This is a genomic window from Telluria sp. LT2P80 (assembly GCF_059685955.1).
Genome location: NZ_JCASIO010000001.1, coordinates 631,704 through 689,374, shown reverse-complemented (window position 1 = coordinate 689,374; position 57,671 = coordinate 631,704). Strand labels below are relative to the sequence as shown.

The window sequence follows — 57,671 nt, the reverse complement described above, 5'->3', positions numbered from 1 at the left end:
GTGCTTGAGCGTGCCGCCCAGCGCTGCGGCGCGGTTCCACGTTTCCAGGTCTTCCGCTTCGGATGCCTGCTTGGTCTGGTCTTCGCCACCGCTGTGACGCGGCAGCTTTTGCAGCAGCATGCCGCGCGCGACCTTGTCGTCGGCGGCAACCCACAGGCGCGTGTCGAGCTGCTCCGAACGCAGCATGTAGTTTTCGATGACCGTGGCGACGTCGTCGCCGTCCAACGGCACGATGCCCTGGTACGGCTGCTGGCCCGGCATCTTTTCAAGCGGGTCGAGCGTGATCACGAAACGGCCCGTGCCCTGCACATTGACCAGCTGGCCGAGCGTGGCGTCGTCGGTGACATCGACGTCCGGCGCCAGCTTGGCCGTGGCGCGCATGCGCAGGTCGGCGTCGCATTCGACGACAAGCAGGCGCACCGGGCCGTCGCCATGGATCTGCATCACGATCGAGCCGTTGAACTTGAGGTTGGCTGACAGCAGGGCGCAGGCGGCGACCATCTCGCCCAGCACCGAGCGCACCGCTTTCGGGTAGCCGTGGCGCGCCTGGATCTCGCGCCAGGTGTCGGAAATTTCGACCAGCTCGCCGCGCACGGCGGCGTTGTCGAAGATGAATTTTTGCAGCGTGTCGCCGGTAGTGCTCGTGATGTCAATCGTGGTATCTGGTGTCGTCATTCTTTATCCGATTCTCTTTAGCTGTGTATTGAATAGCTGGCCTCGCGCGACATAGCTCGCGGCATTGCCCTGCAGGCGCAGCAAGTCTTCTTGTGTCAGTGTCCGCACCACTTTCGCGGGCGAACCCAGGATCAGTGAGTGATCGGGAAATGTCTTGTTCTCGGTGACCAGCGCGCCGGCGCCGACCAGGCAGCCCTTGCCGATGCGGGCACCGTTCAGGATCACGGCGCCGATGCCGATCAGCGAGTCGTCGCCGACCGTACAACCATGCAGCATGGCCTGGTGGCCGATCGTCACGCCGCGGCCAATGTCGAGCGGATAGCCCATGTCGGTGTGCATTACCGTGCCTTCCTGCACATTGCTGTTTTCGCCAATGGTGATGTGTTCGTTGTCGCCCCGCAGCGTGGCCCCGAACCACACCGACGTGTTGGCCGCCAGTGTGACCTTGCCGATCAGCGTGGCCGAATCGGCGACAAACGCCGACGGATCGATCTCGGGTGCATGTTCGCCCAGCTGGTAAATGGCCATGATGCGCTCGCAGAAGGTTGGAATGGGGCTATTTTACCGCTCCAGGCTTGGGTCAGCGCCGCCTTTGCCATCGCCCGAAGACCGGCAGATGGGGCCACGCTGCGCGAATTCAACGGGCCGGCGATATAATTGCCTGAACGATCGTACTTTTTTCGAGGCCTCATGAAACTTTCACGTTCAGAATTTGTCACCGTGCGCGGCCTGCGCCTTCACGTGCGCCATTGGGGGAACGAGGGCGCGCCCAAGCTGTTCATGCTGCACGGCTGGATGGACGTGGCGGCGTCGTTCCAGTTCGTCGTCGATGCCCTGGAGGGCGACTGGCACGTGATCGCGCCCGACTGGCGCGGCTTTGGTCACAGCGACCGTTCGGGCGCCGATACCTACTGGTTCCCGGATTACGTGGCCGACCTCGATGCGCTGCTCGACCGGTTTGCGCCCGACGAGGCCGTGAACCTGCTCGGCCACAGCATGGGCGGCAATATCGCCGGCCTGTACGCGGGCGTGCGGCCCCACCGCGTGGGCAAGCTGATCAACCTGGAAGGTTTCGGCCTGCCGGCCACGAAGGCGGCCCAGTATCCGAAACGGCTGGCCAACTGGCTCGACGAATTGCGCGCGCCACCCGAGATGCGTGGCTATGCCAGCCTGGACGAAGTAGCGGCGCGCCTGCGCAAGACCAATCCGCGCCTGTCGTATGAGCGCTCGAGCTTTCTCGCTGCCCACTGGTCCGAGCAGGATCGCGACGGCCAGTGGCGCATCCTGGGCGACCCTGCGCACAAGATGACGGGTCCGCTGCTGTACCACGTCGACGAGATGATGGCGGCGTGGTCGGCCATCACGGCGCCGGTGCTGTGGGTCGAGGCCGAAGACACCGATATGTGGCGCTGGATGGGCGCGAAGGAGCAGGCGCGCGCCGAGGTCGATCGCCGCATGGGCTATCTGAAGCACGTCACGGCGCGCATGGTGCCGCAGGCGGGCCACATGCTGCACCACGACCAGCCCGAATTGCTGGCGCGCATGATCGAAGACTTCCTCGCTGCGCCGACAGTTTGATGCGCGTACAATGGAGCGTCCATCCCGCCTGCTGAATATCCCATGCTGAAAGTCGACCTGCACTGCCATTCCAATGTTTCCGACGGCGTCCTCGCGCCAGCGGACGTGGCCGCTTACGCCGGCAAGAGCGGCGTGAATGTGTGGGCGCTGACCGACCACGATGAAATCAGCGGCGTGAAGGCTGCGCGGCAAGCGGCCACGGCGCTGGGCATGCGTTTCGTGGCGGGCGTCGAGATTTCGGTCACCTGGGCCAATGAAACCGTCCACGTCGTCGGCCTGCAGGTCGATGAAAACAACCCTGCACTGATCGCCGGCCTGGCAGCAACCCGCAACGGGCGCGAAAAACGGGCCCGCGAAATGGCGGCGCAGCTCGAGCAGGCCGGCATTCCCACGCCGTATGAAGGCGCGCTGCGCTACGTCGCCAATCCCGACCTGATGTCGCGCACCCACTTTGCGCGCTACCTGTGCGAGATCGGCGTCTGCACGACCACCTCCGACGTGTTCCGCCGTTTCCTGACCGAAGGCAAGCCCGGTTATGTGCCGCATCGCTGGGCCACGCTCGGCGAAGCAATGGGCTGGATCCAAGGGGCGGGCGGCATCGCCGTCATCGCGCATCCGGGCCGTTACCGGTTCAGCGACACGGCCCAGGGTGTGCTGTTCGACGAGTTCCGCCAGCTGGGCGGCACCGCCATCGAGGTAGTCACCGGCAGCCACACGCCGGATCAATACGGCACCTACGCCGAAGTTGCGCGCCGCTATGGCTTTCTGGCCTCGCGCGGCACCGACTTCCACGCACCTGGCGAATCGCGGGTCGAATTTGCCGAACTGCCACCATTGCCATCCGGCGTAACGCCGGTCTGGCACGACTGGTTCTAACCTTCCCGTCATTCTGACTGTCCGGCCGCCGCTCCTGCGGCTGGCCGCGTTGCGCCTGTTCTTTTCTTTTTTTTACAAGAATTTGCCCATCAGCTCTTGTAAAAGCCGTTTTATACTCCAATTGGAGTATATGCAGCGTATGGAGAACACGATGAAAGCAGTTTTAACCCAACAGAAACTCCCTGACAGCGACAAGGTCACGGTCAACGTCGGCCTCGTCGACCTGGCCCAGGTCGACCTGCTCGTCGAGGAAGGGTTCTATTCCAACCGTACCGACCTGGTGCGCACGGCCATTCGCAACCTGCTCACGCAGCATGCCGACGTGATCCGCCAGACCATCGTGCGCAAGCGCTATGTGATGGGCCTGTACCGCTACTCGGTGCAGGAACTCGAGCAATTGGTGGCAGAGGGTCAGCAACTGGATATCCATGTGCTGGGCCTGGCGGTCATCGAAGACAACGTATCACCTGAACTTGCCCGGAATGCGATCGCTTCGATCCAGGTCCTGGGCGCCTTTGTTGCATCACCTGCCGTGCGCGCCGCGCTGGCAGATCGCACCCTTACCTAGACTGGAACGCTATGAAATCGCTCGACCAATTCATGAACAAGATGATGACCTCTGCCCGCCTCGTGCAGAACAAGGATGTGGCCTCGGCCACCGCCACGATCCAGCAGGCGCTGGCGCAGGCCGGCCTGATGCCGGGGCAGGGGCATGGACAGGGGCAGAGCACCGCGCCCGCCAGCAAGGACGCCACGGCGTTTGTCGACATCAACCCGGCGCCGGATTGGCAAGCCCAGCTGCGCAAGGGCCAGGCGGCCATGCGCGCCGCCGGTGTCGGTGTCGGCATTGGCATGCCTCAAGATGACGATGTGGCGGTCATGGACGACATCGCCGGTGGCACCTTCACCGCGGGCGTCTTTTCGAACGCCGCCGGCCGCCGCCGCTACAAGCTGTACATCCCGTCGCAGCCATCGACCGCGCCGCGTCCGCTGATCGTCATGCTGCACGGCTGCACGCAGAATCCGGATGATTTCGCGCTCGGCACCGGCATGAACCGCCTGGCCGAAGAAGCCAACTGCCTCGTGCTGTATCCGGAGCAGGACAGCGCGTCGAACCGCACGCAGTGCTGGAACTGGTTCGAGTCGGGCCACCAGGGGCGCGATGCGGGTGAGCCAGGCATCATCGCCGGACTGACGCGGCAGATCGTCAAGGAGCACGGCGCCGATCCGGCGCAGGTGTTTGTGGCCGGCATGTCGGCGGGCGGGGCGATGGCGGCCGTGCTGGGCGCCGAGTATCCGGACCTGTTCGCGGCAGTGGGTGTGCACTCCGGTTTGCCGGCCGGTAGCGGGCGCGACATGATCACCGGCTTGCAGGCCATGAAGAAGCCGGCCAAAGGGCGCACCTTGCGCGAGACGGTGCCGGTCATCGTGTTCCATGGCAGCACCGATCACGTGGTGACGCCGGCCAATGGCGACGCCGTGCTGCAACAGTATGTGGGCGCTCACGCCGGCCTGCACGCCACGCCACTGAGCGTGCGTCACGACGATGCAGCCCATGGCGGGCGCCGTTGCCGCCGCAGTGTCTGGCGCGATGACGCGGGCCGGACGATGGCCGAGCAGTGGGTCGTGCAGGGCGCAGGGCATGCCTGGGCTGGCGGCAATGCGGCAGGCTCGCATACCGATGCGGCAGGACCATCGGCGTCGAAGGAGATGCTGCGCTTCTTCCTGGGCGCAAAACGCTGATACGGCAGGCACGCGGAACTGCGCCCTTGAATTTTCCGACAGGCAGCCCAATATTGGCATCCTGTCATTAATTCAGGAGTCGTCTGCCATGAAGCGCATTGTTCTTTTCCTCGCCACCAATCTTGCCGTCGTTCTGGTGCTGTCGCTGGTCATGAACGTGCTCGGTCTTGGCCGCGCCGTCTCGGCGCAGGGCATCGACTTCGCTTCGCTGGCAGTGATGTCGCTGGTCATCGGCTTTACCGGTTCGTTCATCTCGCTCTTGATCAGCAAACCGATGGCCAAATGGTCGACAGGTGCGCGCGTGATCCAACAACCGGCCAACTCCACCGAGCAGTGGCTGGTGGACACCGTGCGCCGGCTTGCGGAACGCGCCGGCATCGGCATGCCCGAGGTTGCCGTCTACGATGGCGAGCCGAATGCGTTTGCCACCGGCGCCTTCAAGAATTCGGCGCTGGTCGCCGTGTCTACTGGGCTGCTGCAAAGTATGAACCAGGACGAAGTCGAAGCCGTCCTGGGCCACGAAGTTGCCCACATCGCCAATGGCGACATGGTCACGCTGACGCTGATCCAGGGTGTCGTCAATACCTTCGTCGTGTTCTTCGCGCGCGTGGTCGGCTTCTTTGTCGACAAGGTGCTGTTCCGTAAAGAGGGCGACGCGCCCGGCATTGGCTATTACGCCACCGTGATGGTCTGCGAAATCCTGTTCGGCCTGCTGGCCTCGATCATCGTGGCCTGGTTCTCGCGCCAGCGCGAATTCCGCGCCGACGCCGGCGCCGCCAAACTGATGGGCAGCCCGGTGCCGATGCAGCACGCGCTGGCCCGCCTGGGCGGCTTCGCGCCGGGCGCGCTGCCGAAAGCGATGTCGGCATCGGGCATTTCCGGCAGCGGCGGCGGCTGGGGCGCGTTGTTCTCGACCCACCCGCCGATGGAGCAGCGTATCGCCGCGCTCCAGTCGCTGCCTAACCAATAACAAGGACACCATCCATGGGCCAGTTTTTCCAGATCCACCCTGAAAACCCGCAAGCGCGCCTGATCAAGCAGGCCGCGCAGATCGTCAGCGCCGGCGGCATCGTCGCGCTGCCAACCGATTCCGCATACGCACTCGTCTGCCGGCTGGACGACAAGAACGCGGTCGAGAAGTTGCGCCGCATCCGTGGTGTCGATGACAAGCACCACCTGACGCTGCTGGTGCGCGACCTGTCTGAAGTGGCGCAGTATGCGCGCGTGGACAATACGCAATACCGCCTGCTCAAGGCCACGATGCCGGGCCCCTACACGGTGATTCTGGAAGCCACGCGCGAGCTGCCGCGGCGCCTGTCGCATCCGTCGCGCAAGACGATTGGCCTGCGCGTTCCTGAAAACCGCATCACGCTGGCGCTGCTCGAAGAACTGGGCGAGCCGCTGATCGGCACCACGCTGCAATTGCCGGGCGACGAGCACATGCTGTCGGATCCCGATGAAGTACGCGAGCGCCTCGAAAAGCAGATCGAACTGATCATCGACGGCGGCGCCGGCATGCTGGAAGCCACCACCGTGATCGACCTGACCGGCCCCGAGCCGGTGCTGATCCGCGAGGGCAGGGGCGACCCGGCGGCATTCGGCCTGTAATCAGGCGGGCTGCGGCCTGCAAGGCTGCCTTAAGTATTCCACCGGTCAAGTACGCGCCGCGCTCTGATAGAATCAGCCCCCATGGAAGAAACGATTCGCACCATCGCGGTGTATGCGCTGCCGGTCCTGTTTGCAATCACGCTGCACGAAGCCGCCCACGCCTACGCCGCCAAGTACTTTGGCGACAATACCGCCTATTCGCAGGGGCGCATGAGCCTCAACCCGCTGGTGCACATCGACATCTGGGGCACGATCGTGATCCCGGTGCTGATGTTCCTGTTCACGCCGTTCGTGTTCGGCTATGCCAAGCCGGTGCCCGTCGAATTCGGGCGCCTGCGCAATCCGAAGCGCGATATGGCATGGGTATCGCTGGCCGGCCCGTTTGCCAACTTCGTCATGGCCGTGCTGTGGCTGATCCTCGGCGTGCTGCTCGTGTTCTTCCAGGTCGGCGAAGAATTCCCGCACAAGATGGCGCAGGCCGGTATCGTCGTCAACCTCTTGATCATGGCCTTCAACCTGCTCCCGATCCCGCCGCTCGATGGTGGCCGGGTCGTGACGGCGATGTTGCCGCATCGCGCGGCCTATGCGTTCGCCCGCATCGAGCCCTACGGCTTCTTCATCGTGCTGGCACTGGTCATGCTCCGGGTGGTCGGCTACTGGCTCACGCCGGTGATGGCGCTGGGCGGCTACCTCGTGCAGCTGGCGGCCACGCCATTCACGTTCTTCCTGCTCTGAGCCGATGACCACCGGCACACATATGGCGGCCTTGCCCGCGTCGCCCTGGGTAGCGCGCTTCGCACCGCTGGCCAGGTCAGGCGAAGCGCTCGACCTGGCCTGCGGCAACGGGCGCCACACGCGCCTGCTCGCGGCGCAAGGTTTGCAGGTGCTGGCCGTCGATCGCAATCCGGCCGCGCTGGCGGCCAGCGCGGGCGAGGGCGTGACGACACTGGCCTGCGATCTCGAGGCCGATGGCGCCAGCTGGCCATTCGAAGCGGAGCGCTTTGCCATCATTGTCGTCACCAATTACCTGCACCGCCCGCTGTTCGCGCAGATCGCGGCCAGCCTGCGGCCAGACGGTATCCTGATCTACGAAACCTTCGCGCAAGGCAACGAGCTCTATGGGAAGCCGTCGAATCCGGCGTTCCTGCTTGCGCCTGGCGAGCTGCTGGCGCTGGCCCACGATGGCGGTCTGCAGGTGCTGGCATACGAGGATGGCCACGTTGAGCGGCCCCATCCGGCGCAGGTGCAGCGCCTGTGCGCCGCCGGCCAGGCGTACCGCAAAACCGAGGCCTGGCTCGACCATATTGTGGTCAGGAATGAACCATAGGGGCGGGCTATCCGCTACAATCAGATTTTTAAATGAATGGCACGGTCCAAAGATTATGATTAAGGGCAGTATCGTAGCAATCGTCACCCCGATGTTCGAAGATGGCACCGTCGATCGTGATTCCCTGCGCGCGCTGATCGACTGGCACATCGCCGAAGGTACCGACGCGATCGTCATCGTGGGCACGACCGGCGAATCGGCGACCCTGTCGCCGGAAGAGCATTGCGAACTCGTCAAGCTGGCTGTCGACCATGTCGCCGGCCGCATCCCTGTCATCGCCGGCACTGGCGGCAATTCGACCGTGGAAGCCATCGCGCTGACCCGTCACGCGAAGAGCGTCGGCGCGGACGCGTCCCTGCAGGTCGTGCCGTACTACAACCGGCCGACGCAAGAGGGCATGTACCGCCACTTCCGCACGATCGCCGAAGCCGTCGACCTGCCGATCATCCTGTACAACGTGCCGGGCCGTACCGTGGCCGACATGGCCAACGAGACCGTCGCGCGCCTGGCGCCGATCGAGAACATCGTCGGCATCAAGGATGCTACCGGCAATATCGGGCGCGGCATCGAGCTGCTCAAGATGGTCGATAAATCCTTCGCCGTGTACTCGGGCGACGATCCGACCGCAATGGCGCTGATGTTCTGCGGCGGCGCCGGCAATATTTCGGTCACCGCCAACGTGGCGCCGCGCGCGATGCACGAGCTGTGTGTGGCCGCCATGAGCGGCGACATCGCGCGCGCGCTCGAGATCAACAACCGCGTGCTCGGCCTGCACGCCAGGCTGTTCGTCGAACCGAATCCGGTGCCCGTCAAATGGGCGCTGGCCGAGATGGGCAAGATGCCGGCGGGCCTGCGCCTGCCGCTCGCGCCGCTGTCCTCCCAATACCACGAGATCGTACGTGCCGCCCTGGTGGAAGCCGGCGTTCATTCCCCATCCTGAATCCGCAAGGGTTCGGGTTACTGACCTGATATCGAACGACATGACTATTCGCAAGACTAAGAATTCAAACGGCGCATCCCTGATCAACGCTCCTGCCGCCGCCCGTGTGCTCTCGCTCACGGTCATCGCGTTCAGCCTGGCAGCCTGCACCACGATTTTCAGTGGCGACAAAGTCGACTACAAAGGCACCAAGAAGGCCGCACCGCTGGACGTGCCGCCCGACCTGACCAAGCTGCAGCGCGACAACCGCTACGCGATCCCGGACGGCCGTGGCGTCGCCACCGCATCCGAATTCCAGCAAGGCCAGGCCGCAGCCGCTGCCGGCGGCGTGCCTGCAGTGGCCGGTGTTTCGGCATCCGGCCAGCCGATCGGCCCGATCTCGACCGACGCCGTCAGCGTGCAGCGCAATGGCGACCAGCGCTGGCTGGTGGTCAAGCAAACGCCTGAACAACTGTGGCCACAACTGCGCCAGTTCTGGGAAGAGCAGGGCTTCGCGCTCGAGACCGAATCGGCCACCACGGGCACCATGGAAACCGCCTGGGTCGAGAACCGCTCGAAGATCCCGCAGGACTTCGTGCGCCGTGCCATCGGCCGCGTGTTCGACAGCGCCTATTCGACCGGCGAGCGCGACAAGTTTCGCACGCGCCTCGAGCGCCTGCCGGATGGTTCGACCGAGATCTGGGTCAGCCACCGCGGCGCCGAAGAAGTCCTGACCGGCCCGCAAAGCGAAACCACGACCTGGACCGTGCGTCCCAACGATCCGGGCCTGGAATCGCAATACCTGAGCCGCATCGTCGCTCTGCTGACGGGCGCGAAAGAAGTCGCACCGGCCGAAGCCATGGTCGCCAACGCGCCACTGGCGCCGCAGCACGCCAAGCTGGTGGGTGACAAGGTCGAGGTCGATGAAGGCTTCGACCGCGCCTGGCGCCGTGTCGGCCTGGCACTGGATCGCGTCGGCTTCACCGTCGAAGACCGCGACCGCGTGCAGGGCATCTACTTCGTGCGCTATGTCGATCCGGATGCAGGCGAGACCAAGGATGGCTTCTTCAAGCGCCTGTTCACGTTTGGCAAGTCGGAAGACGACGCGAAAGAAGCGCAGCGCTACCGCGTGCTGGTCAAGGCCGCACAGGGCGCGAACGTAAGCGAAGTGTCGGTGCAGACCAACGACGGCAAGGCGGAAACGTCGCCGACGACGACCAAGATCCTGACGCTGCTGAACAACGAGCTGAAGTAATCCTCGTTGCAGCAACAAGAAACCGGCCAAGTGGCCGGTTTTTTTATGCTTGTTGTCATCGTATTCAGTAGGGTGGACGGGTTTCCCGTCCACGCGTTCGAAAGCGACAGACGTAAAAAAACCGGCCCGCAGGCCGGTTTCTTCATACCGAGTAACGAATTACTTGGTGGTAGCAGCAGCGTCAGCAGCTTGGGTAGCCGAGGTCTGAGCAGCGGCAGCAGCGTCGGTTGCGGTCGAAGCAGCAGCAGCTGCGTCGGTTGCAGCAGCGTCAGCAGCAGCAGCAGCTGGAGCGGTTGCGTCAGCAGCTGGCATGGTTGCGTCAGCAGGAGCGACGACAGCAGCTGGGGTTTCGGTCACTGGTGCGACTGGAGCTTCTTCTTTCTTAGCGCAAGCAGCCAGGGTAACAGCGAACAGGGAAGCGATCAGCAGGGATTTTTTCATGGTTTTTTCCTTAGTATTTACAAAAGTAGAACTACTTGATACGAATAATAATTACCGGTAATTATTTCTCGATGGAATTCTCGTGCCTTCACAAATAGCAAGACTGCCACGGGCGCAACGGAACCTTCCTGATTGATATTATAGACAATTTTACAGTTTCGCAATAGCTAACACATGCTCTGGTGTAAGAATTTTCCGCTTTGATAAGCTTCATATTGTTACAAGATGCTACGCAAATAGCGAGGCACCTAAGAATTAACCCCTGGGCAACTAATTGTGCTTTTCGTAGCGTACTTACAACCCAGTAGTCGTCGGGTGCAGTGTCGGTCGGGAAGCTTCCCAGATCGCTTCGAACCGGTGGTGGGGAATATCCACGGCACGCGGATCGTCAAAGTTGGCTTCGCCGCGCATGTGTTCGCTGTGAAAGCGGCGTACCACGTGCTGTTCGTCGGCAATGCAGAACGAGTCGGTCAGCTGGCGCAGGTTTTTCGGGCTCTGGCGGCATTCGCAGGCGTGACCGTAGTCGCGCAGCAGACGCAAAAAACGCGGGAAGTGGCGCTCGATGTGGCCCGGGTCGTGCAGCGCAAGGCGCAAGGTGCCGCCCCGTTGCAGGAAGGCACGCAGCGCCGCATCCACCTGGACGGCGCCCAGCGCAAATACCGCACCATCCGGATCGAACACGCGCAGGCTGTGCTGCGCGGCCGCCACGGCGGCGAGAAGTTGCGTCTCGCAGTCGCGCCGGGTGTCGAACGGGATGGCGCGCGCATCCATGGTCAGCCCAGCTCGACCCAGCCGTCCTGATACCAGGCGTACAGGGATTCGGTGACGTCGTCGGTGGCCTTGCCGAGCGTGGCGCCATCGATGCGGCGGTCGTTGGCCAGCACGTCGAGCACCACCTTGTCGGCGCGGCCGGCGGCCAGCGATTCGCCATTGATGAACACATTCTTGCCGCGGTACAGCATCAATGTCTTGCTCGAGAGCTTGACGCCGCGCTTGGCGGCCGTTTCCATGAAACGGCCGAAGGTCATCGGCTTGGCGGGCGGCGTGAAGAACACATTGTGCTTCGGCTCGGACATGTGCTCGCCGAGGAAGATGGTGACGTCTTCTTCATCCCAGCGCACCTTGTTGAGCTCTTCGGTAACGGTGGCGAGCATGTGCTTCGGAATCTCGGCTGGATTCTTTGCTTCTTGCAATTCGGGATCGGCGTAGCGGCCCGGCAGGTCGATCGAATCGGCCATGAATTGCAGGAACGCTTCGCCCAGTTCCTGGAACGACGGCGAGCGGAAACCGATCGAATACGTCATGCATTCGCCTTCGGCGATGCCGTCGTGCGCGTACTGTGGTGGCAGGTACAGCATGTCGCCCGGCTCGAGCACGAACTCTTCTTCGGCCTCGAAATTGGCCAGGATCTTGAGCGGCAAGCCTTCGATGATCGTCAGGTCCTGCTGCGCGCCGATGCGCCAGCGGCGCTTGCCGTGCGCCTGCAGCAGGAATACGTCGTACGAATCGTAATGGGGGCCGACGCCGGCGCCGTCGGTGGCAAAGCTCACCATCAGGTCGTCCAGGCGGGCATCGGGCACGAAGCGGAACTGGCGCAGCAGCTCGTCGGCGCGCTCGTCATGCAGGTTCACGCCCTGGACCAGCATCGTCCAGTTGGGCTCGCTGCGCGCCGGCAATTCGGTGAGGGGGCCGTGCTGCATGTCCCACTCGCCGTCGCGCAGCGAGACCAGGCGCGATTCGACATGGTTCAGTGCGGCCAGCTCGGCCAGCTTCTCGAACTTGAGCAGCGGCTTGAAGCCGGGGATGGCGCCACGGATCAGCAGCGGCTTCTTGTGCCAGTAGTCGCGCAAGAATTCAGCAGGGGAAAGATTCCCCAAAAGCGGTAATTTTTTCATGCGACATTATAACCAGCCGAAGCGGGGCCTAGACCCATCGAGAGTATAATCCGCAGCTCACAATGAAAGGATGGACGATGAAGATTGCTAAAGACACAGTCGTGACGGTTAACTATAAACTGTCGGATGCCCAGAACAATCTGATCGAGGAGGGCTCCCAGCCGATGGTGTACCTGCACGGCGGCTACGAGAATACCCTGCCGAAGATCGAAGAAGAGCTGGACGGCAAAGAAACCGGCTACGCCTCGACGATCCAGGTGGAGCCAGACGACGCGTTCGGCGACTACGAGCCAGAGCTGGTCAAGGTTGAAGAGCGTTCGCGCCTGCCGGAACCGATCGAAGTCGGCATGCAGTTCGAAGGCATGGCCGAAAACGGCGACGACGAGCCGGTGATTTTCACCGTCACCGAAATTGCTGACGACAAGGTCGTCCTGGATGGCAACCATCCACTGGCCGGCATGGCTCTGCGCTTTGACCTGTCCGTGGTCGACGTGCGCGCTGCGACCGCCGAAGAAATCCAGCACGGTCACGTGCACGGCGCTGGCGGTCATCATCACGAGATCGATGACAGCGATGATGGCGACCACTTCCGTACCCAGCCGCTGCAGTAATCCGGTTGGTGCGCGGCCACCGCATCACGCGGTGGCCGCGCTTGTAATTTCTGTTCTACTGCTTCGCGTCCACCACCGTGAACGCCGCATCTTTCCCCAGCATCACATTCACCTCGACCGCCTTGGTTCCCACTGACAGCTGTCCCAGATTGCCTTTCCATGCGATCTGCGGCTTGTGGCCACCTGGCGCGTCACTGTCGACCAGCAGCACCTTCCCATCGAACTTGACGGCCTGCGCCTGGATCTGACGCCGCGCTGCCTCGAACCCGTCGCGCTCGACCGGCGCGCGCCGCAACAAGCCGCGCAGGCCCGCTGGCTGGTCGAGATGGAACGGGCGCACGGCCCCTTCCGAGAACAGCACCAGCGCCTGCGCCTTGTCGCTGCGCGCCATCGCGAACAGGCGGTTCAGCCAGAAGCGGTTGGCCACCGCCCGGTCTTCGTATTCGCTGTTGCGGCCCGCGGCCGGCAGGAAATGGTTGTTCGCGGCTGGCAGATTGATGGTGGCATACAGCACCTTGTCCACCTTCCAGTGCGCGTTCTCGGCATAGCTGCGAAAACGCGGACTGGCCGACAGCTGCGTCAGGTGGATCTTGGTTGCGCCAAGCGATTCGGGCTCGCCGTAGAGCAGTTCGCGCAGGCGGTTCAGGCGCTCGATCGCATTGGTGCGCTTGGCCGAGTTGCGGCAGCCGGTCCAGTCGCTGCCGGACAGCGACACGATCACGGGCCGCTTCGCATGCTCGAACAGGTCGCGCCGCTGCAGATACAGCTTGTCGCCGCAGCTTTCGTTCTCGCCCTTGATGCCCGTTAGGACGACGAACGACACGGATTTTTCGGACGAATCGGCCAGTGCCTGCTTCAGGCGCGCGTCACTGTCAGCGCGCGCGTCGTTGCCGACCACGGCGAAGCGGTGCGTGGGGCGCTCTTCCTTGTCCTTGTCCTTGGCTTGGCCCACCAGCGGCGCGCAGGCAAGCAGCGTCGCCAGCAGCGCAGCGCGGACAATGACCGGACGCGGGATCGACATCAGGCAGCCAGCCGTTTCAGCTCGTAGAGCCGTTCGAGCGCTTCGCGCGGCGTCAGCGCGTCCGGATCGATGGCGTCCAGTGCATCGCGCAAGCCGTCGTCCTGGACTTCCGCCACGACGGGCGCCGGGGTGTCGTCGAGATCGTGCTCGGGCAGGGGCGCGGCGAACAGGTCGCGCTGCGGCGTACCACCGGCGGCCTGCGCTTCCAGGCGCGCCAGGTGCTTGCGCGCGGCCTTGATCACCGGCTGCGGCACGCCGGCCAGCTGCGCCACCTGCAAGCCGTAGCTTTGCGACGCCGGACCATCCTGTACCGCGTGCAGGAACACGATGCTGTCCTTGTGCTCGACCGCCGACAGGTGCACGTTGTACGCGCTTGGGTACGACTCCGGCAACTGGGTCAGCTCGAAGTAGTGCGTCGCGAACAGCGTGAAGCTGCGGCTCGTGTCGATCAGGTGGCGCGCGATGGCCCACGCCAGCGCAAGGCCATCGAAGGTCGACGTGCCGCGCCCGACTTCATCCATCAGCACCAGCGAATGCTCAGTGGCGCCGTTGAGGATCGCGGCCGATTCGGTCATCTCGACCATGAAGGTCGAGCGGCCGTTGGCCAGGTCGTCGCTGGCGCCGATGCGGGTGAAGATGCGGTCGATCGGGCCCAGCGTGGCTTCGGCCGCCGGTACGTAGCTGCCGACATACGCCAGCAGCGTGATCAGCGCGACCTGGCGCATGAAGGTCGATTTACCGCCCATGTTCGGACCGGTGATCAGGAGCAGGCGGCGCTCGTTGGAGAAGCGGCAATCGTTGGCGATGAAGCGCTCGATCTGATTCTCGACCACCGGATGGCGGCCTTCGACGATGTTCAGGCACGGCGCATCGACCAGCTGCGGTGCGCACCAGCCGTGGCGCAGCGCGTGGCTGGCCAGCGCGACCAGCACGTCGACCTGCGCAATGGCGCGCGCGATCGTCTGCAGCACGCCGATGTGCGGCGCGAGCTGGGCGAGCAAGTCGTCGTACAGGATCTTCTCGCGTGCCAGCGCGCGGTCCTGCGCCGACAGCGCCTTGTCTTCGTAGGCTTTCAGTTCGGGCGTAATGTACCGTTCGCAGTTTTTCAGCGTCTGGCGGCGGCGGTAATCGTCCGGCACCTTGGTGGCCTGGCCGTTGGTGACTTCGATGTAGAAGCCGTGCACGCGGTTGTACTCGACGCGCAGGTTGGCGATGCCGGTGCGTGCGCGTTCGCGTGTTTCGAGATCGACGAGGAACTGGCCGGCATTCTCGGACAGCGCCTGCAGTTCATCGAGTTCGGCATCGTAGCCACGTGCGAACACGCCGCCATCGCGGATCATCGCGCTCGGCTCTTCCAGCACGGCGCGCACCAGCAGGTCGAGGCAATCGGCGGGCGTGGCCATGTCGTCATGCAGTTCGCGCAGCAGCGACGTGTCGCCCGGCACGAAGCAGCGCGCCACCAGCTCGCGCAGCATCGGCAAGGCCTTGAGGCCATCACGCAGGCTCGCCAGGTCGCGCGGGCGCGCACTGAGCAGCGCCACGCGCGTGGTGATGCGCTCGATGTCCGGCACCTGCGCCAGCGTCGGCGACAGGTTGTCGATGGCATCCGCCTGCAGCAGCGCGGCGATTGACTGGTGCCGGCTGCGCGCGATCGACTGGTCGCGCCGCGCATGGTGCAGCCAGTGGCGCAGCATGCGCGAACCCATCGCCGTGCGGCAGCCGTCGAGCAGCGAAAACAGCGTCGGCGACTCTTGCCCGCGAATGGTCTCGGTCAGTTCCAGGTTGCGGCGCGTGGCGGCATCAAGGCCGATGTATTCGTTCTCGTTTTCGCACGCCAGACCCCGCACATGCTGCAGCCCGCGGCCTTGCGTGGACTGGGCATAACGCAGCAGCGCGCCGGCCGCGCCGAACGCGGCGCCCAGGCCATCTGCGCCAAAGCCGGTGAGCGTTGCAACCTTCAGTTGTTCGAGCAGCGCGCCGTGGCCCTTGACCACGTCGAAGTGCCATTCCGGCACGCGCTGGGTGTGCACGGTGGAAGCGCCATCGTCGAACATGTCGCCGCAGTCGGCGCGCAGGATTTCGGCCGGTGCGATGCGCTCGAGTTCATGCGCCAGACGCGCCTCGATGGCGCGTGCGTCACCCGAAAATTCCATCAGGCGCAGGTTGCCGCTGGCCAGCGACAGCCAGGCCAGACCCGCAGTGACAGTCTTGCGCTGGGTTTGCAGGCACAGGGCGAGAAGAGGGCGCTCGGCTTTTTCGGGCAGCAGGTCGGAATCGGTCAGCGTACCGGGCGTGACGACGCGCATGACCTTGCGTTCGACCGGGCCCTTGGACAGCGCCGGATCGCCGATCTGCTCGCAGATTGCGCACGATTCGCCCAGTTTCACCAGCTTGGCCAGATAGCCATCGAGCGAGTGGAACGGCACACCGGCCATCTTGATCGGATTGCCCTCGGACTTGCCGCGCGCAGTCAGCGTGATGCCCAGCACGCGCGAGGCTTTTTCGGCGTCGTCAAAGAACAGTTCGTAGAAGTCGCCCATGCGGTAGAACACCAGCATGTCGGGGTAGTCGGCCTTGATGCGCAGGTACTGCTGCATCATCGGGGTGTGCTTGTCGGTCGCGCTGTTCTTGACGGCTGCGGCGTTGATTTCAGTGGGAACGGTGGTCATTTCTTCGGATTGGGTACGGCGAGGCAGAGGCTGGCCAGAGCTGCGTATTTTACCGCGATTGATGTTGCGCGCGCGGCACAGCCGGGGTCAGGTCTGACATTCGGACACGACCTCAGCTTTAGCACAGCCGGGGTCAAGCACAGCCGGGGTCAGGTCTGACATTTAGACACGACCTCAGCCTTGGCCAGTTCCAAGGGGCTCTTGTTCAGATTGGTATGGCATCGTGTCAGCTAGTTCCGACTACTTTACTGCCGAGATCGTGTCCGAATGTCAGACCTGACCCCGGCTTTTCTGACCCCGGCTTTCTCTCTACTGTCGAGATCGTGTCCGAATGTCAGACCTGACCCCGGCTTTTTGTGTGACCCCGGCTTTTTGTGATGCCGGGTTTTTGCGGGTCGCGCGGCATCACACGTAGCCAAGGTGCCTTCGACGGCCACGCGATCGCTGCACAGCACGACAAAACTGCCGGGGACTTCGCAGGCCAGCAACGTTGCGGAAGCACCGAGCGGCACGGCGCGTTTGAAGCGGCATGCCAGACTGGTGACGCGACGATCGGTCGATTGCTCGAACGCCGCGCAGACGCGTGCCATCGTCTCCATGCCGTGAATGATTGGCGCGTGCATCCCCATCAGCCGCGCACTCCATGGCCACAGATGAATCGGATTCCAGTCGCCGGACAAGGCTGCATAGCGCCGCCCCGCATCCGCGGTTACGACCCATTCTCCGACGACGTCTCCCACCGGCGCGACTAACGGCGACGCGGTCGCGTGCTTGACGCGTTGTCCGCGTTTGATCAGGTACCGGCTGGTGCACGAGAAGACCGTCTGCCCATCCGCGCTTGCCACTGTCTCCAGCACGCATTTGACGGCCCCATTGGCTCCAGGTTCCGGCATCGATAATGTCGTCACGAGTATTAGCGGCGCATCAGTCCGTACCTCGCAATGTATCGCGAGGTCGTTCGACACATGAATCAGTCCGACAATCCGAAACGGCAACGCCCGATCGAGCATCGTCGCCAGTTGCGCGCGCTGTGCCAGCAGATAGAGGTAGGTCAGCGGCACAGGTCCGGGAGGAAAACCGAACGCGTCGTAGTAGCGCCGCACGTGATCCGCATCGATCCGGTCCAGCCGGTAACTGGCCTGGACCGGTTGCCCCGACGGTCGCGCGGGCCGCTTGAACAATGCCCGCAGCAGCGGCCAGGCACTGGCCCTGGGCAGGGCAGGGAGGGATAACAAAAACGGGGACGGGCTATTCATCGACGCAGCATACCGCGTCGCCGCCCGTCCCCGGAAACACAGCACCGATACTCAGGCTGCTGCCTTGACCCGCGCCGTGATATGCGCCAGCGCCTCGTCGACCTGATCGATCAGGATCAGGCACAAGTCCCCATCTTCCAAACGCGAAAGGGCACGATCAATCGCCACGAACTCGCCGTTGATTTCTTCGACGTGGCCCGTGCGCGTCGCATTGCTCAACCCTGCGCGCAGCAGCGCGATGACTTCGCCGTCAGCGCGCCCGCGCTGGCACTGGTCCTGATACAGCAGCACGTCGTCGAACGCCGCGCCCAGGATTTCAGTCTGCTGCGTGATGTCCTGGTCGCGCCGGTCGCCGGCGCCACTGATCACCACCGAGCGGCGCTTGGCGGGCATGCTCTCCACCGCATTGACCAGCGCGGCGATCGCATCCGGGTTGTGGCCGTAATCGGCGATCACGGTCGCGCCCTTGTAGTCGAACACGTTGAAGCGCCCCGGCGCATTGTCGCTTTCGCCGACAAAGGTCTTCAGGCCCAGGCGGATCGCATCCCACGATGTGCCCACACCCCACGCGGCGGCTACCGACGCCATCACGTTCTCGACCTGGAAGCCCACCACGCCACCGCGCGTGATCGGCACTTCCTTCAGGTCGATGCGTTCGATGAACGATTCCTGCGCCGCCACCAGATAGCCTTCTTCGACGAAGACGACGCGGCGGCCCTGCGCGCGGTGCATTGCCATGACCGGATTACCCACGTCCTGCGCGAAGAAGGTAACGTCACCGCGCGTCCGTTCGGCCATCGCCGCCACGGTCGGATCGGCGGCGTTAAGTACCGCCATGCCGCCCACGGCCACGTTCTGCACGATCACGCGCTTGAGTACCGCCAGGTCTTCGAGCGTGGTGATGTAGTTCAGGCCCAGGTGGTCGCCCGAGCCGATATTGGTTACCACGGCGACCTGGCACTTGTCGTAGGCCAGGCCTTCGCGCAGCAACCCGCCGCGCGCCGTTTCGAACACGGCGGCGTCGACGTCGGGGTGCAGCAGCACGTTGCGCGCGCTGCGCGGGCCGCTGCAGTCGCCGCTCTCGATGCGGCGACCTTCGATGTAGACGCCGTCGGTATTGGTCATGCCGGTGCGCAGGCCGGAAGCCGTGAGCAGGTGCGCGATCAGGCGCACGGTGGTCGTCTTGCCGTTCGTGCCGGTGACGGCCACGATCGGGATGCGGCCATCGTCGCCGTCCTTGAACAGCGTGTCGACGATGGCTTCGCCGATCGGGCGCGGTTTGCCGAACGATGGCGCCAGGTGCATGCGCAGACCCGGGGCGGCGTTGACTTCAACGATACCGCCGTTCTGGTCCTCAATCGGTTTGAGGACGCTGTCGCAGACCAGGTCGACGCCGCAGATATCCAGGCCGATCATGTGGGCGGCAGCGACGGCGCGCGCAGCGACTTCAGGGTGCACGTCGTCGGTGACGTCGGTGGCCGAGCCGCCGGTGGACAGGTTCGCGTTATTGCGCAGGACGACGCGCTGGCCGATGGCGGGCACCGAGTCCGGCGTCAGGCCGTTCTGGGCCAGCGTGCCGATGGCGATGTCATCGAAGCGGATCTTGGTCAGCGACGTGCCGTGGCCATCGCCGCGGCGCGGGTCCAGGTTGACCTGCTCGACCAGTTCGCGCACGCTGCGTTCGCCGTCACCCACCACCTGCGGCGGTTCGCGGCGCGCGGCGGCCACCAGCTTGTCGCCCACCACCAGCAGGCGGTAGTCGTGGCCCGGCAGGTAGCGTTCGACCAGGATGTCGTCGCGGAATTCGCTGGCGGCCTTGAAGCCGGCGTCGAGCTGTTCGCGGGTGGTGACGTTGACCGTCACGCCCTTGCCCTGGTTGCCGTCCTTCGGCTTGATCACCACGGGCAGGCCGATTTCCATGGCGGCGGCCCAGGCGTCGTCAGGGTCGGAGACGCCGCGACCCTGGGGCACTGGCACGCCGGCTGCATCGAGCAGCTTCTTGGTCAGTTCTTTGTCTTGCGCGATCGATTCGGCAATCGCGCCGGTGGCGTCGATCTCGGCGGCCTGGATGCGGCGCGCGCGGCTGCCCCAGCCGAACATGACCATGCTGCCTTCGGTCAGGCGGCGGAACGGGATGTTGCGGGCCACTGCGGCCTGCACGATCGAGCCGGTCGATGGACCCAAACGCACGTCTTCGTCGGTCGCGCGCAGTTGCGCCAGCGCGGCGGGCACGTCGAACGGGGTGTCGTTGCGGGCGGCTTCGATCAGCTGCTGCGCGAGTTCGAGGGCCTGGCGGCCGACGTCTTCTTCGCTGTATTCGACGACGACCTGGTAGGTGCCGGTTTCCAGCGTGGCAGTGGTGCGGCTGAACGTCACCGGGCAGCCGGCTTCGGCCTGCAGGTGCAGCGCGACCAGTTCGAGCACGTGGGCCAGCGGGATCGTTTCGTAGTGGCCGAACGGCTGCAGGCCGCCGATCTGCGGGAAGCGCACGCGCAGGCGCGATTCGAAACCGGGCAGTTCGCCGATCGATTCTTCCTCAGGCGTGCACGTCACGATCGCCTCGACCGAGGTGTGGTGGCTCCAGAGATTGGGGCCACGCAGGGCCCGTACGCGAGATACTTCCATAAACCGTCATTCCTTTCGCGGGCCGCGCACCGCGCGCACATGCGCGGGGGCGGGCGCCAGGCCCGGCAGATTGCCGGGCAGTGTCATTCAATGTGTCGTTTGTTTTGGTGTCGCGTCGAACGCGCGCAGGCCGCCGCACAGCAGGTCGCTCGGCACGCCGAGCGCCCACGCCGCCGCCACTGCCGCCAGCACGTTTTCGGGGTACTTCACGGTGGACGGCTTCATCGTGTCCAGCGTGTTCAGGCGCGTCTCCGCATCGCCTTCGGCCAACATGATGCGTCCGTCACGGACAAACACGATGCGCTCGCCCGCCGCGCGGTGCGCCACCAGCACCGCATGGTGTTCGTCGAAGGCGTAGAAGATCACGCCGCCATCGCACAATTCGGCCAGCGCCGCGACCTGCTCGTTGGCGGCATTGAGCACGGCCACGCCGTCCGGCAGGATCACGTCGACCTGCGTACGGATCACGTTGCGCAGCGCGTCGTCGTCGTGGACATGGAACTCTGCCAGGTCGGCCAGGCCAGCCATGTCGGTCACGACGCCCACGGTGCAGCGGTCGTACGGCAGGCCGTCCTGCAGGATCGAGCGGGCGTTCGATTCGAACACCGCCGTCTGGACGTTACGGTTGATCAGGATGCGCTGGCCGGCTTCGACGCCCGTACTGTCGCGGTTCGAGATCACGCGCGCGTTCAGGTACAGGCCTTCGCCGTTGGCCACGCCGACCTCTTTGCCGGTGATGTTGACCAGGCAGCCGATCAGGCGCGTGATCAGGCTGCAGCCGAGCGAGCCGGTCACGCCGACCACCGGAATGCGCGCCGTGTCGTCCGGCGCGAACAGGTGCTCGATGATGTCCTTGCCGACGTTGCGGGCGGTGCCGCTGGCCGGCTTGGTGTGGGCCAGCAGGCCCGGGCTGGCGTTCACTTCGATGATCGCGCCGCGCTGCTCGAGCAGTGGGCGGCTGATGTCTTCGCACACCAGGTCGATGCCGGCGATGTCCAGGCCGACGATGCGGGCGGCCAGTGCCGCAGCGTGCGCGACCTCCGGGTGGAGCAGGTCGGTGACGTCATCGGCGACGTTGCCGTTCATCTGGATCAGCACTTTCTGGCCGGCAGGCGGCACCGTGTCGGGCGTGAGGCCCTGGCGCTTGAGCTGCAACTGGTTTTCTTCGCTCTTGCGCGGCTCGACGGGGCTGAGCGGGAATTCTTCGCTTTCGCCGCGGCGCGGGTCGATATTGATCTGGCTGTCGCACAGCTCGGCCACGTTCTGGCGGCCGTCGCCCGTCACCCACAGCGATTCGCCGCGCGCGACGGCGACCACCTTGCGGCCAACGACCAGCAGGCGGTGCTCGCTGCCCGTGATGAAGCGCTCGACCAGCACCGAGCGGCTTTCGCCTTCTTCGGATGCGATCACATAGGCGGCGCGCACTTCTGCTTCGGTATTCAGGTTCAGCGAAACGCCGCGGCCGTGGTTCGCGTCGACCGGCTTGACGACCACGGGCAGGCCGATGTCGGCGGCTTCTTCCCAGGCCGCGTCGGCGCTGCGCGCGATGGCGCCTTCCGGCACCGGCACGCCGCACGAGGCGAGCAGGTTCTTGGTCATGTCCTTGTCGCTGGCGATGCCTTCGGCAATCGCGCTGGTGCGGTCGGTCTCGGCGGTCCAGATGCGGCGCTGCGCGGCGCCGTAACCCAGTTGCACCAGATTGCCGTCGGTCAGACGGATCGACGGGATGCGGCGGTCGGTGGCGGCGTCCACGATGTGCGCGGTCGACGGACCCAGGCACAGGCGGTCGACCATGTCGGTCAGGCGCACAAGCGCGGCAGGCAGGTCGAACGGCTCGTCGTTGATCGCGGCCATCATCAGGCGATGGCTGACGTCGAGCGCGGCGCGGCCGACGACATTGTCGCGCGTGCGGAACGCCATCTTGTAGACGCCATGCTCACCGGTGGAGCGGGTCTTGCCGAAGCCGGTCTTCATGCCGGCCAGGCTCTGCACTTCGAGCACGACGTGTTCGAGAATGTGGCCGGCCCAGGTGCCTTCGTTCAGGCGCTCGATGAAGCCGCCGTGGTAGCCGACGCCGCAGTGGTGCTCGATCAGGCCCGGCAGCCAGGTGGTCAGGCGCGTCGTGAACCCGGGGAGCAGATTCGACGGATAGTCTTCCAGTTCGCCGATGTCGAGCCAGGCCTCGATCACGGGCCGATAGGTCCAGATGTTTGGTCCCGCCAGATAATTGATGCGCAGGAATTTGATGTCGTTCTTTTTCGTCATGTAAATACGTTGGTCGCCTGGCGCTACTCCCACACCGGCGACTTTTCCTTGTATGCCTGAGGTGTCACTACGTTAGCGAAAGGCCGCCAATCGCAGCGCACATCACGCGCTGATCTGATCCAGTTGCGGCTTTTACTTAGCCGCAATATTTTCACCAAAACACATTTCGTGTCATCCAAACCGTGCCCAAAAACGTTCTAGCGCTCTGTAGAGCGTTTGATGCTTGGCATAAAAACAATAGCCACACGCTTTACCCATACCGAATCTTTGCCGAATTAAAGCCCGTTTCGGGCGCAAACCATGACAACACAACAACTTGCCAATCCGTCGTCGCTGGCAGCAGCCGCCAATTTCTTGCCTGATCACTGGCAAAATGACGTCGCGAAACAGCTTGCACCAGGGGAAAACGTTTTAAGCAGCGTGGAGGTTGACCTCGATGCGAAATTACATTTCTCAAAAGGATTAGTTCTGGTCACGGACCGGCGCTTGCTGGCGCGCGCCCCGGGCGAGACAGCGTGGCGCGACTGGCCGTATCGCGAAGGACTGGCGCTGCGCCACCACGACCACGCCGGCGTCGGGCATCTCGAACTGACCGATGCGCACGGATTGCTGGCCAGCTGGCGCTTCACGCTGGGCCAGAACCTGCACGCCGTGCGCGTGGCCGACCAGTTCCAGGACCAGATGGAAAGCGCGCTGACAGGCGTGGCCATCCAGCCGCCGGAGCAGCACACTTGTCCAAGTTGCAAGGCGCCTCTTGATGCCGACCAGGACGATTGCCCGATCTGCGAAAAAGTGCTGCACACGCCGCCGTCGACGTGGACGCTGTTCCGCCTGTGGCGCTTCGCCAAGCCGTATCAGGGGCAATTGTTCTTGGGCTTCCTGCTGATGCTGGGTTCAACCGGCGCGCACATGATTCCGCCGTACCTGACGATGCCGCTGATGGACAATGTCCTGATCCCGTACCAGAACGGGCAGCAGATCGATACGAGCCTGGTGTATATGTATATGGGCGGCTTGCTGGCCTCGGCCGTGCTGGCCTGGGCACTGGGCTGGGCCAAGACCTATGTGCTGGCGCTGGCGTCCGAGCGCATCGGCGCCGACCTGCGCTCCACCACCTACGAACACCTGATGCGCCTGTCGCTCGAATTTTTCGGCGGCAAGCGCACGGGCGACCTGATGGCGCGTATCGGCAGCGGTTCCGACCGCATCTGCGTGTTCCTGTCGCTGCACCTGCTGGACTTCCTGTCCGATGTCCTGATGATCATCATGACCGGCGTGATCCTGTTCTCGATCAATCCGTGGCTGGCGCTGGTCACACTGGCGCCGCTGCCATTCATCGCCTGGATGATCCATCTCGTGCGTGACAAACTGCGCACCGGCTTCGAAAAGATCGACCGCGTGTGGGGCGAGGTGACCAATGTGCTGGCCGATACGATTCCGGGCATCCGCGTCGTGAAGGCATTTGCACAAGAGAAGCGCGAAGCGGCCCGTTTCCGCGAAGCCAACCGGCACAACCTGAACGTCAACGATAAGCTCAACCGCGTGTGGTCGCTGTTCTCGCCGAGCGTGTCGTTCCTGACCGAACTGGGCCTGCTCGTGATCTGGTGCTTCGGTATCTGGCAAGTCTCGCGCGGCGACATCACGGTCGGTACGCTGACTGCCTTCATCGCCTACAGCGGCCGCTTCTATGTGCGGCTCGATTCGATGAGCCGCATCGTGTCGGTCACGCAAAAATCGGCCTCGGCCGCCAAGCGCATCTTCGACATTCTCGACCATGTCTCGAGCGTGCCCGATCCGGTCAACCCGGTGAAGGTGGCCAAGGTCGAAGGCAATATCGAGCTGCGCGAAGTCGGTTTCCGCTACGGCAACCGCGCGGTCAATCGCGGCATTTCGCTGAACATCAAGGCCGGCGAGATGGTGGGCCTGGTCGGCCACAGCGGGTCGGGCAAGAGCACGCTGGTCAACCTGATCTGCCGCTTCTACGATGTCTCCGAAGGCGCCATCCTGCTCGACGGCAAGGACATCCGCTCGTTCGCTGTCGCCGATTACCGCCGCAATATCGGCCTGGTGCTGCAGGAACCGTTCCTGTTCTTCGGCACCATTGCCGAGAACATTGCCTACGGCAAGCCGGATGCCTCGCGCGAAGACATCATCGCCTCGGCCAGGGCCGCGCATGCGCACGAATTCATCCTGCGCCTGCCGCAAGGCTACGATTCGATGGTTGGTGAGCGCGGGCAGGGCCTGTCGGGTGGCGAGCGCCAGCGCATTTCGATTGCGCGCGCACTGCTGATCGATCCGCCGATCCTGATCATGGACGAGGCAACCTCGTCGGTGGACTCGGAAACCGAGAAAGAAATCCAGAAAGCACTCGACAATCTGGTACAAGGCCGCACGACCATTGCCATTGCTCACCGCCTGTCGACGCTGCACCGCGCCGATCGCCTGGTCGTGCTCGACCGTGGCGTGGTGGTGGAAGAGGGCAGCCACGATGACCTGATGGCGCGCGAAGGCGCGTATCACCGCCTGTACGAAGCGCAAGCGCGCAACGTGGACCAGGACCTGGACGACAAGGACGCATGATGAGTACTGTTTCGACAACCCCGTTCCAGCTGCGCCGCAACAGCTTCGGCAAGCTGGTGATCACTCTCGAGACTGGTGAAGAATACGTGGGCATCACGCCTGTGCGCGCCTTCCCGATCCAGGCGCCGACCAGGGGCATTTCGCTCGTGCGCGATGGCGGCAAAGAGGTCGCCTGGATCGACGACCTGGCGACGATGCCCGAGGATATCCGCACCCTGGTCAGCGATGAAATCGGCGGGCGCGAGTTCATCCCCGAGATCATCAATATCAAGGATGTGTCGAGCTTTGCCACGCCGTGCACCTGGTATGTGACGACCGACCGGGGCGATACCGAGTTCGTGCTCAAGCTCGACGAGGATATTCGCCGCATTGGAGAAGCGTCGCTGCTGGTGGCCGACAGCCACGGCATCAACTTTTTGGTGCGCGACATGTTCAAGATCGACAAGCACAGCCGCAAGATCCTCGACCGTTTCCTGTGACGGGCAGGGCGTCCCCGCTTTGACCCGTCAGCGGCGGCATGTGGTCCCGTACGTTCGTCGGCCCACATACCGCCGGCGCGGATGGCGTTACAGTTGTCTCATCGGCCACACGGCCTTCGCTTACAGGAGACGACCATGGATTCCATCAACCGCAACCAGCCCGAAGAAAACCGCCGCGATCTGGCAGGCGCCGAAGCCATCGAACGCATCAAGGACATCATCGACGATGCCGAGACCGGCTTCTTCATCACCGGCGGCGGCACCGGCGACAGCCGCGGCGTGCGCCCGATGAGCGTGCGCGAGACCGACGACAACGGCGCCATCTGGTACCTGGGCGCGATCGACAGCCACACGAACCAGGAGCTGCAGGCCAACCCGACCGTCAAACTGTTCTTCCAGGCAGGCGAAAACGCCGGCTTCCTCGAACTCGACGGCCATGCTGAAGTCTCGCAGGACAAGGCCCGCATCAAGCAGCTGTGGGAGCCGCTGCTGAAGACCTGGTTCACCGAAGGCGAGGACGACCCGCGCATCATCGTGATCAAGGTGACCCCGAAGTCCGGTTATTATTGGGACAACAAGCACGGCGGCATCGTGGCCGGCGCGAAGATGGCGATCGGCGCCGTGATCGGCAAGACGCTGGATGATTCCATTGAAGGCACGCTGACCTTCTAAACCAGGAAGGGCGGGCCCATGCATGTAATCCTGGTGACGATGGGCTCGGCGGGGGACCTGTTCCCGTTCCTGTGGATCGGGCGGGCCTTGCGCGAGCGCGGTCACCGCGTCGATTTTCTCGGGCCCGACCTGCATGCACTGTATGTCGATGCGGCCGGCCTCACCTTTCATGGGTTGCCGGCCGACCCGGCCGTGCTCGACCATCCCGACCTGTGGCATCCCACCCGTGGCCTGGCCGTGGTGTGGGACGCAACGCGACCGGCGATGGCGCAACTGCCTGCCATGGTGGCGGCGCTCGACAGCGGCAAGGACACTTTGTTGCTCGTGCACCCGCTGGCGCTGCCCGAAGCGGATTTGTGCCGCCTCAATCGGCCTGGCCTGCGCATTGCCGCAACCTGGCTGGCACCGTCAAACCTTCCTACCGTACACGACCCACTGTTGCTTGGGCCCTGGCCCGTGCCCACCTGGGTGCCGCATGGCGTGCGCCGCTGGTTGTGGCGCACGCTCGCTGCACGCTTTATCGATCCGGTTGCCTTGCCCGGCCTGAACGCGGCGCGCGAAGAGCGGGGCTTGCCCCGTGTGCGCAGCCTGATCGACTACATCCAGACCATTCCCGACCTGTCGCTGGCGCTGTTTCCCGACTGGTTTGCCGCGCCCGTGCCGGACTGGCCGCAGCCGCTGTATCAGGCCGGCTTTCCGCTGTACGACCCTGATCCTGACGCCGCGCCAAGCGCAACGCTGCGGGCGTTTCTCGCCGCCGGTGCGCCGCCAGTGGTGTTCACGCCAGGCACCGGCAACCGGCAGGCGGGGCGCTATTTTGAGGCGGCGGCGCAAGCCGTCGCGCAGTTGGGCCTGCGGGCGATTTTCCTGACGCCGCACCGCGAGCAGCTGCCCGGCTCGCTGCCGCCGTCCATCTGCTGGCAAGACTATGTGCCGCTCAAGGCCTTGCTGCCCCATGTTGCGGCGCTGGTTCATCACGGCGGCATCGGCACGACTGCCGAAGCGCTGCGCGCCGGTACGCCGCAGCTGGTGGTGCCGCTCGCGCACGATCAGTTCGATAACGCGGCAAGGGTGATGGCGCTGGGGGCGGGCGCCAGCCTGCACGCCAAGCGCGTCACACCGGCCAGGATGGCGACCGCGCTGCAGCAGGTTGTCACGGGCCCGGTAGCGTCGCAGGCAGCGGCGGTGGCTGCCCGATTCGACACGCCTGACAAGCTCGATGCGCTGTGCCGCCAACTGGAAGACCTGGCGCACGCTTGAGCCGATTGTTGGTAAGCGCACCGACACCTTTGCCGTAAAGGCGTCCAATGGCATATCTAGAATATGCCGGAGGGCAGATGCCCAGCAAGAAAACTACGCCCCAAAACGCTGCCGAAGACGGCTTCGTCCATGTCCGCGGCGCCCGTGAACACAATCTGAAAAACGTCAGCCTCGACATCCCGCGCGGGCAACTCGTCGTATTTACTGGCGTCTCGGGTTCGGGCAAGTCGTCGCTCGCCTTCGGCACGCTGTACGCCGAGGCCCAGCGCCGCTACCTCGAATCGGTCTCGCCCTATGCGCGCCGCCTGTTCCACCAGATGCCGGTGCCCGAAGTCGACACGATCGAAGGCTTGCCGCCGGCCGTCGCCTTGCAGCAGCAGCGCGGCACGCCCACGGCCCGCTCGTCAGTTGGCAGCGTCAGCACGTTATCGAATTCGCTGCGCATGCTGTATTCGCGCGCTGGCGATTATCCGGCCGGGCAAGAGCTGCTATACGCCGAATCGTTTTCGCCCAACACGCCGCAGGGCGCCTGCCCGCGCTGTTCGGGCATGGGGCGCGTGTTCGAGGTGACCGAGCAATCGATGGTCCCGGACGACAGCCTGACAATTCGCGAACGGGCGATTGCTGCCTGGCCGCCGGCCTGGCACGGCCAGAACCTGCGCGACATTCTGGTGACGCTGGGCTACGACGTCGACACCCCGTGGCGCGACCTGCCGAAGAAAGACCGCGACTGGATTCTGTATACCGATGAAAGCCCGAGCGTGCCCGTGTACGGCGGCCTGACGCCTGCAGAAACCCGCGCCGCACTCAAGCGCAAGGACACGCCCAGCTACCAGGGCACGTTCACCGGCGTGCGCCGCTATGTAATGCAGACTTTTGCCAATACCGAAAGCGCGTCGATGAAAAAGCGCGTGGCGCGCTACATGGTCAGCACCGCGTGTCCGGAATGCGAAGGCAAGCGCCTGCGGCGAGAGTCACTGTCGGTGACATTCGCCGGCCTGGATATCGCCGAACTCTCGCGCCTGCCGCTGGCGCGCCTGGCTGAACTGCTGGCGCCGTACACGCACGCGACGAGCAAGGTCGAGAAAGGCCTGCACGCCGAGCAGTTGATCGTGCGTCGGCGCATTGCCGACGACCTGTCGGCGCGCATCGAAGTGCTGCTGGCGTTGGGTCTGGGCTACCTGGCGCTCGATCGCAGCACGCCAAGCCTGTCGCCGGGCGAACTGCAGCGTCTGCGCCTGGCCACCCAAGTGCGCTCCAGCCTGTTCGGCGTCGTCTATGTGCTCGATGAGCCGTCAGCCGGCCTGCATCCGGCTGATGCCGAAGCGCTGCTCGACGCACTGGCGCAACTCAAAGCCGCGGGCAATTCGCTGTTCGTCGTTGAACACGCGCTGGACGTGATCCGCCAGGCCGACTGGATCGTCGACGTCGGCCCGCTGGCCGGCGAGCGCGGTGGCCAGGTGCTCTACAGCGGTGTGCCGGACGGCTTGCGCGATGTGGAAGCATCGCAAACGCGGCGCTACCTGTTCGGCGAAGCAGCTTTGGCACCGCGCACACCGCGCGAACCGACCGGCTGGCTCAAGCTCGAGGCCGTACGCCGCAACAATCTGCAGGATCTCGCCGTCGCGTTCCCGCTGGGCGTGCTCACGAGCGTCACGGGCGTGTCGGGTTCCGGTAAATCGAGCCTGGTCAGCCAGGTGCTGGTCGAACTGGTCGGCGCGGCGCTGGGGCAGGGCAGCGCGGTGGCCGAAGAGCAGTCCGACGAACCGGACCTGGAACGCGACGAAGCCTTGCCCCTCGAGGGGCGCATCGTGGCCGGCATGGAGGGCGTGCGGCGCCTGGTGCGGGTCGACCAGAAGCCGATCGGGCGCACCCCGCGCTCGAATCTGGCCACTTATACAGGCCTGTTCGACCAGGTGCGCAAGCTGTTTGCGGCCACGCCGGACGCGAAGAAACGCCGTTTCGACGCCGGCCGCTTCTCGTTCAACGTCGCCAAGGGCCGCTGCGAGCACTGCGCGGGCGAAGGCTTCGTGATGGTCGAGTTGCTGTTCCTGCCAAGCGTGTACGCGCCATGCCCGACCTGCGACGGCGCGCGCTACAACGCGCAGACGCTCGAAGTGACCTACCGCGGCAAGAACATCGCCGAAGTCCTGGGCATGACGGTGGGCGAGGCGATCACGTTCTTCAAGGATGAAGCGCTGGTTGAGCGCTCGCTGGAAGTGCTGAACGAGGTCGGGCTGGATTACCTGCGCCTGGGCCAGCCGGCCACCGAGCTGTCGGGCGGCGAGGCGCAGCGCATCAAGCTGGCGTCCGAACTGCAGCGCGCCACACGCGGCAATGCGCTGTACGTGCTGGACGAGCCGACCACCGGCCTGCACCCGGTCGATGCCGACCGCCTGATGGTGCAGCTGAACCGTCTGGTCGATGCCGGCAACACGGTGATCGTGGTCGAACACACGATGCGCGTGGTCGCGGGCAGCGACTGGGTGATCGATGTCGGCCCCGGTGCGGGTGATCTGGGCGGCAACATCGTGGTCGCCGGACCGCCGCTTGATGTCGCGCGCAACAAGAAAAGCCGCACAGCGCAGTACCTGATGCCGCATCTGGTTGAGGCCAGGTAGCGCGCGAAGCGGTGCGCCCAACGCGTATCCATTTTGCTAAGATTACGGGTGTTGTGCACGGTCGCGCTTTGGCACGACCGTGCACATTTCGTGTGGGCGCAATGTCACGTTTGCGTTACACTTGGGATATTTTTTTTCTAACAGAACAACAGGCATGCCCGGTCCAAACATCGATAACAGCGCGTTTCGCCGCATCCTTTCCCGCAATGTCGCGCTGCCGTTAGGCATGAGCATTGTCAGTGCGGTCGTGTTCGTTGGCATCATCGCGTACCTGATCAATAACCTGACCTGGGTCGAGCACTCCCAGAAGGTGATCGGCAACGCGCACGAGATCCGCAAGCTGTCGGCCGAGATGGAAGCCGGCATGCGCGGCTATCTGCTGGCGGGCGATGAAGAATTCCTGACGCCGTACCTGCTGTCGGCGCAGCGGATGGGCAGCAGCCTCGATACGCTGGAAGATCTGGTCAAGGACAATGGCGCGCAGGCCGAGCGCATCAAGCGCATTTCGCAGGTCCAGAAACAGTGGGAAACATTCGCCGACGAGATGATCGCGCGGCGCCGGGCCAATGACCTGGCCTACATCGACGCGGTCAGAAGTGGCCGCGGTCGGCTGCTCACCGACGAGATGCGCCGCAATTTCGACCTGGTGCTGGCGGCCGAGGCCCGGCTGCTGCAGGAGCGCAGCGACAATGCGCGCAACACGACCTTCTGGTCGGTGGCGCTGTTCCTGCTGCTCTCCGCGCTGGTGGGTGGCGGCCTGGCCATCTTCGGCCGGCGCCAGCTGATGACGCTGTCCAATACCTACAACGAAGTGCTGGGCCACGAAGCCGAGCACAATGAAAAACTGCGCCATCAGGAGTGGCTCCGTACCGGCCAGAACGAACTGACCGTGCGCAGCGCCGGCATCCACCACCTCGAGCCACTGGCCGAGGCGGTGCTGCCGTACGTCGTCAAGTACCTCGACGGTGTCGTGGGTGCGATGTACGTACGCAGCGAAGACGGCGTGCTGCGCCGCATCGGCGCGTATGGCTTCAACCACACCCCGTCCGAACGCGCCGAATTCATCCAGCCTGGCGCCTCGCTGGCCAGCCAGGCGGCGCAGGAGAACCGCCTCATGGTGCTGGACGAACTGCCGCCCGGCTACATGAAGGTCGGCTCGAGCCTGGGCGAGACCCCCCCGCGCGCGCTGATCATCGCGCCGTTCTACAACCATGGCAAGGTCAAGGGCGTGTTCGAGATCGCCTTCCTGCGTCCGGTGGAACTGCGCGACCGCGAATTCCTCGGCTTCATCGCGCAGGCGGTGGGCGCGGCCATGGCGGCCGTGCTGTATCGCCAGCGCCTGCAGGATTCGCTCGAAGAAAGCCAGACGCTCAACGAAGAACTGCAAGTCCAGCAGGAAGAGCTGCGCACCGCCAACGAAGAGCTCGAAGAGCAGTCGCGCGCACTGGAAGAATCGCAGTCGGCGCTGGAAAACCAGCAGGCCGAGCTGCGCACCACCAACGACCAGCTGGCCGAGCAGGCCCTGAACCTGGACATGAAGAATTCGGCGCTGCAGTCGGCGCAGGAGCAGTTGCAGCAGCGCGCCGTGGAGCTGGAAAGCGCCAGCCGCTACAAGTCCGAGTTCCTGGCCAATATGTCGCATGAGCTGCGCACGCCGCTGAACAGCTCGCTGATTCTGGCCAAGCTGCTGTCCGACAATACGCCGGGCAACCTGAGCGACGAGCAAGTGCGCTTCGCGCAAACCATCTATTCGGCCGGCAACGACCTGCTGCACCTGATCAACGACATTCTGGATATCTCGAAGGTCGAAGCGGGCAAGCTCGAACTGGTGCCCGAAGACGTGCCGGTGCGGCGCGTCGTCGAAGGCCTGGCGCGCACGTTCGAGCCGCTTGCGCGTCAGAAGTCGCTCGAGTTCCGCATCGACGTGGCGCCCGACGTGCCGGCAGCGATCAACACCGACCGCCAGCGCATGGAGCAGATCCTCAAGAACCTGCTGTCGAACGCCGTCAAGTTCACCGACGCGGGCGCTGTCACGCTGTCGGTGCTCACGACGTCCGATGGCGCCGTCGCGTTCCGCGTGCAGGACAGCGGGATCGGCATCGCACCCGACCAGCAGGACAAGATTTTCGACGCCTTCCACCAGGCCGACGGCACCACCAGCCGCCGCTTTGGCGGCACGGGCCTGGGCCTGTCGATTTCGCGTGACCTCACGCGCCTGCTGGGCGGCGGCATTTCCGTCTCGAGTGCGCCGAACGAGGGCAGTGTGTTTACGCTGACGCTGCCGCAGCGCCTGCCGGATTCCCAGCTCTCGTCTGCCTCGTCCATGTCGGCCCCCGTGGTGACCAGTGCACAGCCGTACCATGCGCCAGCCCCGGTGGTCCGCGCCGCCGTGCCCGCACCGGCACCTGCACCGGCGCCCGCGCCCGCACCGGTCGTGACCGACCACTACGAAAGCTTCCCGGATGACCGCGATCGCCCGGCCGATGGCCGCCGCAGCGTGCTGGTGGTCGAGGACGAAATGGCGTTCGCGCGCATCCTGTACGACCTGGCGCGCGAGCTCGATTACCGCTGCCTGGTGGCGATGAGCGCCGAAGAAGGTCTGGCGCTGGCGATCAGCCAGCGGCCCGACGCCGTGCTGCTCGACGTGCGCCTGCCCGACCGCTCGGGCCTGACCGTACTGCAGCAACTGAAGGACAATCCGGCCACGCGCCACATCCCGGTGCACATCATTTCCAGCATCGAGAACGGCGGCGAGGCGCTGCACCTGGGCGCGATCGGCTATGCGCTCAAGCCTGCGAGCCGCGAAGAACTCGAAGAAGTGTTCCGCAAGCTGCAAGAGAAGTCGGCGCAGAAGATCAAGCGCGTGCTGCTGGTCGAGGACGACGAACGCCAGCGCGAGAGCGTCGTGGCGCTGATCGCCGACGACGACGTGCAGATCTCGGCGGTGGGCACGGCCAACGAAGCGCTCAATCTGCTGCGCGCCGAGATCTTCGACTGCATGGTCATCGACCTGAAGCTGCCCGACATGCAGGGTGGCGAGCTGCTCGAGCGCATGTCGCACGAAGAGCTGTGTTCGTTCCCGCCCGTGATTGTCTACACGGGCCGCAACCTGACACGCGACGAAGAGGCGCAGCTGCTGCGCTACTCGCGCTCGATCATCATCAAGGGCGCCCGTTCGCCCGAGCGCCTGCTCGACGAAGTCACGCTGTTCCTGCACAAGGTCGAATCAGAACTGTCGACCGAGCGCCAGAGCATGCTCAAGGCCGTGCGCGGGCGCGACCGCGTGTTCGAAGGCCGCACGATCCTGCTGGTGGACGACGACGTGCGCAATGTGTTCGCACTGACCGCGGCGCTCGAACAGCGCGGCGCGAAGGTCGAAGTGGGCCGCAACGGCTTCGAAGCGATTGCAAAACTCGATGAAGTGCCGGGCATCGACCTGGTGCTGATGGACATCATGATGCCGGGGATGGACGGCATGGAAGCGACGCGCCGCATCCGCGCCGACGGCCGCTTCGACCGCCTCCCGATCATCGCCATCACGGCCAAGGCGATGAAGGACGACCAGGAACAATGCCTGGCCGCCGGCGCCAACGATTACCTGGCCAAGCCGATTGACCTGTCCCGCCTGTACTCCCTGTTGCGGGTCTGGATGCCGACCCTGGAGCGCATTTGAGCCATACGCCGAGCGACTTCGACATCGAGCTGCGGATGCTCGTCGAAGCCGTCTACCTGAAATACAACTATGATTTCCGCGACTATACCGGCGCGTCGCAAAAGCGCCGCGTGCTGGTGGCCATGCGCGAGATGGGGTGCAATACCGTCTCGGAGCTGCAGTCGCGCGTGCTGCACGATCCGAACGGCTTTGCCCAGCTGCTGCAATACCTGACGATTCCCGTTACCGAGATGTTCCGCGACCCGGAGTACTTCAGGGCCGTGCGCGAGCAGGTGGCGCCGTTCCTCAAGACCTACCCGTCGCTCAAGATCTGGGTGGCCGGCTGCAGCACGGGCGAAGAAGTCTATTCGCTGGCGATCCTCTTGAAAGAAGAAGGGCTGCTGGAACGCAGCATCATCTACGCGACCGATATCAATCCGAAGTCGCTCGAGACGGCCCGGCGCGGCGTGTACCCGATCGACCGCATGCGCCTGTACACCGAGAATTACCAGAAATCCGGCGGCAAGGCCGCGTTTTCGGACTATTACACGGCGGCCTACGGCGGCGCGCTGTTCGAGCGCAGCCTGATCGAGAACGTGACCTTTGCCGATCACAGCCTGTCGACCGACACCGTGTTTTCGGAAACGCACTTCGTCAGCTGCCGCAACGTGCTGATCTACTTTAACCGCACGCTGCAGGACCGCGTGTTCGGGCTGTTCCATGAATCGCTGTGCTACCGGGGTTTTCTGGGCCTGGGCAGCAAGGAAAGCATCGACTTTTCCAGCTACGCCGGACGTTTCGAGCCGCTGGCGCGTCGGGAACGGGTGTATCGCAAGGCCGTGCCATGAGCCTGAACGAACAGGTGGCAGCGGCGCTGGGCAAGCGGCGCATCGAGCTGGTGTTGATTGGCGGCTCGGCCGGCGGCGTCGATGCGCTGCTGAGCTTGCTGCCGTCGCTGCAGCCGGGCTACACGCCAGCCGTGGTCTGCATCCTGCACGTGCCGGGCGACCGTGAAAGCCGGCTGGCCGAACTGTTCGATGCGCGCGTGATGCTCCCGGTGCGCGAAGCACGCGACAAGGCGCCGATCGAACCGGGTGTCGTGTATTTTGCCGGCTCGGGGTACCATCTGTCGATCGAGCAGGACCGCAGCTTTTCGCTCAGCTGCGAAGCGCCTGTCCAGTACGCCCGGCCGTCGATTGATGTCCTGATGGAATCGACCGCCAGCGTGTATGGACCGGCAATGACAGGTATACTATTGACCGGCGCCAACTTTGATGGCGCCGAAGGGATGTGCAGTATCCGCGAACACGGCGGACTGACCATTGTCCAGGATCCTGAAGAAGCGCACGCCAGTACGATGCCGAGAGAAGCCATCCGGCGCTGCGCACCACACCTGGTATTGCCGCTGGCCGATATTCGCGCCGCGCTACCCCTGTTGGAGACCCCATGAGCGCCCATGAATTAAGCAAAATCCTGATCGTCGACGACTTGCCCGAGAACCTGCAGGCCCTCGAGGCGCTACTGCGCCACGACCAGCGCGTGATTCACCAGGCCAATTCCGGCGACGCCGCGCTGGCCTTGCTGCTTGAGCACGAATTCGCGCTGGCCATCCTCGACGTGCAGATGCCGGGCATGAACGGCTTTGAACTGGCCGAAGTAATGCGCTCGACGTCGCGCACTCGCCATATCCCGATCGTCTTCGTTTCGGCGGCCGGGCGCGAGCTCGACTACGCCTTCAAGGGCTATGAGAACGGCGCGGTCGACTTTCTCTACAAGCCGATCGATCCGGGCGCGGTGCGCAGCAAGGTCGCCGTGTTCGTCGCGCTCGACCAGCAGCGCCGTGAGACGCGGCGCCAGATGCTGGCGCTCGAGCGCAGCCGGCAAGAGCAGGAAACCTTGCTGCGCGAGCTGAACCAAACCCAGCAGGAGCTACAACGCTCGCTCAAGATGCGCGACGAATTCATGTCGCTCGTCGCGCACGAATTGCGCACGCCGCTCAATACGCTGTTTTTGGAAACCCAGATGCGCAGCCTGCAGATCAAGCGCGGCAATGCGGCCGCGTTCGCGCCGCAGCAGATGGAAGCGATGGTCCAGCGCGACGAGCGCCAGATCAAGTCGATGATCCGCCTGATCGATGACATGCTGGATGTCTCGCGCATGCGTAGCGGCAAGCTGTCGATCCGGCCAACGCAGGTTCAGTTGATGACGCTGCTGGAACGCGTCGTCAGCGATCTGTCGCTGCAGGCAGCCACGACGGGCAGTTCGCTGACCTTGCGCCCGCATGATCCGGTCAGTGGCTGCTGGGACGAGTTCCGCGTCGAGCAGGTGATCGTCAACCTGCTCACCAATGCGCTGCGCTATGGCGGCGGCCAGCCGGTGGAAGTCAGTGTCGAGCAGGTCGGCGAGTGCGTGCGGATCGATGTGCGTGACAGCGGAAAGGGCATTGCCCCAGGCGACCTGGAGCGCATTTTCGAGCCTTACGAACGCGGCGCCCGCAACGGCGAGCCGAAGGGCCTGGGGCTGGGCCTGTATATTTCGCGCCAGCTGGCGATCTCGCACAGCGGCGAGTTGCGGGTCACGAGCGTTGCCGGTGAGGGTTCGACCTTCAGCCTGATGTTGCCATGTACCGCAGTGCCGGTCTGTGCCTGACGGCGTAGCCGTGGGCCAACCGGCATGCTGTCGTCTGCGTGATAGCCAAAATCAATCAACAGTATCCAATCAATCAATTTCCCAAAAGACGAGCTGAGCGGTACACTGCTTGTCATACGTTTCATCCACCACAAATCAGGAGAATACATGTCCCTTATCAATACCCAGATCAAACCGTTCAAAGCCACCGCCTACGCGAATGGCAAATTCATCGACCTGACCGAAGAAAACTTCAAGGGCACCTGGTCGGTGGTGATGTTCTACCCGGCCGACTTTACCTTCGTCTGCCCAACCGAACTGGAAGATCTGGCCTCGTTCCAGCCTGAATTCGAAAAGCTGGGCGTGAACGTATACGGCGTCTCGACCGACAGCCACTTCGCTCACAAGGCATGGCACGACACCTCGGACGCCATCAAGAAAGTGAACTACCCGCTGATCGGCGACCCGACCGGCACCCTGTCGCGCAACTTTGAAGTCATGATCGAAGAAGAAGGCATGGCACTGCGCGGTACCTTCGTCATCAATCCAGAAGGCCAGATCAAGGTCATGGAAGTGCATGACAACGGCATCGGCCGCGACGCATCGGAACTGATGCGCAAAGTCAAAGCTGCCCAGTACGTCGCTGCTCACCCAGGCGAAGTCTGCCCAGCCAAGTGGACCGAAGGCGCTGACACCCTGACCCCATCGCTGGACCTGGTCGGCAAGATCTAAGTAACGCGGTAGTCTGGTAGCCCCCTGACCGGGCCGCTGCGGCGGCCCGGTGCTTTTATCGCCCTCCATTTATTGATTCAAAGAGTTTAAGGAAACCATCATGCTTGACGCGACCCTCAAGAAACAGTTGCAAGCCTATCTGGAAAAAGTGGTGCAGCCGATCGAGCTGGTTGCATCCTTGGATGATTCGCCGAAAGCGCGCGAAATGGATGAGCTGCTGCGTGAAATCGCAGAGCTGAGCAACAAGATTACCGTGCGCCAGGAAGCCAACGAGCGCACCCCGTCGTTCGCGATCAACCGCGTCGGCACCGATATCGGCGTGCGTTTCGCCGGCATCCCGTTGGGCCATGAATTTACCTCCCTCGTGCTGGCACTGCTGCACGTGGGTGGCCACACCATCAAGCTGGAGCAGGCGGTCATCGACCAGATCGCTGCCCTGGATGGTGACTATGTTTTTGAAACCTACATCTCGCTGTCGTGCCACAACTGCCCGGAAGTCGTGCAGGCACTGAACACGATGTCGGTGATCAACCCGCGCATCAAGGTCGTGACGATCGATGGCGGTGTCTTCAAGCAGGAAGTTGAAAGCAAGCAGATCCTTGCCGTGCCGATGATGTTCCTGAATGGCCAGCATTTCGGCCAGGGCCGCACCAGCGTCGAAGAGATCCTGTCGAAGATCGACGTGAGCGGCGGCGCGAAAAAAGCGGCGGCACTGAGCGAGAAAGAAGCGTTTGACGTGCTGATCGTCGGCGGCGGGCCTGCCGGCGCGGCTGCGGCAATCTATGCCGCCCGTAAGGGCATCCGTACCGGCGTGCTGGCTGACCGTTTCGGCGGCCAGGTGCTCGATACGCTGGCGATCGAAAACTATGTGTCGCTCAAGGCAACCGATGGTCCGAAGTTCGCCGTCGCGCTGGAAGAACACGTCAAGGATTATGACGTCGACATCATGAACACGCAGCGCGCCAGCAAAGTGGTGGGCGGCAGCCTGATCGAAGTCCACACCGAGAGCGGTGCGGTGCTGAAATCGAAATCGGTGATCATTGCCACGGGCGCCCGCTGGCGCGAGATCAATGTGCCGGGCGAAAAAGAGTACAAGAACCACGGCGTGGCGTACTGCCCGCACTGCGACGGTCCGCTGTTCAAGGGCAAGCGCGTGTCGGTGATCGGCGGCGGTAACTCGGGCGTGGAAGCGGCGATCGACCTGGCTGGCCTGGTCAAGGAAGTCACGCTGATCGAATTCGGCAACGAGTTGCGCGCCGATGCGGTCCTGCAGCGCAAGTTGACCTCGCTGCCGAACGTGAAAGTGATCAAGTCGGCGCAGACGACCGAGATCCACGGTGACGGCAAGATCGTCAACGGCCTGAGCTACAAGGATCGCAACACCGGCGCCATCCACCGGATCGACCTGGAAGGCGTGTTCGTCCAGATCGGCCTGATCCCGAATTCGGAATTCCTGAAGGGTTCGATCGATCTGTCGGCGCACGGCGAAATCGAAGTCGATGCCCGTGGCCACACCTCGATGCCGGGCGTGTTTGCCGCTGGCGACGTGACGACGGTGCCGTTCAAGCAGATCGTGATTGCGGTGGGTGAGGGTGCGAAAGCATCGCTGGCAGCGTTTGACTACCTGATCCGCCAGCCGGTGGAACTGGAAGAGGACGAGCAGAAAGCTGCTTGATGTGAGGGCGGGCCGAAAGGCCTGCCCTGGAAACAATTGGAGCGAGCCGACAGGCTTGCTCGCAATGAAAATGAACGCCGTCTTCCCAGTGGAAGATGGCGTTTTTTATTTAGTGCAGCGAGAACAGTACCGTCGAGGAGATGGCGCCCGACTCCAGCAAGAACCAGGTGGCAGCGCTGGCGAGGGCCAGATGGACAGCAGTCCAGGTCATTGGGTGGCGGCGCATGGTAAATCTCCTGGGTGGTGGCAGTACTGTGAATGTGGATTACATCTTAAGTCGCCAAATTCGCCTTGGGCATCGGTAAATACTCCGTCGTGCTGTAGGACTAAACCTTCTTGGGAATTTGTGTCGCACAATTGAGATCTAATCGACAATATTTTTGGAAGGTGGGGCTCCTACGCCGCAAGTAGGTGGCGTCCTATAGTCGAGTCGGGGCGGCCAACCTACAGTCGATATCACCATGACACGACACGACCCCACCCTCATGCACCGCGGCCTCATGGCCGTGCGTCGCCACTCCATCCAGCGCCTTCTCGACGGTGTCTTCGGCATCGCCAGGCTGCGCGACGGCCAGCAACGCGTGATTGACAGCGTCCTTGATGGCAAGGACACGCTGGCGATCATGCCCACGGGTGGCGGCAAATCGCTGTGCTATCAGATACCGGCCAAGATGCTTGAAGGGATCACGGTCGTCGTCTCGCCACTGATCTCGCTGATGAAAGACCAGCTCGAGAAGCTCGAAGAGATCGGCGTGCGTGCGGTGCAGGTCAACAGCTGCCTGAACGCCGAAGAAGAACATGCGGCCATCGCGGCGATCGAGCAGGAAACCTGCGAGATCGTGTTCTGCACGCCAGAGCGCATGGTCTCGCCCGAGTTCATCGCGACGCTGCAGAAGGTCACGCTCGACATCGTCGTCATCGACGAGGCGCACTGCATCTCGCAGTGGGGCCACGATTTCCGCCCGGCCTATATCGGCCTGGGCGCTGCCATCGAAGCGATCGGCCGCCCACCGGTGCTGGCACTGACGGCCACTGCCACTGACGAAGTCGTCGCCGACATCAACAAGCAGCTGGGCCGCAAGCTCAATGTCATCAACACCGGCGTGTACCGCCCGAACCTGCACTACGCCGTGCAGCAGGTCACGAGCGTGGCCGAGAAATACCAGGCCGCGCTGCGGCTGGTGCAGGCATCCGAAGGCGTCGGCATCGTCTACGCCGCTACCGTCAAGGCGGCGGAAGACATGCTGGCCGTGCTCGAAGAAGCGGGCGAATCGGTCACCATTTACCACGGCAAACTGCCGGCCGCCGAGCGCAAGCAGAACCAGGACCTGTTCATGGACGGCGAGCGCCGCGTGATGGTCGCGACCAATGCATTCGGCATGGGCATCGACAAGTGCGACACGCGCTTCGTGATCCACCTGCAGATTCCGCCGAATCTCGAATCGTATTACCAGGAATCCGGCCGCGCCGGGCGCGACGGTCTGGATGCCACCTGCACGCTGCTGTACCTGCGGGACGACAAGCGCCTGCAGCAGTTCTTCCTGATGAAGCACTACCCGTGCGCGCAGGAGCTGCAACTGGTGCATTGCACCGTGCGTGGACTGGGCGATACCGGTCCGGTCACGCCGGCGCGCCTGGACGAAGCGCTGGCCGATCTGGCTGACTCGAGCATCAAGGTCTGCATCAAGCTGCTCAAGGATGCCAAGCTCATTCGCCAGAACCGCAAGCTCGAATACACCGCCGCCAGCGCCGAGCCAAAGCCCGGCATCTTCGACAAGCTCGCTGCCGTGTACGTTCAGAAGCAGGAACACGACAAGCACGCGCTCGAGCAAATGGTCAGCTACGCCGTCAGCGGTTTCTGCCGCTGGAAGCTGATCCTCGACTATTTCGATGACAAGGTGGCAGGCTTCCAGCACTGCTGCAAGTGCGACAACTGCCTCAACCCGCCGGCGCTGTCGCTGACCGAAGGCATCGAGATTCGTGACGACGAGTTCGACCACGAGCCGGTGGCCGACGTGCCGGCGCCGAAGTTCGCCGTGGGTGCGCGCGCCTGCTCGGCCAAGTATGGCGAGGGTGTCGTGACTGCTGTCGCCGGCGACCAGATCACGCTCGATTTTGCCGATGGAGAAAGCCGGACCTTCATGGTCGACTTCCTCACCCCGGCGTAAGGATGGCCATGGGAGACATGGTCGTTGTCCGCAAGGAGGGCCTGTACTGCGTACCGGGTGATTTCTATATCGATCCATGGCGCCCGGTGCCGCGCGCCGTGATCACGCACGCGCATGGCGACCATGCACGCGTTGGTCACGGCCACTACCTGGCCGCTGCGCCCGGCATTGGTGTACTCAAGTCGCGCCTGGGCGACATCACGGTCGATGCGATGGAATACGGCCAGTCGGTGACGCACAACGGCGTGAAGATTTCGCTGCATCCGGCCGGCCACGTGCTGGGCTCGGCGCAGGTACGCATGGAAGTTGGCGGTGAAGTCTGGGTCGCATCGGGCGACTACAAGGTCGAGCCCGATAAAACCTGCGCGCCGTTCGAGCCCGTGCGCTGCGACACCTTCATTACCGAATCCACCTTCGGGCTGCCGATCTACCGCTGGCAACCCGAAGCCGAGTTGATGGCGGAGATCAACGCCTGGTGGCGCAAGAATGCCGACGAGGGGCGTTGCAGCGTGGTATTCGCGTACTCGTTCGGCAAGGCGCAGCGCATCCTGGCGGGCCTGGACGCGAGCATCGGCACGATCGTCTGCCACGGTTCGGTGGAGCCGCTCAACCGGGCGTACCGCGCCGAAGGTGTCGACATTCCACCGACCGTGCTGGTGACCGAGGTCGAAAAGGCACTGCTGCGGCGCGCGATGGTGATCGCGCCGCCGTCCGCCAGTGGCTCGACCTGGATGAAGCGCTTCGGCGACTACAGCGATGCCTTCGCCAGCGGCTGGATGTTGTTGCGCGGCGCGCGGCGCCGGCGCGGCGTCGATCGCGGCTTCGTGCTGTCGGACCACGCCGACTGGCCTGGCTTGATGAGCGCCATCAAGGCGACGGAAGCCGAGCGCGTGATCGTCACGCACGGCTCGATCCCGACGCTCGTGCGCTGGTTGAACCAGAACGGGCTGGAGGCATCCGGCTTCGAGACCGAGTACGGCGATGAAGAGGCAGGCGAGGCCGCATCCGATGGCGCGCCAAAGGAACCGGTTGCTCCCGAAAAGACAGCAGGAGCGGCCGATGCGTGAATTCGCCCGCCTGTACGCCGATCTCGACGAGACCACGTCGACCACCCGCAAGCTCGAAGCGCTGCAGGCATATTTTTCCAACGCCGCGCCCGAGAATGCCGCGTGGGCCGTGTACTTCCTGGCCGGCGGCAAGCCGCGCCAGGCGGTGCCGACCAAGTTGCTGCGCCAGTACGCCATCGAGTACGCCGTGCTGGACGAGTGGCTGTTCGATGAATCGTATGCGGCCGTGGGCGACTTCGCCGAAACCATCGCGCACATCCTGCCACCACCGACCGAACGCTCCGACGTTGGCCTCGCCGAGTGGATGGAAGAGCGCATCGGCCCGTTGCGCGGCGCCGATCCGGGCCGCATTCGCGAAGCGTTGTTCGGCTACTGGAATGAGCTCGACTGGCGCGAGCGCTTCCTGCTCGTCAAGCTGATTGGCGGCGGTTTCCGCGTGGGCGTCTCGCGCCTGCTCGTCACGCGCGCGCTCGCCGCCATTGCGGCAGTGGACAGCAAACTCATTGCCCAGCGCCTGATGGGCTGGACCGATGGCCGCGTGAAACCGACGGCGGCTGGCTTTTTGCAACTGATCGCCGAGCAATCGGCTGAAGAACACAAGCTGCGCGGCGGGCAGCCGTACCCGTTCTTCCTGTCGCACCAGCTGGCGGCCGAACCGGCGAGCCTGGGTCAGCCATCTGACTGGATCGTCGAATGGAAGTACGACGGCATCCGCGCGCAACTCGTGCGGCGCGACGGCCAGAGTTTCCTGTGGTCGCGCGGCGAAGACCTGATCACCGAGCGGTTCCCCGAGTTGGCCGCAGCGCGCCTGCCGGATGGGATGGTGCTCGATGGTGAAGTGCTGATCTGGCAGCCCGATGCGGCAATGCCGTCGCCGTTCGCTGACCTGCAAAAGCGCATCGGCCGCAAGACCTTGTCCGCCAAGCTGCTGGCCGAACTGCCGGCGGTGCTGTGCTGTTATGACCTGCTCGAACTAGACGGCGTCGACCTGCGCGGCTTGCCGCAGCACGAGCGGCGCGCGCTGCTGGAAGTCGAAGTGGCCAAGCTCGATCAGCGCCAGTTGCGCCTGTCGCCAGTGGTCGAAGCCGACAGCTGGGAAGCGCTGGCCGAACTGCGCGCCGGCTCGCGTGCGCGCAGCGTCGAGGGCATGATGCTGAAGGCGCGCACGGCGCAGTATGGCGTCGGACGCACGAAGGATGTCGGCATCTGGTGGAAGTGGAAAATCGATCCGTACGCCATCGATGCGGTGCTGCTGTATGCGCAGCCAGGCAGCGGGCGGCGCGCGTCGCTGTACACCGACTATACGTTCGCCGTGTGGGACGGGGAGGGTGACGAACGCAAGCTGGTGCCGTTCGCGAAAGCGTATTCGGGCCTGACCGATGCCGAGATCGGGCAGGTTGATAATGTCATCCGGCGCACGACGATCGAGAAGTTCGGGCCGGTGCGGTCGGTGAAGCCGACAATGGTGTTCGAGATTGGCTTCGAGGGCATTGCGCTCTCGCCACGCCACAAGGCCGGTATCGCGGTGCGCTTCCCGCGCATCCTGCGCCGACGCACCGACAAACCGGTCGAGGAAGCCGACACGCTCGACACGCTGAAGGGTTTGCTGGAGGCGGCCACGGCATGAGTCGCAATGAAGTCAAGGATCGGGTCGACGCGTGGTTCGCCGGACGTGGCTGGACGGTGTTCCCGTTCCAGCGCAATGTCTGGAAAGCGGCGCTCAAGGGTGAATCGGGCCTGCTGCATGCGAACACCGGCGCCGGCAAGACGTTTGCCGTCTGGTTCGCGGCGCTGCAGCGCGCGGGGCTGGCGTCGGGGCGCAACAAGGCGGGCCTGCGTGTGCTGTGGATCACGCCGATGCGAGCCTTGGCGGCAGATACCCAGCGCGCGCTCGAAGACTCCGCCGCCGAGCTGATGCCCGAGTGGCGCATCGGCGCGCGCACGGGCGACACGAAAGCCAGCGAACGGGCGCGCCAGACGCGCAGCATGCCGGCCACGCTGGTGACGACGCCCGAAAGCCTGACGCTCATGATCAGCAACGCTGCGGCGCTCGAGCAGTTCCGCAACCTCGACATGATCATCGTCGACGAGTGGCACGAACTGATGGGCAGCAAGCGCGGCGTGCAGGTGCAACTGGCGCTGGCGCGGCTGCGGCGCTGGCGGTCCGAGCTCCTGGTCTGGGGCGTGTCGGCGACGATGGGCAACCTCGACCTGGCGCGCCAGGTCTTGCTGGGCGCGGACGCGGGCGTGCTGGTCGAGGGCGACACGCGCAAGAAGATCGTCGTCGATTCCCTGATTCCCGAGAATGTCTCGCGCTTTCCCTGGGGCGGGCACCTGGGCCTGCAGATGCTGCAGCCCGTGATCGAAGAGATCGAAAAACACGAGGCGACGCTCGTGTTTACCAACACCCGTTCGCAGTCCGAGATCTGGTACCAGAACATCCTCGAGGCGCGGCCCGACTGGGCCGGCGTGATCGCGCTGCACCATGGCTCCCTTGATCGCGAGGTGCGCGAGTGGGTGGAACTTGGCCTGAAAAGCGGCATCCTCAAGGCCGTCATCTGCACGGCGAGCCTGGACCTGGGCGTGGATTTTCTGCCGGTCGAGCGCGTGTTGCAGATCGGCAGCGCCAAGGGCGTGGCGCGCCTCTTGCAACGCGCGGGCCGCAGCGGCCACGCGCCGGGGCGCGTTTCGCGCGTGACGCTGGTGCCGACCAACAGCCTCGAATTGCTGGAAGCCGCAGGCGCGCGCAAGGCGGTGGCGGCGCGCCGTATCGAGGGCCGCTACGTGCCCAACAAGCCGTTCGACGTGCTGGTCCAGCACATCGTGACGGTGGCGCTGGGTGGCGGCTTTCGCTCCGACGAACTGTATGACGAAGTACGCCAGGCCTGGTCGTACCGGCACCTGACGCAGGAAGAGTGGCAATGGGCGCTCGACTTTGTCGCGCGTGGCGGTCAGAGCCTGACCGTGTATCCCGAATACCGGCGCGTTCTGCCGGACGAGGAGGGCGTGTACCGCGTGCCCGATGCCGCGATCGGCCGCCGGCACCGGATGAGCATCGGCACCATCATGTCCGATGCGACGATCCAGGTGAAGTACATGTCGGGCGGGCGCATCGGCAGCGTCGAGGAATCGTTCATTTCGCGTCTCAAACCGGGCGACCGTTTCCTGTTCGGCGGACGCATCCTCGAATTCGTGCGGGTGCACGAGCTGACGGCGTTCGTGCGGCGCGCGACCGGCACGCGCGGCGCCATCGCGCGCTGGCAGGGCGCCAAGATGCCGATGTCGAACGAACTCGCGCACGCTGCGCTGGAAGAATTGCGGCTGGCCGATACGGGTGTGTTCGATGGCCCCGAGATGCGCGCGCTGGCGCCGCTGATCGAGATCCAGCAGCGCTGGTCGGCGCTGCCCACCAGTGAGACGCTGGTGCTCGAATCGATGAAGAGCCGCGAAGGGTATCACCTGTTCGTGTACCCGTTCGCCGGGCGTTCGGTGCACATGGGCCTGGCCTCGCTGATGGCGTTTCGCGTCGGGCGCGTGCAGCCGATCACGTTCTCGATTGCGATCAACGACTACGGCTTCGAACTGATGTCGCCCGAGCCGGTGGACTGGGCAGGCATGTTCGCCGCGTCCACCGGGGCGGGCGTGGCGCTGTTCGACACTGAGCGCCTGCTCGAAGACGTCATCGACAGCCTGAATGCGACGCAGTTGTCGCAGCAGCGCTTTCGCGAAGTCGCGCGCATCGCGGGGCTCGTGTTCCAGGGTTATCCGGGCCAGCCGAAATCGAACCGGCAGTTGCAGGCGTCGTCGTCGCTGTTCTTCGAGGTGTTCCGCAAGCACGACGCGGGTAATCTGCTGCTCACGCAGGCCGAGCGCGAAGTGATGGAGCAGGAGCTGGAACTGACGCGCCTGCGCGACACGCTGCTCGAGCTGCACGCGCGCCGCGTTGCCTACCGCGAGGTCAAGCGCGCCACGCCGTTCGGCTTCGCGCTGATGGTCGAGCGCTTCCGCGAAAAGGTCAGCACCGAGAAACTGAGCGACCGTGTCGCGCGCATGGTGCGCGAACTCGAAAAGGCGGCCGCATGACCCATGCGACCATCCAGGTGGCGGGCGAGACGCTGCTGCTGTTGCCCGAGAAGGCCGTCTACTGGCCGGCCCAGCACATGCTGATCGTGGCCGACATCCACTTCGGCAAGGCGGCGGCGTTTCGCTCGCTGGGCGTGCCGGTGCCGCGCGGGACCACGTCGGAAAACCTGGCCGGCCTCGACGCACTGGTCGCGCAGCACGACGCGCGCCACGTCGCGTTCCTCGGCGACTTCCTGCATGCGCGCGCAGCCCATGCCAGTTCGACCCAGCTGGCGATGCTGGCCTGGCGCGGGCGCCATCCCGACCTCGCCCTGACGCTCGTGCGCGGCAATCACGACCTGCACGCGGGTGACCCGGCCGAGGCGCTGGGCATCGAGCTGGTCGACGAGCCGCATGCGATCGGGCCGTTTGCGTTTTGCCACCATCCGGGCGTCGATGCGGCGGGCTATGGCCTGGCCGGCCACGTGCATCCGGTGTACGTGCTGGCCACGCGCTTCGATGCGCTGCGCCTGCCATGCTTTGTCGTCGGTACGCAGGGCCTGCTCCTGCCATCGTTCGGCGCGTTCACGGGCGGCCACGCGGTCAAGCCGGGGCCGGGCGACCGTATCTATGTGACCTCGGGCGACATGGTGCACGGCGTCGGCTAGCGGCTGCGTACGTCAGCGTACCGACCAGGGGCGATCGTAGGCGTAAGGTCGGCCATTGATCCGCTGATGCCAGGAGAACGCCAATGAAACTACGCCTCATGATGTGCACCATCGCCGCCGCCATGGCGCCAGCCACGGTACTGTTGACCGCCAGCGGCAGCGCTCTGGCGCAGTCTGCGCCGCAAACCCGCACCGCCACGCCAGCCATCAATGGTTTCAATGTCGAAGAAGTCGCGCGGCTCGACCAGGGTGTCCGCCTGCAGTTCGACCTGTACGGTACGCCCGGTGGAAACGCCACGCTGAACCTGGATGGCGCGAACCGTGCGCTGCATCTGACCGAAGTCGAACCCGGCCAGTACACGGGTTCGTACGTGATCGGCACGCGTGACCGCCTGAAGGCCGACAGTCGCGTGACCGCCGAGCTGCGCATGGGGAACGAGGTCGCCACGAGCGTGCTGCGCGAATCGCTCGTGCGGGGTGATGTGGCCCAGGCTGCGGACGACACGCGCCAGCTGGCCACCAAGGATTCCCGTATCGCCGCCGCCGCACCCGGCGCGGCGCCACCGCCAGCCCCGCGCACGACCGAGCGCCCGCGTGTGGCCCGCTACTGCACCAGTTGCGGCATCATCGAGAAAGTGGAGACCGTGCAGGGCGCCTTGCCCAATCCACGGCCATTGGCCAGTGACGCCACGGCGCGCCAGTATTTCCGCGTCACGGTGCGCATGAATACGACCGACACGACGCAGGTGCTGGAGTTCGCCAACAATCCGGGCTACCGGAACGGCGACCGCGTGCGTGTCAACGACGGCGTGCTGACGCTCGACAAGCAAGAGTAATCCGGACCGTACGCACCAATGACAACGCCCGCCATCACTGGCGGGCGTTGTCATTGGGCGGACGGGTTTCAGGCCGTGGCCAGCACCTGATCGTCGCCCGATTGATCGAGCTCGGCCTTTTGCTTGGCGCTTGCCTTCGTGCGTGATCGCGATGGGGGCAGGCGGCGCAGCGTCTTGAGCGATTCGGCATCCTTGATGCCGATGGTGCGCTGGTCGACGGTGATCATGCCGATCTCGTTGAAGGCCGACAGCGTGCGGCTGACGGTTTCCAGCGTGAGGCCCAGGTAGCTGCCGATTTCGTGGCGGGTCATGCGCAGGTTGAACAGCTTGCTCGAGTAGCCCATCGCGGCGAAGCGGTCGGCCAGTGACACGAGAAAGCGTGCCACGCGCGCCTCGGCCGACAGGGCGCCGAGCATGCCGATCATCGTTTGTTCACGCACCAGCTCGCGGCTCATGACGCCGTACATCATGTTCTCGAGCTCGTTGTGCACGCGGCCCAGCGCCGTCAGTTTCTTGAAGGGCAGCAGGATCAGGTCGCAGTCAGACAGGGCCACCGCCTCGGACGCATAGTGGCGCGTGTGGATGCCGTCGACGCCAAGCATGTCGCCCTTCATCGGAAAGCTGAGCACCTGCTCGTTGCCGAATTCATCGATCAGCACGGTCTTGAGAAAGCCCGAGTTGACGATGTACAAGGTGTCGAAGGCCTGGCCGATCGTGTGGACACGCTGGCCGGTCTTGAACTGTACGTGCTGGAACAACAGTTCTTCGGAGCTTACCGAAACGCTGGCCTGGATACGCAGCAGGTCGCAGACTTCCTTGAGGTTGGACCAGAGTCGGCCCTGGCGCTGGCGACCGGCCTCCATCGGGGAATGCAGGGTCGGCTGGTTGGCGTTGCGTGGTTCTGACGGTGGCTGAGACTGCATGCTCTTCTCCGGTGAGAAACTCAGGGTTTGAGGCGACCCCGGCGGCACAGCCGAAGTTGACGCACATCTGCCGTGCCATTGATTGCTAGCGGCTGACGCTGTGACTTGGATCGCGAGCAAGTCAAAGCGGCGAATTCAGTATGCCAACACGAGCCCGGCACGACTATCAGCGTTGCCTGAAAATGTAGGTAGGACAGATGGTGGGGTTGTAGGACAATTCCTACTGGCAAGCGGCGTTGCCCGACTGACGGAGGGGTGAAACCGGAAGGTCAGAACTTTGTTTTTGAACAAACTAGTTCGTGGGTGCAGTTGTTGCGCAACATCGGATCGGGAGGTCGGCGTGAGGTCATGAACCCGCCGTAGTCAAGCTTTCATTGGCGAGAGCAGGCGGTGCGCTACGGCGTATTGCACCATTTCCGAGAGCGAACTCATGCCCATTTTCTGCATGATGCGGGTTTTGTGGGTGCTCACCGTCTTGACGGAAAGATGCAGGCCGTTGGCGATCTCGGTAATCGATTTCCCACCCACGAGATGGGAAAATACCTCAAATTCGCGGTCGGATAACTGCTTGTGAAGCAATTGCTCGCTTGGGGCCATGATATTCAGGGCCAATTGCTCTGCGACCTCGGTACTGATATAGGGGCGCCCCGAAGCCACCTTGCGGATGGCGCCCACCAACTGCGTGCCCGCGCTTTCCTTCGTCAGATACCCCTGGGCGCCAGCCCGGATCGCGCGCACGGCGTATTGCTCTTCTTCGTGCATCGTGAGGATGAGAATGGCCAGTTTGGGCGCTTCGCTGCGCACCTGGCGGATCAGGTCGACACCACTGCGCCCTGGCATCGACAAGTCGAGCAGCAGCAGGTCGAAACCGCCCTGGCGCACCAGCGCCAGCACCTCGAACCCATTGGTTGCTTCGCCGACAATGTCAACTTCTTCGGCGCCCTCCAGGATACGTTTGAGACCTTCGCGCATGATCGTGTGATCGTCCGCGATGACAATTCTGACCATGTCGATTCCTCACACATTAAGAGGTTTCCTACCCCGAAAACCGTTGTTCAGTTAAACACGTTTCCCGGGGTAAGTCCTGCTATCAATACTGCGGGTTGCCCTGGATGCCTTGGTGCGAATTGCAGACGGTGTTGTCCCGTTCAGACTGCGGGCTCGGCGATCAGCCGGTGGACCAGCACCGGTTTGGCGGTATGCGACAGCACCTTGTTCGTGACACTGCCCAGCAGTAACTGGTTCCAGCCGCTGCGGCCATGCGAACCCATGAAGATCAGGTCGCAGCCTTCCTGCTCGGCGACCTCGACGATCTTGAGCGCTGCCGTATCCGAAAACGCCGTCAGGCAGCGGTGCGCAAGATTGGCCGACGCGCAGGAGCGCGTGATCTTGCCCATGTACTCCTCGCCCATCCGGCGCATCTGGGCCACATATTCTTCTTCGCTGGGATACGAGGGCGGGATGATCTCGACGTACACCGGATACTGGTACTCAGGCGCGACGAACAGGGCCAGCACTTCGGCGCCCAGTTGCTGGGCAAACTTGACGCCGGCGCAGGCGGTGTGCTGGGAGACGGCGGACCCGTCGGTTGTAATCAAAATTTTTCGGTACATGATGATTCTCCTCAGGGCATCTCCATTCTGACAACCATATGCCGAATGGCCAGTGTTGAAAACGCAAAGTGTTGAGTTCGCTCAAACGTCAGGTGACCGTCCGGATGCGACACTTTCTCACGGAAAACAACAGCACGATCACAAAATACAACACCAAGCATATAAAAACGATCAGGAATTGCACGTTTTAATTGTCGCGGAACTAAGTTTTCACGCCCATTTTGTTGCATTGCCTTCTCTTAGATTTACCTACGGCAACCACGCTGATACACTCGCAGGCAACACTAGTCCCATCGATGGGCGCGGAAATGACGGGCCCGGTGGACGCAACACCCCCAGTATTGCAGAGCTGATTGCGAATTTATATTATGGAGAAGCAGGGATTATGACCAACGCCGCTGACGATTTCGACGCACTATTCGAGGAAGTGGCGGCGCAGCGCACCAGCGCTTCGCCAAGTCCTGCTTCCGCGGCCCCCGTGGCAGCGCCTGCCCCGGCAGCCGCTGCCAGCAACGACGAGGACGACCTCGATTCGCTGTTCGACCAGGTGTCCGCTACCGCCACATCGACTGCCCCCGCTGCACCAGCTGTACCAGCTGCCGCTGCACCGTCGAGCGCCGCTGCAATCACGACCGCGACCCCGGCCGCTGGTGAAGAAGGTGGCGAAAACAGCGGCATGTTCGAGCGCCTCGGCGGCATCGTGCGCCTGCTGCACGACTCGCTGCGCGAACTGGGCTACGACAAGGCGCTCAATGAAGCCTCGTCGCAAATCGTCGACGCACAGGACCGCCTCGAGTATGTCGCCACGCTGACCGAACAGGCTGCCAACAAGGTCCTGAACACGCTCGACGAAGGCATGCCGGCGCAGGACGTGCTGTCGAAACAGTCGAAAGACATGGAACTGCGCTGGGGCGACCTGTTCGACGGCAAGCTGAGCCTGGACGAATTCAAGGCGCTGGCCGGCGACTCGCGCCAGTTCGCCACCAGCGTGACAGCGGCCACCGAAGCCGAAAAGGCGCGCCTGCTCGAAATCATGATGGCCCAGGACTTCCAGGACATCACCGGCCAACTGATCAAGAAAGTGGTCAAGATCACGCAGGCCGTCGAGGGCGAGCTGGCCCAGCTGCTGCGCGACAATGCACCGCCTGACCTCAAGGAAAAGCTGGCGCAGAAGCAGGCAACACCGGAACCACTGATGCAAGGCCCGTCAGTGCCGCAAGCGGCGCTGAACCAGGACAACGTTGACGATCTACTTGCCGATCTGGGATTCTAATGGACGATATGCTGAAGGATTTCGTCGTCGAGGCGATGGATCTGGCGGTCAATGTCGAAGAGCACCTGTTGCGCCTCGAACGCGATCCCGACAACAAGGAAACCCTGAATGCGGTGTTCCGGTCGTTCCACACGATCAAGGGCGGCGCCGGTTTCATGGGCTTGCCCGCGCTGGTCGCAGCCTGCCACCTGACCGAGAACCTGTTCGACGCGCTGCGCACCGGCGCCGCGCCGGTTACGCCGATCGCGATCGAAGCAGCGCTGCAGGCATCGGGCTTCGTGGCCGACCAGTTGGGTGACCTGAACAACGGCACGCCGCCGGAAGGCCTGGCGCAGATGCCGGCCGATCTCGAACGCATCCTGATGGACGCGATCGAAGGCAAGGGCAACAGCGCGCCGGCGCCAGTCGCCGCGCCGGTTGTGCAAGCACCCGTGGAAGCGCCAGTGGTAGCCGCGACGGCCGCGCCGGTCGTTGGCGACGATGGCCTGGACTGGGTCGGCATGTACAACACGGTGGTCCCGGCCGCCAGCGCCATCGCCGGTGCACCTGCCGTTGCTGCTGCCGCGACGATTGCAGTTACAACGCCAGCGCCAGCGGTTGCCCAAGCCGCACCCGCAGCCGCCACCCCGTCTACGGCAGTCGCCACCACGACGACTCCCGCAGCCGGCGGCAAAGGCTGGGACGGCACTGAACGCCGCAATGACACCAAGCCGGTCGCCAACGCGCCGGCCAAGGACGAAAGCATCCGCATCGATGCGGTCAAGCTCGACGCGCTGCTCGAAGTGGCGGGCGAATCGGTCCAGGCCGCGAACCAGGCCGCCGTGCTGCTCGAACGCCTGCAGCAATTCAAGTTCGAAGGCCAGGCTGCGACGCTGATCGCCACGCTGGCTGAAACGCTGGAACGCGCATCGCGCTATTCGGCCGAACTGCAGCGCGCCACACTGGCCACCCGCATGCAGCCGGTGGGCCGCCTGTTCCAGAAATTCCCGCGCCTCGTGCGCGAGCTGGCCAAAGACCTGGGCAAGGACGTCGAACTGACCATCGAAGGCGCCGAGACCGAAGTCGACCGCGTCGTCGTGGACAGCCTGTACGATCCGCTCGTGCACATGCTGCGTAATGCGCTGGACCACGGTGTCGAGTCGCCTGCCGACCGCGTCGCCAACGGCAAGCCGGCCAAGGCCTTCATCCTGCTGAAAGCCTGGCAGGAAGCCAACAGCGTCATGATCGTGCTGCAGGACGACGGCAAGGGCATGGACCCGAGCCGCCTGCGCAAGATCGCGATGGACAAGGGCCTGATCGGCGAAAACGGCGCCCAGAGCGATGAAGACGCTTACCAGCTGGTGTTCCTGCCGGGCTTCTCGACCAAGGAAGTCGCTTCCTCGGTGTCGGGCCGCGGCGTGGGCATGGACGTGGTCAAGACGGCGGTGGAAAAAAACCGCGGCGCCATCCGCATCGAATCGCAGATGGGCAAGGGCACACGTTTTGCGATCCGCCTGCCGATCGAACTGTCGATCGTGCCGACGATGCTGGTGTCGACGTCGGGCGCGCAACTGGCGCTGCCGATGGCGGTCGTCGAGCGCGTCGTCGAACTGCCGGACGAATTCGCCTGTGTCGGCGGCGCCCCGGTGCTGAAGGACCAGGGCCGTCCGCTGCCGGTGCGTTCGCTGGCGCTGGCGCTGGGCTACGAGGCCGGTTCCGAAAAGGTCGGCATCGTCATCAATGCACCACAACCGTACATCCTGGCGATGGAAGCGGTCGATGGCACGGCCGACCTGGTGATCAAGCCGATGACGGCATTGTCCGTCGAAGGCATCACCGGCACGGCGCGTTCGGCCGAGGGCGAACTGGTGCTGGTCGTGGGCCTGTCGTTCCTGATGGACGGCTGCCGCAGCAGCGTGCGCCTGGCAGCATAACGTTGCATTACGCAGTGCCACCGCCACGCGGCGGCAAAAGCGCAGAGAAAAGCCCGGGTCACTGATCCGGGCTTTTTTTATTTGTGCATGGCAAACCCCTTGCAAACTTAATTTGCCACATGTTATGGTCCTTGGCATAAACATGCGCTGCCCCGGCATGGTGCACCACAGCACAACTATGGCATAATCGAAAACCCGGCTGCCGGGCACCCTGTCCCGGCGACCGCGCGCACCCCCTGTGCGCCCTCACACCGCATCAATGGACTGACCATGCAAAAAACGCTCTACGACAAACTCTGGGATTCCCATGTCGTGCGTGCCGACGCCGATGGCACCACCGTCCTGTATATCGACCGGCACCTGGTACACGAAGTGACCAGCCCGCAAGCCTTCGATGGCCTGCGCGACGCGGGCCGCGGACTATGGCGCACATCGAGCACGCTGGCCGTGGCCGACCATAACGTGCCCACCACCGACCGTGCCCAGGGCATCGCCGACCCGACCTCGCGCCTGCAGGTCGAAACGCTCGACGCCAATACCAAGGCGTTCGGTCTCACGTACTTCAACATGAACGACCGGCGTCAGGGCATCGTGCACGTGATCGGGCCGGAGCAGGGCGCCACGCTGCCCGGCATGACGGTCGTCTGCGGCGACTCGCACACGTCGACCCACGGCGCTTTCGGTTGCCTGGCCCATGGCATCGGCACCTCGGAAGTCGAGCACGTGCTGGCCACGCAAACGCTGCTGGCCAAGAAGTCCAAGGCCATGCTGGTCAAGGTCGAGGGCGATCTGCGCCCGGGCGTGACCGCCAAGGACATCGTGCTGGCCGTGATCGGCCGCATTGGCACGGCCGGCGGTACCGGCTACGCCATTGAGTTCGGTGGCGCCACGATCCGCGCGCTGTCGATGGAAGGCCGCATGACGGTCTGTAATATGGCGATCGAAGCAGGCGCGCGCGCCGGCATGGTGGCGGTCGACGACACCACGATCGCCTACGTCAAGGACCGGCCGCTCTCGCCCACGGCCGATCAGTGGGAGCAGGCCGTGGCCTACTGGCGCACGCTGCACAGCGACGACGGCGCCGTGTTCGACACCGTCGTCGAACTCGATGCGCAGGACATCCAGCCGCAGGTCACCTGGGGCACCTCGCCCGAGATGGTGATTGCGATCGACGGTCGTGTGCCGGATCCGCTCGACGAACACGATCCGGTGCGCCGCGGCGCCATCGAAAAAGCACTGGTCTACATGGACCTGGCGGCGGGCACGCCGATCGACGAAGTAGCGATCGACAAGGTGTTCATCGGTTCATGCACCAACTCGCGCATCGAAGACCTGCGCGCCGCCGCCGATGTCGTGCGCGGCCGCCAGCGCGCGCCCAACGTCAAGCTGGCGATGGTCGTGCCGGGGTCGGGCCTGGTCAAGGAACAGGCCGAGCGCGAAGGCCTCGACCAGATCTTTTTGGCCGCCGGCTTCGAATGGCGCGAGCCGGGCTGCTCGATGTGCCTGGCGATGAACGCCGACCGCCTGGAACCGGGCGAGCGCTGCGCGTCGACGTCGAACCGCAACTTCGAAGGCCGCCAGGGCCAGGGTGGCCGCACGCACCTGGTGTCGCCGGCCATGGCCGCCGCCGCAGGGATTGCGGGGCACTTTGTCGACGTACGCGCGCTCTGATGCGTTAAGGCGCATTGCGGTCAATTCCACGATCATTTTCTCGTTCAGGACATCATGAAAAAAGCTCTCGCACTCTCCCTCGTCGCCATCCTGCTGGCCGGCTGCAACACCGTCTCGGGCATCGGCCGCGATGTCTCGAAGGTCGGCCAGGTCGTGACCGGCGCCGGCGGCAAATAAGGGCAACAAGATGGATAAGTTCACCGTACACGAAGGCCTGGTGGCGCCGCTCGACCGCGCCAACGTCGATACCGACGCCATCATCCCGAAGCAGTTCCTCAAGTCGATCCGGCGTACCGGCTTCGGCCCGAACCTGTTCGACGAATGGCGTTACCTGGACCACGGCGAACCGGGGCAGGACAACAGTGCGCGGCCGCTCAATCCCGACTTCGTGCTGAACCAGCCGCAGTTTGCGGGCGCCTCGATTCTGCTGACGCGCAAGAACTTCGGCTGCGGCTCGTCGCGCGAGCACGCGCCGTGGGCGCTGCAGCAATTCGGTTTTCGCGCCGTCGTCGCGCCGAGCTTCGCCGACATCTTCTTCAATAACTGTTTCAAGATTGGCCTTCTGCCGATCGCCTTGACCGAAGACGAAGTCGAGGCGCTGTTCCAGGCAGTCGAGCGCCAGCCGGGCTTCCAGCTGACGATCGACCTCGAACAGCAGCGTATCGGCACGCATGACGGCAGCCTGTCGTTCGGCTTTGCCATCGACGACTTCCGCAAGTATTGCCTGTTGAATGGCCTGGACGACATCGGCCTGACGTTGCGCCATGCGGACGAGATCCGCACCTTCGAACAACGCCATATCGCGGCCCAGCCGTGGCTGGCCAACGCGATCTGATCGCGGGCCAGGACAAGAAACCAAGACAAGAAAGACGAGCATGAAGATTGCGATCCTGCCGGGTGACGGCATCGGCCCGGAGATCACCGCCCAGGCGGTCAAGGTACTCAACGCGCTCGGCGAGCGCTTCGAGATGGATACTGCAGAAGTGGGCGGCGCCGGCTACGCCGCGCACGGCCATCCGCTGCCGGACAGCACGCTCAAGCTGGCCAAGAATGCCGACGCGGTGCTGTTCGGCGCCGTGGGCGATTATAAATATGATGGGCTCGAGCGCGCGCTGCGCCCCGAACAGGCGATTCTTGGCCTGCGCCGCGAACTGGGTCTGTTTGCCAATCTGCGCCCGGCCATCCTGTACCCCGAGCTGGCCGGCGCCTCGACCCTCAAGCCCGAGGTGGTGTCGGGCCTGGATATCCTGATCATCCGCGAACTGACGGGCGACATCTACTTCGGCAAGCCGCGCGGCGTGCGCGAATGCCCGGACGGTCCGTTCAAGGGGCAGCGCGAAGGCTTCGACACGATGCGCTACGCCGAAGGCGAAATCCGCCGCATCGCGCACGTGGCGTTCCAGGCCGCGCTGAAACGCGACAAGCGCGTGACCAGCGTCGACAAGGCCAACGTGCTCGAGACGGGCCAGTTCTGGCGCGATATCGTCACCGACGTCCACAAGGAATACGCCGGGGTCGAACTCGATCACATGTACGTCGACAACGCCGCCATGCAATTGGTGCGCGCACCGAAAAAATTCGATGTACTCGTGACCGGCAATATGTTCGGCGATATCCTGTCGGACGCCGCCGCGATGCTGACCGGTTCGATCGGCATGCTGCCATCGGCCTCGCTCGATGCGAACAACAAGGGCCTGTACGAGCCGTCGCACGGTTCGGCGCCGGACATCGCGGGGCAGGGCGTGGCCAATCCGCTGGCGACGATCCTGTCGGCCGCGATGATGCTGCGCTTTACTTTTGGCCTCACGGAGCAGGCCGACCGCATCGACAACGCCGTCAAGCGCGTGCTGGCGCAGGGGCTGCGCACGCCGGATATTCACGAAGCAGGGTCCACCCGCGTGGGCACCGAAGAGATGGGCAACGCGGTCGTCGCGGCGCTCGGATAACACTGTAATCACACTGAAAGAAGACGATGAAATTAGTTGGTCTGGTAGGTTGGCGCGGCATGGTTGGCTCGGTCCTGATGCAGCGTATGCAGGAAGAGGGCGATTTCGACCACATCGAGCCGGTGTTCTTCACGACGTCGAATCCGGGCGGCGCCGCGCCGGCGATGGCGAAGAATGAAACCACCCTGAAGAGCGCGAGCGACATCGCCGAGCTCTCCAAATGCGAGATCATCATTTCCTGCCAGGGCGGCGACTACACGAGCGAAGTGTTCCCGCAATTGCGCGCGGCGGGCTGGAACGGCTACTGGATCGACGCCGCATCCACGCTGCGCATGAACGACGACGCGGTCATCGTACTCGACCCGGTCAACCGCGCCGTGATCGATGCCGCGCTGTCGCGCGGCGTGAAGAACTACATCGGCGGCAACTGCACCGTGTCGTGCATGCTCATTGGCCTGGGCGGCCTGT

48 protein-coding genes (2 of these 48 cut by a window edge) are annotated in these 57,671 nt (G+C 64.1%); 35 read left to right on the top strand and 13 right to left on the bottom strand.

Annotation, left to right across the window (positions count from 1 at the left end; all coding sequences use genetic code 11):
• Together hslO and AC56LW_RS03075 are read right to left on the bottom strand one after the other, a co-directional pair.
• On the bottom strand, nucleotides 1–675 hold the 5' portion of the coding sequence (gene hslO / locus AC56LW_RS03080; protein WP_332531458.1) for an Hsp33 family molecular chaperone HslO. It extends 306 nt beyond the left edge of the window; 675 of the gene's 981 nt are visible here — the first part of the coding sequence; its start codon is at nucleotides 673–675; the stop codon falls past the left edge of the window.
• Between the two features lie 3 nt (nucleotides 676–678).
• Entirely contained in the window at nucleotides 679–1,203 is a 525-nt protein-coding gene (locus AC56LW_RS03075; RefSeq protein ID WP_499631503.1) for a gamma carbonic anhydrase family protein, read from the bottom strand.
• A 162-nt stretch (nucleotides 1,204–1,365) separates the two neighbouring features.
• Here AC56LW_RS03075 and AC56LW_RS03070 point away from each other — a divergent pair, with 162 nt between their 5' ends.
• The 10 genes from AC56LW_RS03070 (at nucleotide 1,366) to bamC (ending at nucleotide 9,981) form a co-directional block, all read left to right on the top strand.
• Nucleotides 1,366–2,253 (top strand): alpha/beta fold hydrolase, encoded by an 888-nt coding sequence (locus AC56LW_RS03070; RefSeq protein WP_499631500.1) that lies wholly within the window; start codon nucleotides 1,366–1,368, stop codon nucleotides 2,251–2,253.
• A 42-nt stretch (nucleotides 2,254–2,295) separates the two neighbouring features.
• On the top strand, nucleotides 2,296–3,129 hold the full coding sequence (locus AC56LW_RS03065) for a 3',5'-nucleoside bisphosphate phosphatase (RefSeq protein ID WP_499631497.1): 834 nt from the start codon (nucleotides 2,296–2,298) through the stop codon (nucleotides 3,127–3,129).
• Nucleotides 3,130–3,280: 151 nt separating this feature from the next.
• On the top strand, nucleotides 3,281–3,697 hold the full coding sequence (locus AC56LW_RS03060; RefSeq protein WP_499631494.1) for a CopG family transcriptional regulator: 417 nt from the start codon (nucleotides 3,281–3,283) through the stop codon (nucleotides 3,695–3,697).
• Nucleotides 3,698–3,708: 11 nt separating this feature from the next.
• Nucleotides 3,709–4,872: an extracellular catalytic domain type 1 short-chain-length polyhydroxyalkanoate depolymerase gene (locus tag AC56LW_RS03055; protein ID WP_499631491.1), complete on the top strand. Its 1,164-nt coding sequence runs from the start codon at nucleotides 3,709–3,711 to the stop codon at nucleotides 4,870–4,872.
• Nucleotides 4,873–4,960: 88 nt separating this feature from the next.
• Entirely contained in the window at nucleotides 4,961–5,842 is an 882-nt protein-coding gene (gene htpX, locus AC56LW_RS03050; RefSeq protein WP_499631488.1) for a protease HtpX, read from the top strand.
• A gap of 14 nt (nucleotides 5,843–5,856) precedes the next feature.
• On the top strand, nucleotides 5,857–6,480 hold the full coding sequence (locus AC56LW_RS03045; protein WP_183555570.1) for an L-threonylcarbamoyladenylate synthase: 624 nt from the start codon (nucleotides 5,857–5,859) through the stop codon (nucleotides 6,478–6,480).
• Nucleotides 6,481–6,561: 81 nt separating this feature from the next.
• On the top strand, nucleotides 6,562–7,215 hold the full coding sequence (locus AC56LW_RS03040; RefSeq protein ID WP_332531464.1) for a site-2 protease family protein: 654 nt from the start codon (nucleotides 6,562–6,564) through the stop codon (nucleotides 7,213–7,215).
• Nucleotides 7,216–7,219: 4 nt separating this feature from the next.
• Entirely contained in the window at nucleotides 7,220–7,807 is a 588-nt protein-coding gene (locus AC56LW_RS03035) for a class I SAM-dependent methyltransferase (protein ID WP_499631485.1), read from the top strand.
• Between the two features lie 55 nt (nucleotides 7,808–7,862).
• A complete protein-coding gene (gene dapA, locus AC56LW_RS03030; protein WP_183555568.1) occupies nucleotides 7,863–8,747 on the top strand; it encodes a 4-hydroxy-tetrahydrodipicolinate synthase in 885 nt (294 codons plus the stop codon).
• A 40-nt stretch (nucleotides 8,748–8,787) separates the two neighbouring features.
• Nucleotides 8,788–9,981, top strand: coding sequence for an NlpB/DapX family lipoprotein (bamC, locus tag AC56LW_RS03025; protein WP_183555567.1), 1,194 nt, complete (start codon nucleotides 8,788–8,790; stop codon nucleotides 9,979–9,981).
• Between the two features lie 159 nt (nucleotides 9,982–10,140).
• On the opposite strand, the gene AC56LW_RS03020 is transcribed toward bamC, so the two are convergent.
• From AC56LW_RS03020 to AC56LW_RS03010, 3 genes are all read right to left on the bottom strand, one after another.
• Nucleotides 10,141–10,422, bottom strand: coding sequence for a hypothetical protein (locus tag AC56LW_RS03020; protein WP_183555566.1), 282 nt, complete (start codon nucleotides 10,420–10,422; stop codon nucleotides 10,141–10,143).
• Between the two features lie 294 nt (nucleotides 10,423–10,716).
• Complete coding sequence (locus AC56LW_RS03015; protein WP_499631480.1) at nucleotides 10,717–11,193, bottom strand: DUF7931 domain-containing protein; 477 nt, start codon at nucleotides 11,191–11,193, stop codon at nucleotides 10,717–10,719.
• Nucleotides 11,194–11,195: 2 nt separating this feature from the next.
• On the bottom strand, nucleotides 11,196–12,317 hold the full coding sequence (locus AC56LW_RS03010; RefSeq protein ID WP_499631477.1) for a JmjC domain-containing protein: 1,122 nt from the start codon (nucleotides 12,315–12,317) through the stop codon (nucleotides 11,196–11,198).
• A gap of 77 nt (nucleotides 12,318–12,394) precedes the next feature.
• Between AC56LW_RS03010 and AC56LW_RS03005 the strand changes: the two genes are divergently transcribed.
• Nucleotides 12,395–12,928, top strand: a complete 534-nt coding sequence (locus AC56LW_RS03005) for an FKBP-type peptidyl-prolyl cis-trans isomerase (RefSeq protein WP_499631474.1) — start codon at nucleotides 12,395–12,397, stop codon at nucleotides 12,926–12,928.
• A gap of 55 nt (nucleotides 12,929–12,983) precedes the next feature.
• Here the strand turns inward: AC56LW_RS03005 and AC56LW_RS03000 are convergent, their stop codons facing one another.
• The 5 genes from AC56LW_RS03000 to AC56LW_RS02980 form a co-directional block, all read right to left on the bottom strand.
• The gene (locus tag AC56LW_RS03000; protein ID WP_499631472.1) at nucleotides 12,984–13,949 is read right to left on the bottom strand and encodes a hypothetical protein; all 966 of its coding nucleotides are present in this window, start codon (nucleotides 13,947–13,949) and stop codon (nucleotides 12,984–12,986) included.
• Nucleotides 13,949–16,618 carry a DNA mismatch repair protein MutS gene (mutS, locus tag AC56LW_RS02995; protein WP_499631469.1) on the bottom strand — a complete coding sequence of 890 codons (2,670 nt, stop codon included), beginning with the start codon at nucleotides 16,616–16,618 and terminating at the stop codon, nucleotides 13,949–13,951. The genes AC56LW_RS03000 and mutS overlap by 1 nt, the downstream gene beginning before the upstream one ends.
• 245 nt (nucleotides 16,619–16,863) lie before the next feature.
• Entirely contained in the window at nucleotides 16,864–17,874 is a 1,011-nt protein-coding gene (locus AC56LW_RS02990) for a MaoC/PaaZ C-terminal domain-containing protein (RefSeq protein ID WP_499631466.1), read from the bottom strand.
• 51 nt (nucleotides 17,875–17,925) lie between these two features.
• Nucleotides 17,926–20,499, bottom strand: a complete 2,574-nt coding sequence (gene cphA / locus AC56LW_RS02985; protein ID WP_499631463.1) for a cyanophycin synthetase — start codon at nucleotides 20,497–20,499, stop codon at nucleotides 17,926–17,928.
• An 87-nt stretch (nucleotides 20,500–20,586) separates the two neighbouring features.
• Entirely contained in the window at nucleotides 20,587–22,764 is a 2,178-nt protein-coding gene (locus AC56LW_RS02980) for a cyanophycin synthetase (RefSeq protein ID WP_499631460.1), read from the bottom strand.
• A 300-nt stretch (nucleotides 22,765–23,064) separates the two neighbouring features.
• Here AC56LW_RS02980 and AC56LW_RS02975 point away from each other — a divergent pair, with 300 nt between their 5' ends.
• The 17 genes from AC56LW_RS02975 (at nucleotide 23,065) to AC56LW_RS02895 (ending at nucleotide 47,864) form a co-directional block, all read left to right on the top strand.
• Nucleotides 23,065–25,344 (top strand): cyanophycin metabolism-associated ABC transporter, encoded by a 2,280-nt coding sequence (locus AC56LW_RS02975; RefSeq protein WP_332531526.1) that lies wholly within the window; start codon nucleotides 23,065–23,067, stop codon nucleotides 25,342–25,344.
• Complete coding sequence (locus AC56LW_RS02970; protein ID WP_499557586.1) at nucleotides 25,341–25,823, top strand: cyanophycin metabolism-associated DUF1854 family protein; 483 nt, start codon at nucleotides 25,341–25,343, stop codon at nucleotides 25,821–25,823. Before AC56LW_RS02975 ends, AC56LW_RS02970 begins: the two co-directional genes overlap by 4 nt.
• Nucleotides 25,824–25,958: 135 nt before the next feature.
• Nucleotides 25,959–26,495, top strand: a complete 537-nt coding sequence (locus AC56LW_RS02965) for a pyridoxamine 5'-phosphate oxidase family protein (protein WP_332531527.1) — start codon at nucleotides 25,959–25,961, stop codon at nucleotides 26,493–26,495.
• 18 nt (nucleotides 26,496–26,513) lie between these two features.
• On the top strand, nucleotides 26,514–27,755 hold the full coding sequence (locus tag AC56LW_RS02960) for a glycosyltransferase (RefSeq protein ID WP_499631456.1): 1,242 nt from the start codon (nucleotides 26,514–26,516) through the stop codon (nucleotides 27,753–27,755).
• Between the two features lie 77 nt (nucleotides 27,756–27,832).
• Nucleotides 27,833–30,376 (top strand): excinuclease ABC subunit UvrA, encoded by a 2,544-nt coding sequence (locus AC56LW_RS02955; RefSeq protein ID WP_499631453.1) that lies wholly within the window; start codon nucleotides 27,833–27,835, stop codon nucleotides 30,374–30,376.
• A 154-nt stretch (nucleotides 30,377–30,530) separates the two neighbouring features.
• Nucleotides 30,531–34,049, top strand: a complete 3,519-nt coding sequence (locus AC56LW_RS02950) for a response regulator (protein WP_499631451.1) — start codon at nucleotides 30,531–30,533, stop codon at nucleotides 34,047–34,049.
• Between the two features lie 35 nt (nucleotides 34,050–34,084).
• Nucleotides 34,085–34,876: a CheR family methyltransferase gene (locus AC56LW_RS02945; protein WP_258835977.1), complete on the top strand. Its 792-nt coding sequence runs from the start codon at nucleotides 34,085–34,087 to the stop codon at nucleotides 34,874–34,876.
• The gene (locus AC56LW_RS02940; protein WP_332531531.1) at nucleotides 34,873–35,478 is read left to right on the top strand and encodes a chemotaxis protein CheB; all 606 of its coding nucleotides are present in this window, start codon (nucleotides 34,873–34,875) and stop codon (nucleotides 35,476–35,478) included. Before AC56LW_RS02945 ends, AC56LW_RS02940 begins: the two co-directional genes overlap by 4 nt.
• The gene (locus AC56LW_RS02935; protein WP_332531532.1) at nucleotides 35,475–36,677 is read left to right on the top strand and encodes a hybrid sensor histidine kinase/response regulator; all 1,203 of its coding nucleotides are present in this window, start codon (nucleotides 35,475–35,477) and stop codon (nucleotides 36,675–36,677) included. Before AC56LW_RS02940 ends, AC56LW_RS02935 begins: the two co-directional genes overlap by 4 nt.
• A gap of 147 nt (nucleotides 36,678–36,824) precedes the next feature.
• Nucleotides 36,825–37,388 carry an alkyl hydroperoxide reductase subunit C gene (gene ahpC, locus AC56LW_RS02930; RefSeq protein ID WP_499580383.1) on the top strand — a complete coding sequence of 188 codons (564 nt, stop codon included), beginning with the start codon at nucleotides 36,825–36,827 and terminating at the stop codon, nucleotides 37,386–37,388.
• A 100-nt stretch (nucleotides 37,389–37,488) separates the two neighbouring features.
• Entirely contained in the window at nucleotides 37,489–39,063 is a 1,575-nt protein-coding gene (gene ahpF, locus AC56LW_RS02925; RefSeq protein ID WP_258835174.1) for an alkyl hydroperoxide reductase subunit F, read from the top strand.
• A 461-nt stretch (nucleotides 39,064–39,524) separates the two neighbouring features.
• Nucleotides 39,525–41,231: a RecQ family ATP-dependent DNA helicase gene (locus tag AC56LW_RS02920; protein WP_499631446.1), complete on the top strand. Its 1,707-nt coding sequence runs from the start codon at nucleotides 39,525–39,527 to the stop codon at nucleotides 41,229–41,231.
• A gap of 8 nt (nucleotides 41,232–41,239) precedes the next feature.
• Nucleotides 41,240–42,298: a ligase-associated DNA damage response exonuclease gene (locus AC56LW_RS02915; RefSeq protein ID WP_499631443.1), complete on the top strand. Its 1,059-nt coding sequence runs from the start codon at nucleotides 41,240–41,242 to the stop codon at nucleotides 42,296–42,298.
• On the top strand, nucleotides 42,291–43,925 hold the full coding sequence (locus AC56LW_RS02910) for an ATP-dependent DNA ligase (RefSeq protein ID WP_499631440.1): 1,635 nt from the start codon (nucleotides 42,291–42,293) through the stop codon (nucleotides 43,923–43,925). Before AC56LW_RS02915 ends, AC56LW_RS02910 begins: the two co-directional genes overlap by 8 nt.
• Entirely contained in the window at nucleotides 43,922–46,381 is a 2,460-nt protein-coding gene (locus AC56LW_RS02905) for a ligase-associated DNA damage response DEXH box helicase (protein WP_499631437.1), read from the top strand. Before AC56LW_RS02910 ends, AC56LW_RS02905 begins: the two co-directional genes overlap by 4 nt.
• A complete protein-coding gene (gene pdeM, locus AC56LW_RS02900) occupies nucleotides 46,378–47,028 on the top strand; it encodes a ligase-associated DNA damage response endonuclease PdeM (protein WP_499631434.1) in 651 nt (216 codons plus the stop codon). The genes AC56LW_RS02905 and pdeM overlap by 4 nt, the downstream gene beginning before the upstream one ends.
• 83 nt (nucleotides 47,029–47,111) lie before the next feature.
• The gene (locus tag AC56LW_RS02895) at nucleotides 47,112–47,864 is read left to right on the top strand and encodes a hypothetical protein (RefSeq protein WP_499631432.1); all 753 of its coding nucleotides are present in this window, start codon (nucleotides 47,112–47,114) and stop codon (nucleotides 47,862–47,864) included.
• A 68-nt stretch (nucleotides 47,865–47,932) separates the two neighbouring features.
• Here the strand turns inward: AC56LW_RS02895 and AC56LW_RS02890 are convergent, their stop codons facing one another.
• The 3 genes from AC56LW_RS02890 to AC56LW_RS02880 form a co-directional block, all read right to left on the bottom strand.
• The gene (locus AC56LW_RS02890; protein ID WP_258835976.1) at nucleotides 47,933–48,727 is read right to left on the bottom strand and encodes a Crp/Fnr family transcriptional regulator; all 795 of its coding nucleotides are present in this window, start codon (nucleotides 48,725–48,727) and stop codon (nucleotides 47,933–47,935) included.
• A 423-nt stretch (nucleotides 48,728–49,150) separates the two neighbouring features.
• Nucleotides 49,151–49,795: a response regulator gene (locus tag AC56LW_RS02885; RefSeq protein ID WP_183555538.1), complete on the bottom strand. Its 645-nt coding sequence runs from the start codon at nucleotides 49,793–49,795 to the stop codon at nucleotides 49,151–49,153.
• A gap of 140 nt (nucleotides 49,796–49,935) precedes the next feature.
• Complete coding sequence (locus AC56LW_RS02880; RefSeq protein ID WP_332531539.1) at nucleotides 49,936–50,400, bottom strand: universal stress protein; 465 nt, start codon at nucleotides 50,398–50,400, stop codon at nucleotides 49,936–49,938.
• Nucleotides 50,401–50,785: 385 nt separating this feature from the next.
• Between AC56LW_RS02880 and AC56LW_RS02875 the strand changes: the two genes are divergently transcribed.
• From AC56LW_RS02875 to asd, 7 genes are all read left to right on the top strand, one after another.
• Nucleotides 50,786–51,673 (top strand): protein phosphatase CheZ, encoded by an 888-nt coding sequence (locus AC56LW_RS02875; protein WP_499631428.1) that lies wholly within the window; start codon nucleotides 50,786–50,788, stop codon nucleotides 51,671–51,673.
• Nucleotides 51,673–53,586 carry a chemotaxis protein CheA gene (locus AC56LW_RS02870; protein WP_499631425.1) on the top strand — a complete coding sequence of 638 codons (1,914 nt, stop codon included), beginning with the start codon at nucleotides 51,673–51,675 and terminating at the stop codon, nucleotides 53,584–53,586. The genes AC56LW_RS02875 and AC56LW_RS02870 overlap by 1 nt, the downstream gene beginning before the upstream one ends.
• A 270-nt stretch (nucleotides 53,587–53,856) precedes the next feature.
• The gene (leuC, locus tag AC56LW_RS02865) at nucleotides 53,857–55,257 is read left to right on the top strand and encodes a 3-isopropylmalate dehydratase large subunit (RefSeq protein WP_332531543.1); all 1,401 of its coding nucleotides are present in this window, start codon (nucleotides 53,857–53,859) and stop codon (nucleotides 55,255–55,257) included.
• A 54-nt stretch (nucleotides 55,258–55,311) separates the two neighbouring features.
• Nucleotides 55,312–55,434 carry a hypothetical protein gene (locus AC56LW_RS02860; protein ID WP_258835162.1) on the top strand — a complete coding sequence of 41 codons (123 nt, stop codon included), beginning with the start codon at nucleotides 55,312–55,314 and terminating at the stop codon, nucleotides 55,432–55,434.
• A gap of 10 nt (nucleotides 55,435–55,444) precedes the next feature.
• Nucleotides 55,445–56,092, top strand: a complete 648-nt coding sequence (gene leuD, locus AC56LW_RS02855; RefSeq protein WP_499631422.1) for a 3-isopropylmalate dehydratase small subunit — start codon at nucleotides 55,445–55,447, stop codon at nucleotides 56,090–56,092.
• A 40-nt stretch (nucleotides 56,093–56,132) separates the two neighbouring features.
• Complete coding sequence (gene leuB / locus AC56LW_RS02850) at nucleotides 56,133–57,203, top strand: 3-isopropylmalate dehydrogenase (protein WP_499631419.1); 1,071 nt, start codon at nucleotides 56,133–56,135, stop codon at nucleotides 57,201–57,203.
• 26 nt (nucleotides 57,204–57,229) lie between these two features.
• Nucleotides 57,230–57,671, top strand: the 5' portion of a protein-coding gene (gene asd / locus AC56LW_RS02845) for an aspartate-semialdehyde dehydrogenase (RefSeq protein WP_183555530.1). 686 nt of this gene lie beyond the right edge of the window; the window shows 442 of its 1,128 coding nt (coding positions 1–442); the start codon lies at nucleotides 57,230–57,232; the stop codon falls past the right edge of the window.

Coding starts and splice junctions, on each gene's coding strand:
- AC56LW_RS03075 (WP_499631503.1), bottom strand. CDS start 1,203: ATGGCCATTTACCAGCTGGGCGAACATGCACCCGAGATCGATCCGTCG.
- AC56LW_RS03070 (WP_499631500.1), top strand. CDS start 1,366: ATGAAACTTTCACGTTCAGAATTTGTCACCGTGCGCGGCCTGCGCCTT.
- AC56LW_RS03065 (WP_499631497.1), top strand. CDS start 2,296: ATGCTGAAAGTCGACCTGCACTGCCATTCCAATGTTTCCGACGGCGTC.
- AC56LW_RS03060 (WP_499631494.1), top strand. CDS start 3,281: ATGAAAGCAGTTTTAACCCAACAGAAACTCCCTGACAGCGACAAGGTC.
- AC56LW_RS03055 (WP_499631491.1), top strand. CDS start 3,709: ATGAAATCGCTCGACCAATTCATGAACAAGATGATGACCTCTGCCCGC.
- htpX (WP_499631488.1), top strand. CDS start 4,961: ATGAAGCGCATTGTTCTTTTCCTCGCCACCAATCTTGCCGTCGTTCTG.
- AC56LW_RS03045 (WP_183555570.1), top strand. CDS start 5,857: ATGGGCCAGTTTTTCCAGATCCACCCTGAAAACCCGCAAGCGCGCCTG.
- AC56LW_RS03040 (WP_332531464.1), top strand. CDS start 6,562: ATGGAAGAAACGATTCGCACCATCGCGGTGTATGCGCTGCCGGTCCTG.
- AC56LW_RS03035 (WP_499631485.1), top strand. CDS start 7,220: ATGACCACCGGCACACATATGGCGGCCTTGCCCGCGTCGCCCTGGGTA.
- dapA (WP_183555568.1), top strand. CDS start 7,863: ATGATTAAGGGCAGTATCGTAGCAATCGTCACCCCGATGTTCGAAGAT.
- bamC (WP_183555567.1), top strand. CDS start 8,788: ATGACTATTCGCAAGACTAAGAATTCAAACGGCGCATCCCTGATCAAC.
- AC56LW_RS03020 (WP_183555566.1), bottom strand. CDS start 10,422: ATGAAAAAATCCCTGCTGATCGCTTCCCTGTTCGCTGTTACCCTGGCT.
- AC56LW_RS03015 (WP_499631480.1), bottom strand. CDS start 11,193: ATGGATGCGCGCGCCATCCCGTTCGACACCCGGCGCGACTGCGAGACG.
- AC56LW_RS03010 (WP_499631477.1), bottom strand. CDS start 12,317: ATGAAAAAATTACCGCTTTTGGGGAATCTTTCCCCTGCTGAATTCTTG.
- AC56LW_RS03005 (WP_499631474.1), top strand. CDS start 12,395: ATGAAGATTGCTAAAGACACAGTCGTGACGGTTAACTATAAACTGTCG.
- AC56LW_RS03000 (WP_499631472.1), bottom strand. CDS start 13,949: ATGTCGATCCCGCGTCCGGTCATTGTCCGCGCTGCGCTGCTGGCGACG.
- mutS (WP_499631469.1), bottom strand. CDS start 16,618: ATGACCACCGTTCCCACTGAAATCAACGCCGCAGCCGTCAAGAACAGC.
- AC56LW_RS02990 (WP_499631466.1), bottom strand. CDS start 17,874: ATGAATAGCCCGTCCCCGTTTTTGTTATCCCTCCCTGCCCTGCCCAGG.
- cphA (WP_499631463.1), bottom strand. CDS start 20,499: ATGGAAGTATCTCGCGTACGGGCCCTGCGTGGCCCCAATCTCTGGAGC.
- AC56LW_RS02980 (WP_499631460.1), bottom strand. CDS start 22,764: ATGACGAAAAAGAACGACATCAAATTCCTGCGCATCAATTATCTGGCG.
- AC56LW_RS02975 (WP_332531526.1), top strand. CDS start 23,065: ATGACAACACAACAACTTGCCAATCCGTCGTCGCTGGCAGCAGCCGCC.
- AC56LW_RS02970 (WP_499557586.1), top strand. CDS start 25,341: ATGATGAGTACTGTTTCGACAACCCCGTTCCAGCTGCGCCGCAACAGC.
- AC56LW_RS02965 (WP_332531527.1), top strand. CDS start 25,959: ATGGATTCCATCAACCGCAACCAGCCCGAAGAAAACCGCCGCGATCTG.
- AC56LW_RS02960 (WP_499631456.1), top strand. CDS start 26,514: ATGCATGTAATCCTGGTGACGATGGGCTCGGCGGGGGACCTGTTCCCG.
- AC56LW_RS02955 (WP_499631453.1), top strand. CDS start 27,833: ATGCCCAGCAAGAAAACTACGCCCCAAAACGCTGCCGAAGACGGCTTC.
- AC56LW_RS02950 (WP_499631451.1), top strand. CDS start 30,531: ATGCCCGGTCCAAACATCGATAACAGCGCGTTTCGCCGCATCCTTTCC.
- AC56LW_RS02945 (WP_258835977.1), top strand. CDS start 34,085: ATGCTCGTCGAAGCCGTCTACCTGAAATACAACTATGATTTCCGCGAC.
- AC56LW_RS02940 (WP_332531531.1), top strand. CDS start 34,873: ATGAGCCTGAACGAACAGGTGGCAGCGGCGCTGGGCAAGCGGCGCATC.
- AC56LW_RS02935 (WP_332531532.1), top strand. CDS start 35,475: ATGAGCGCCCATGAATTAAGCAAAATCCTGATCGTCGACGACTTGCCC.
- ahpC (WP_499580383.1), top strand. CDS start 36,825: ATGTCCCTTATCAATACCCAGATCAAACCGTTCAAAGCCACCGCCTAC.
- ahpF (WP_258835174.1), top strand. CDS start 37,489: ATGCTTGACGCGACCCTCAAGAAACAGTTGCAAGCCTATCTGGAAAAA.
- AC56LW_RS02920 (WP_499631446.1), top strand. CDS start 39,525: ATGACACGACACGACCCCACCCTCATGCACCGCGGCCTCATGGCCGTG.
- AC56LW_RS02915 (WP_499631443.1), top strand. CDS start 41,240: ATGGGAGACATGGTCGTTGTCCGCAAGGAGGGCCTGTACTGCGTACCG.
- AC56LW_RS02910 (WP_499631440.1), top strand. CDS start 42,291: ATGCGTGAATTCGCCCGCCTGTACGCCGATCTCGACGAGACCACGTCG.
- AC56LW_RS02905 (WP_499631437.1), top strand. CDS start 43,922: ATGAGTCGCAATGAAGTCAAGGATCGGGTCGACGCGTGGTTCGCCGGA.
- pdeM (WP_499631434.1), top strand. CDS start 46,378: ATGACCCATGCGACCATCCAGGTGGCGGGCGAGACGCTGCTGCTGTTG.
- AC56LW_RS02895 (WP_499631432.1), top strand. CDS start 47,112: ATGAAACTACGCCTCATGATGTGCACCATCGCCGCCGCCATGGCGCCA.
- AC56LW_RS02890 (WP_258835976.1), bottom strand. CDS start 48,727: ATGGAGGCCGGTCGCCAGCGCCAGGGCCGACTCTGGTCCAACCTCAAG.
- AC56LW_RS02885 (WP_183555538.1), bottom strand. CDS start 49,795: ATGGTCAGAATTGTCATCGCGGACGATCACACGATCATGCGCGAAGGT.
- AC56LW_RS02880 (WP_332531539.1), bottom strand. CDS start 50,400: ATGTACCGAAAAATTTTGATTACAACCGACGGGTCCGCCGTCTCCCAG.
- AC56LW_RS02875 (WP_499631428.1), top strand. CDS start 50,786: ATGACCAACGCCGCTGACGATTTCGACGCACTATTCGAGGAAGTGGCG.
- AC56LW_RS02870 (WP_499631425.1), top strand. CDS start 51,673: ATGGACGATATGCTGAAGGATTTCGTCGTCGAGGCGATGGATCTGGCG.
- leuC (WP_332531543.1), top strand. CDS start 53,857: ATGCAAAAAACGCTCTACGACAAACTCTGGGATTCCCATGTCGTGCGT.
- AC56LW_RS02860 (WP_258835162.1), top strand. CDS start 55,312: ATGAAAAAAGCTCTCGCACTCTCCCTCGTCGCCATCCTGCTGGCCGGC.
- leuD (WP_499631422.1), top strand. CDS start 55,445: ATGGATAAGTTCACCGTACACGAAGGCCTGGTGGCGCCGCTCGACCGC.
- leuB (WP_499631419.1), top strand. CDS start 56,133: ATGAAGATTGCGATCCTGCCGGGTGACGGCATCGGCCCGGAGATCACC.